This is a genomic window from Arthrobacter sp. SAFR-044, assembly GCF_051965175.1.
In the GTDB taxonomy this organism is placed as follows: domain Bacteria; phylum Actinomycetota; class Actinomycetes; order Actinomycetales; family Micrococcaceae; genus Arthrobacter.
Genome location: NZ_JBQCMK010000004.1, coordinates 243,092 through 300,762 on the forward strand (window position 1 = coordinate 243,092; position 57,671 = coordinate 300,762).

General features: G+C 65.8%; 49 protein-coding genes (1 of these 49 cut by a window edge). 31 read left to right on the top strand and 18 right to left on the bottom strand.

Translation table 11 applies throughout. From position 1 onward, the window contains the following. Positions 1-2,010: the 3' portion of a primosomal protein N' gene (locus ACTHQS_RS08485; RefSeq protein ID WP_440167770.1), read on the top strand. 75 nt of this gene lie to the left of the window's left edge; the window shows 2,010 of its 2,085 coding nt (coding positions 76-2,085); the start codon falls outside the window, past its left edge; the stop codon is at positions 2,008-2,010. Positions 2,011-2,039: 29 nt separating this feature from the next. Here ACTHQS_RS08485 and ACTHQS_RS08490 read toward each other — a convergent pair whose 3' ends face one another. The 4 genes from ACTHQS_RS08490 to ACTHQS_RS08505 are packed head-to-tail and all read right to left on the bottom strand — an operon-like array spanning position 2,040 to position 5,908. Beyond that, a complete protein-coding gene (locus tag ACTHQS_RS08490; protein ID WP_440167772.1) occupies positions 2,040-3,119 on the bottom strand; it encodes a glycosyltransferase family 4 protein in 1,080 nt (359 codons plus the stop codon). Next, positions 3,116-4,045 (bottom strand): alpha/beta fold hydrolase, encoded by a 930-nt coding sequence (locus ACTHQS_RS08495; RefSeq protein WP_440167774.1) that lies wholly within the window; start codon positions 4,043-4,045, stop codon positions 3,116-3,118. Before ACTHQS_RS08495 ends, ACTHQS_RS08490 begins: the two co-directional genes overlap by 4 nt. An 8-nt stretch (positions 4,046-4,053) precedes the next feature. Beyond that, the gene (locus ACTHQS_RS08500; RefSeq protein WP_440167776.1) at positions 4,054-4,923 is read right to left on the bottom strand and encodes an aldo/keto reductase; all 870 of its coding nucleotides are present in this window, start codon (positions 4,921-4,923) and stop codon (positions 4,054-4,056) included. Between the two features lie 19 nt (positions 4,924-4,942). Next, the gene (locus ACTHQS_RS08505) at positions 4,943-5,908 is read right to left on the bottom strand and encodes a sugar-binding transcriptional regulator (RefSeq protein ID WP_440167778.1); all 966 of its coding nucleotides are present in this window, start codon (positions 5,906-5,908) and stop codon (positions 4,943-4,945) included. A gap of 126 nt (positions 5,909-6,034) precedes the next feature. Between ACTHQS_RS08505 and ACTHQS_RS08510 the strand changes: the two genes are divergently transcribed. From ACTHQS_RS08510 to glpK, 3 genes are all read left to right on the top strand, one after another. Next, positions 6,035-7,861 (top strand): glycerol-3-phosphate dehydrogenase/oxidase, encoded by a 1,827-nt coding sequence (locus ACTHQS_RS08510; RefSeq protein WP_440167780.1) that lies wholly within the window; start codon positions 6,035-6,037, stop codon positions 7,859-7,861. Between the two features lie 91 nt (positions 7,862-7,952). Beyond that, entirely contained in the window at positions 7,953-8,702 is a 750-nt protein-coding gene (locus ACTHQS_RS08515; RefSeq protein ID WP_440167782.1) for an MIP/aquaporin family protein, read from the top strand. Between the two features lie 42 nt (positions 8,703-8,744). After that, on the top strand, positions 8,745-10,259 hold the full coding sequence (gene glpK, locus ACTHQS_RS08520) for a glycerol kinase GlpK (protein ID WP_440167783.1): 1,515 nt from the start codon (positions 8,745-8,747) through the stop codon (positions 10,257-10,259). 95 nt (positions 10,260-10,354) lie between these two features. Here the strand turns inward: glpK and ACTHQS_RS08525 are convergent, their stop codons facing one another. Then, a complete protein-coding gene (locus ACTHQS_RS08525) occupies positions 10,355-11,887 on the bottom strand; it encodes an FAD-dependent oxidoreductase (RefSeq protein ID WP_440167784.1) in 1,533 nt (510 codons plus the stop codon). 288 nt (positions 11,888-12,175) lie between these two features. On the opposite strand from ACTHQS_RS08525, the gene leuS reads away from it, so the two are divergent. The 7 genes from leuS to holA all read left to right on the top strand — a co-directional run bounded on the left by leuS (position 12,176) and on the right by holA (position 21,965). After that, positions 12,176-14,701, top strand: a complete 2,526-nt coding sequence (gene leuS / locus ACTHQS_RS08530; RefSeq protein WP_440167786.1) for a leucine--tRNA ligase — start codon at positions 12,176-12,178, stop codon at positions 14,699-14,701. An 87-nt stretch (positions 14,702-14,788) separates the two neighbouring features. After that, on the top strand, positions 14,789-15,787 hold the full coding sequence (locus tag ACTHQS_RS08535) for a DegV family protein (protein WP_440167788.1): 999 nt from the start codon (positions 14,789-14,791) through the stop codon (positions 15,785-15,787). Between the two features lie 411 nt (positions 15,788-16,198). Beyond that, positions 16,199-17,020, top strand: coding sequence for a hypothetical protein (locus tag ACTHQS_RS08540; RefSeq protein WP_440167790.1), 822 nt, complete (start codon positions 16,199-16,201; stop codon positions 17,018-17,020). 240 nt (positions 17,021-17,260) lie between these two features. Next, complete coding sequence (locus ACTHQS_RS08545) at positions 17,261-17,908, top strand: hypothetical protein (protein ID WP_440167792.1); 648 nt, start codon at positions 17,261-17,263, stop codon at positions 17,906-17,908. Positions 17,909-18,000: 92 nt separating this feature from the next. Continuing rightward, on the top strand, positions 18,001-18,981 hold the full coding sequence (locus ACTHQS_RS08550; protein ID WP_440167794.1) for a helix-hairpin-helix domain-containing protein: 981 nt from the start codon (positions 18,001-18,003) through the stop codon (positions 18,979-18,981). Positions 18,982-19,179: 198 nt separating this feature from the next. Then, positions 19,180-21,123, top strand: coding sequence for a ComEC/Rec2 family competence protein (locus ACTHQS_RS08555; RefSeq protein WP_440167796.1), 1,944 nt, complete (start codon positions 19,180-19,182; stop codon positions 21,121-21,123). Next, positions 21,072-21,965: a DNA polymerase III subunit delta gene (gene holA / locus ACTHQS_RS08560; protein WP_440167798.1), complete on the top strand. Its 894-nt coding sequence runs from the start codon at positions 21,072-21,074 to the stop codon at positions 21,963-21,965. The genes ACTHQS_RS08555 and holA overlap by 52 nt, the downstream gene beginning before the upstream one ends. Positions 21,966-22,163: 198 nt before the next feature. On the opposite strand, the gene rpsT is transcribed toward holA, so the two are convergent. Further along, positions 22,164-22,424, bottom strand: coding sequence for a 30S ribosomal protein S20 (gene rpsT, locus ACTHQS_RS08565; RefSeq protein WP_018761400.1), 261 nt, complete (start codon positions 22,422-22,424; stop codon positions 22,164-22,166). 169 nt (positions 22,425-22,593) lie between these two features. Further along, on the bottom strand, positions 22,594-23,142 hold the full coding sequence (locus ACTHQS_RS08570; RefSeq protein WP_440167800.1) for a type II toxin-antitoxin system PemK/MazF family toxin: 549 nt from the start codon (positions 23,140-23,142) through the stop codon (positions 22,594-22,596). Positions 23,143-23,317: 175 nt separating this feature from the next. Here ACTHQS_RS08570 and lepA point away from each other — a divergent pair, with 175 nt between their 5' ends. Further along, positions 23,318-25,174, top strand: a complete 1,857-nt coding sequence (gene lepA / locus ACTHQS_RS08575) for a translation elongation factor 4 (protein ID WP_440167802.1) — start codon at positions 23,318-23,320, stop codon at positions 25,172-25,174. Positions 25,175-25,199: 25 nt separating this feature from the next. After that, a complete protein-coding gene (hemW, locus tag ACTHQS_RS08580; protein WP_440167804.1) occupies positions 25,200-26,429 on the top strand; it encodes a radical SAM family heme chaperone HemW in 1,230 nt (409 codons plus the stop codon). 117 nt (positions 26,430-26,546) lie between these two features. Here hemW and ACTHQS_RS08585 read toward each other — a convergent pair whose 3' ends face one another. Together ACTHQS_RS08585 and ACTHQS_RS08590 are read right to left on the bottom strand one after the other, a co-directional pair. Next, on the bottom strand, positions 26,547-26,957 hold the full coding sequence (locus ACTHQS_RS08585; RefSeq protein ID WP_141941485.1) for a DUF4870 domain-containing protein: 411 nt from the start codon (positions 26,955-26,957) through the stop codon (positions 26,547-26,549). 119 nt (positions 26,958-27,076) lie between these two features. Next, positions 27,077-27,928: a DUF3097 domain-containing protein gene (locus ACTHQS_RS08590; RefSeq protein WP_440167806.1), complete on the bottom strand. Its 852-nt coding sequence runs from the start codon at positions 27,926-27,928 to the stop codon at positions 27,077-27,079. A 171-nt stretch (positions 27,929-28,099) separates the two neighbouring features. Between ACTHQS_RS08590 and hrcA the strand changes: the two genes are divergently transcribed. From hrcA to ACTHQS_RS08605, 3 genes are all read left to right on the top strand, one after another. Beyond that, positions 28,100-29,113 carry a heat-inducible transcriptional repressor HrcA gene (gene hrcA / locus ACTHQS_RS08595; RefSeq protein WP_440167808.1) on the top strand — a complete coding sequence of 338 codons (1,014 nt, stop codon included), beginning with the start codon at positions 28,100-28,102 and terminating at the stop codon, positions 29,111-29,113. Positions 29,114-29,200: 87 nt separating this feature from the next. Beyond that, positions 29,201-30,328: a molecular chaperone DnaJ gene (gene dnaJ, locus ACTHQS_RS08600; protein ID WP_440167809.1), complete on the top strand. Its 1,128-nt coding sequence runs from the start codon at positions 29,201-29,203 to the stop codon at positions 30,326-30,328. 2 nt (positions 30,329-30,330) lie between these two features. Then, positions 30,331-31,104, top strand: a complete 774-nt coding sequence (locus ACTHQS_RS08605) for a 16S rRNA (uracil(1498)-N(3))-methyltransferase (protein WP_440167811.1) — start codon at positions 30,331-30,333, stop codon at positions 31,102-31,104. On the opposite strand, the gene ACTHQS_RS08610 is transcribed toward ACTHQS_RS08605, so the two are convergent. Then, the gene (locus ACTHQS_RS08610; RefSeq protein WP_440167813.1) at positions 31,097-32,014 is read right to left on the bottom strand and encodes a GerMN domain-containing protein; all 918 of its coding nucleotides are present in this window, start codon (positions 32,012-32,014) and stop codon (positions 31,097-31,099) included. The two genes, ACTHQS_RS08605 and ACTHQS_RS08610, sit on opposite strands and share 8 nt — an antisense overlap. Positions 32,015-32,445: 431 nt before the next feature. Between ACTHQS_RS08610 and ACTHQS_RS08615 the strand changes: the two genes are divergently transcribed. From ACTHQS_RS08615 to ACTHQS_RS08635, 5 genes are all read left to right on the top strand, one after another. Continuing rightward, positions 32,446-33,534 (top strand): PhoH family protein, encoded by a 1,089-nt coding sequence (locus tag ACTHQS_RS08615; RefSeq protein WP_440168015.1) that lies wholly within the window; start codon positions 32,446-32,448, stop codon positions 33,532-33,534. Then, a complete protein-coding gene (gene ybeY / locus ACTHQS_RS08620; protein WP_440167815.1) occupies positions 33,531-34,004 on the top strand; it encodes an rRNA maturation RNase YbeY in 474 nt (157 codons plus the stop codon). Before ACTHQS_RS08615 ends, ybeY begins: the two co-directional genes overlap by 4 nt. Beyond that, the gene (locus tag ACTHQS_RS08625; RefSeq protein ID WP_440167817.1) at positions 34,001-35,332 is read left to right on the top strand and encodes a hemolysin family protein; all 1,332 of its coding nucleotides are present in this window, start codon (positions 34,001-34,003) and stop codon (positions 35,330-35,332) included. The genes ybeY and ACTHQS_RS08625 overlap by 4 nt, the downstream gene beginning before the upstream one ends. After that, positions 35,316-36,275 (top strand): GTPase Era, encoded by a 960-nt coding sequence (gene era / locus ACTHQS_RS08630; protein ID WP_159631946.1) that lies wholly within the window; start codon positions 35,316-35,318, stop codon positions 36,273-36,275. The genes ACTHQS_RS08625 and era overlap by 17 nt, the downstream gene beginning before the upstream one ends. A 96-nt stretch (positions 36,276-36,371) precedes the next feature. Next, a complete protein-coding gene (locus ACTHQS_RS08635; RefSeq protein WP_440167819.1) occupies positions 36,372-37,961 on the top strand; it encodes an LCP family protein in 1,590 nt (529 codons plus the stop codon). A gap of 94 nt (positions 37,962-38,055) precedes the next feature. Here the strand turns inward: ACTHQS_RS08635 and ACTHQS_RS08640 are convergent, their stop codons facing one another. After that, positions 38,056-40,008: a M13 family metallopeptidase gene (locus ACTHQS_RS08640; RefSeq protein WP_440167821.1), complete on the bottom strand. Its 1,953-nt coding sequence runs from the start codon at positions 40,006-40,008 to the stop codon at positions 38,056-38,058. Positions 40,009-40,261: 253 nt separating this feature from the next. On the opposite strand from ACTHQS_RS08640, the gene leuA reads away from it, so the two are divergent. The 3 genes from leuA to ACTHQS_RS08655 all read left to right on the top strand — a co-directional run bounded on the left by leuA (position 40,262) and on the right by ACTHQS_RS08655 (position 43,680). Beyond that, a complete protein-coding gene (leuA, locus tag ACTHQS_RS08645) occupies positions 40,262-42,001 on the top strand; it encodes a 2-isopropylmalate synthase (RefSeq protein WP_440167823.1) in 1,740 nt (579 codons plus the stop codon). Positions 42,002-42,085: 84 nt separating this feature from the next. Continuing rightward, positions 42,086-42,838, top strand: a complete 753-nt coding sequence (gene recO / locus ACTHQS_RS08650) for a DNA repair protein RecO (RefSeq protein ID WP_440167825.1) — start codon at positions 42,086-42,088, stop codon at positions 42,836-42,838. Between the two features lie 2 nt (positions 42,839-42,840). Further along, entirely contained in the window at positions 42,841-43,680 is an 840-nt protein-coding gene (locus tag ACTHQS_RS08655) for an isoprenyl transferase (RefSeq protein ID WP_440167827.1), read from the top strand. A 2-nt stretch (positions 43,681-43,682) separates the two neighbouring features. On the opposite strand, the gene ACTHQS_RS08660 is transcribed toward ACTHQS_RS08655, so the two are convergent. Next, on the bottom strand, positions 43,683-44,642 hold the full coding sequence (locus ACTHQS_RS08660) for an alpha/beta hydrolase (protein WP_440167828.1): 960 nt from the start codon (positions 44,640-44,642) through the stop codon (positions 43,683-43,685). Between the two features lie 94 nt (positions 44,643-44,736). On the opposite strand from ACTHQS_RS08660, the gene ACTHQS_RS08665 reads away from it, so the two are divergent. Continuing rightward, positions 44,737-45,807 (top strand): quinone-dependent dihydroorotate dehydrogenase, encoded by a 1,071-nt coding sequence (locus tag ACTHQS_RS08665; RefSeq protein ID WP_440167829.1) that lies wholly within the window; start codon positions 44,737-44,739, stop codon positions 45,805-45,807. A 99-nt stretch (positions 45,808-45,906) separates the two neighbouring features. Here the strand turns inward: ACTHQS_RS08665 and ACTHQS_RS08670 are convergent, their stop codons facing one another. Further along, positions 45,907-46,509 (bottom strand): DUF3043 domain-containing protein, encoded by a 603-nt coding sequence (locus tag ACTHQS_RS08670; RefSeq protein WP_440167831.1) that lies wholly within the window; start codon positions 46,507-46,509, stop codon positions 45,907-45,909. Positions 46,510-46,600: 91 nt separating this feature from the next. Here ACTHQS_RS08670 and ACTHQS_RS08675 point away from each other — a divergent pair, with 91 nt between their 5' ends. The 5 genes from ACTHQS_RS08675 to ACTHQS_RS08695 all read left to right on the top strand — a co-directional run bounded on the left by ACTHQS_RS08675 (position 46,601) and on the right by ACTHQS_RS08695 (position 51,816). Further along, positions 46,601-48,052, top strand: a complete 1,452-nt coding sequence (locus ACTHQS_RS08675) for a dipeptidase (protein ID WP_440167833.1) — start codon at positions 46,601-46,603, stop codon at positions 48,050-48,052. Between the two features lie 183 nt (positions 48,053-48,235). After that, on the top strand, positions 48,236-48,622 hold the full coding sequence (locus ACTHQS_RS08680) for a HesB/IscA family protein (RefSeq protein ID WP_440167834.1): 387 nt from the start codon (positions 48,236-48,238) through the stop codon (positions 48,620-48,622). A gap of 185 nt (positions 48,623-48,807) precedes the next feature. After that, complete coding sequence (gene ctaC / locus ACTHQS_RS08685; protein ID WP_440167836.1) at positions 48,808-49,680, top strand: aa3-type cytochrome oxidase subunit II; 873 nt, start codon at positions 48,808-48,810, stop codon at positions 49,678-49,680. A 10-nt stretch (positions 49,681-49,690) separates the two neighbouring features. Then, complete coding sequence (gene ctaD, locus ACTHQS_RS08690; RefSeq protein WP_440167838.1) at positions 49,691-51,418, top strand: aa3-type cytochrome oxidase subunit I; 1,728 nt, start codon at positions 49,691-49,693, stop codon at positions 51,416-51,418. Then, positions 51,415-51,816 (top strand): cytochrome c oxidase subunit 4, encoded by a 402-nt coding sequence (locus ACTHQS_RS08695; protein ID WP_142031296.1) that lies wholly within the window; start codon positions 51,415-51,417, stop codon positions 51,814-51,816. The genes ctaD and ACTHQS_RS08695 overlap by 4 nt, the downstream gene beginning before the upstream one ends. Before the next feature lie 75 nt (positions 51,817-51,891). Here ACTHQS_RS08695 and ACTHQS_RS08700 read toward each other — a convergent pair whose 3' ends face one another. After that, complete coding sequence (locus ACTHQS_RS08700) at positions 51,892-52,185, bottom strand: HPr family phosphocarrier protein (RefSeq protein ID WP_440167839.1); 294 nt, start codon at positions 52,183-52,185, stop codon at positions 51,892-51,894. A gap of 161 nt (positions 52,186-52,346) precedes the next feature. Between ACTHQS_RS08700 and ACTHQS_RS08705 the strand changes: the two genes are divergently transcribed. Continuing rightward, a complete protein-coding gene (locus ACTHQS_RS08705; protein ID WP_440167840.1) occupies positions 52,347-53,117 on the top strand; it encodes a GntR family transcriptional regulator in 771 nt (256 codons plus the stop codon). Between the two features lie 152 nt (positions 53,118-53,269). On the opposite strand, the gene qcrB is transcribed toward ACTHQS_RS08705, so the two are convergent. From qcrB to ctaE, 4 genes are all read right to left on the bottom strand, one after another. After that, positions 53,270-54,940: a cytochrome bc1 complex cytochrome b subunit gene (qcrB, locus tag ACTHQS_RS08710; protein ID WP_440167842.1), complete on the bottom strand. Its 1,671-nt coding sequence runs from the start codon at positions 54,938-54,940 to the stop codon at positions 53,270-53,272. Next, on the bottom strand, positions 54,918-55,988 hold the full coding sequence (gene qcrA / locus ACTHQS_RS08715; RefSeq protein WP_440167844.1) for a cytochrome bc1 complex Rieske iron-sulfur subunit: 1,071 nt from the start codon (positions 55,986-55,988) through the stop codon (positions 54,918-54,920). Before qcrA ends, qcrB begins: the two co-directional genes overlap by 23 nt. A gap of 98 nt (positions 55,989-56,086) precedes the next feature. Further along, the gene (gene qcrC, locus ACTHQS_RS08720; protein ID WP_440167845.1) at positions 56,087-56,875 is read right to left on the bottom strand and encodes a cytochrome bc1 complex diheme cytochrome c subunit; all 789 of its coding nucleotides are present in this window, start codon (positions 56,873-56,875) and stop codon (positions 56,087-56,089) included. An 86-nt stretch (positions 56,876-56,961) separates the two neighbouring features. Then, positions 56,962-57,600, bottom strand: a complete 639-nt coding sequence (ctaE, locus tag ACTHQS_RS08725) for an aa3-type cytochrome oxidase subunit III (RefSeq protein ID WP_196803315.1) — start codon at positions 57,598-57,600, stop codon at positions 56,962-56,964. Positions 57,601-57,671: the final 71 nt, after the last annotated feature.

Here is a 57,671-nt window from a genome sequence, read left to right on the forward strand (position 1 = left end):
CTGGCCGCGCTGCTTCCTGTGGCCAGGGTCCTCGTTGAGTCCTCCCTGCCACACCTGGACCGCCCTTTCGACTATGCCGTTCCGGACGCTCTGGACCAGGCCGCCCAGCCTGGCGTCAGGGTGAAGGTCAAGTTCAATGGCCAGGACCTCAGCGGATTCCTCCTTGAGCGGGTGGCGGAATCCGACGCCGGCCACACCCTGGTGCCCCTGGCAAAGGTGGTGTCCCCGGTCCCGGTCCTCACACCCGCCGTGAGGGACCTTGCCGTGTCCGTCGCCGCACGGTACGCCGGAACCGTCAGCGACGTCCTCCGCCTTGCCGTGCCGCCCCGGGTGGCCCGGCTGGAGAAGGAATATCCTGCGTCACTGGACGCCGTGGAAACGGAAGGCGTCCCCGGCCTTCGCGCTGCCCCCGACCTTTCAGCGTGGGCCGCCTACCGCACCGGTGCTGCGTTCCTGCGGCACCTTGCCGCTGGGGGGTCGCCCCGCGCCGTCGTCAATCCGCTGCAGGGATACGGACCTGCGGGCTGGCCGGACCTGCTTGCCCAGGCCGCTGCCGCCGCTTATGCCTCAGGCAGGGGCGCGCTGCTGGTGGTACCCGACTACCGGGACCTGGACCGGCTGGAGGAAGCGCTCGAACGCCTGGTCCCGGGGGATGTGGTGGCCCGGCTCACAGCCGACGACGGCCCTACGCCGCGGTACCGGAACTTCCTCCGACTGCTGGCCGGCCAGGCCAGGATTGCCATCGGAACGCGGTCGGCAGCCTTCGCCCCGGTGCAGGACCTGGGCCTGGTTGCCTGCTGGGACGACGGCGACGACCTGCACATTGAGCAGCGCGCACCGTACGCCCACACCCGGGAAGTCCTGCTCCTGCGCGCCGAACAGGAGGGTACGTCCTGCCTCCTGGCCGGGCACGCCCGCAGCACCGAAGTCCAGCGGCTGGTGGAGGCCGGCTGGGCCGTCCCCATAGAAGCCGAACGCGCCACCGTCCGCAGGACCGTTCCCCGCGTGGTCAGCACTGCCGACAGCTTCGAGCAGGGGCGGGACCCGCTGGCCACCATCGCCCGCCTGCCGCATGCCGCGTGGCAGGCGGCCAAGGAGGGGCTGGAGCGTGGCCCCGTCCTGGTCCAGGTGGCCAGGGCAGGCTATGCGCCCTCCCTCGTGTGTGAAACGTGCCGTGAACCCGCCCGGTGCGCACACTGCCAGGGGCCCCTCGCGCTGGCCGGCACGTCCGCTATGCCCCAGTGCCGCTGGTGTTCCACCCCCGCCCCTGACTGGAAGTGCTCCCACTGCGGCGGCCGGCGGCTTCGAAAAGGGGCCACCGGAGTCCTGCGCACCGCGGAAGAGCTTGGCCGTGCCTTTCCCGGTACGACCGTCATCACGTCCTCAGGGGACCAGGTGAAAGCCACAGTGGGCGCCGCTAAAGCCCTGGTGGTGGCAACGGTGGGGGCCGAACCTGTCGCAGACGGCGGGTACGCGGCCGCACTCCTGCTGGACGGCGATTCCCTGCTGCGCCGGGAAACCCTCCGCGCGGGCGAAGACACGGTGCGCCGCTGGTTCAACGCAGCCGCCCTGGTCCGCCCCGCCCCGGACAAGGGCCTGGTGGTGGTCACAGCCACGGACGCCGCCGCTACCGGGGCGCTGCTGCGGTGGGATCCGGCCGGCTATGCCCACCGTGAACTGTCCCTGCGCATGGAACTCCAGCTTCCCCCGGCGGTACGCATCGCATCGGTAACAGGGCCGCGGGCCGCCGTCGAACACTATGCGGGTGCTGTGGAAGCGGACCTGGCGGGCGCGGGCATCACGGTTCGGACGGCAGGCCCCTCGCCGCTGCTGCTCACCGCACCGCCCTCCGGCAGGCGCTCAGCCGAGGACGTGCGGACCCTGATGTTCTTCCCATACGGCCATGCTGCCGCCGTCGTCCGCGTCCTGCGGGTCACCCGCGCCGCCGTGGCAGCCAAGCGGGTGACGGACCCGGTGCAGCTGCGGCTGGACGGCGTCGACGTGCTCTAGGTTTGTCGTGCCGTTGGGGGTGGTGTGCTTTAGGCCCGGCGCCTTTTCGCCACCACCTCATGCGCAGCGTCAACCAGTTGGCGCGCCGACTCATCCCAACTGAACTCCGCCGCCCGCGCAATGGAACGGCGGGACATGTCCTGCCAGTGCACGTCGTCCTGCAGTTGGCCCACAGCGTCCGCGAACTGCCCGGGGGACTCCGGATCCACGTAGAGTGCGGCGTCCGCGCCGACTTCCCGGAAGATGGGAATGTCGCTGGCGATCACCGGGGTACCTACCGCCATGGCCTCCACCAGCGGAAGGCCGTAGCCTTCGGCACGGGACAGGCTCACCAGTGCCGTGGCCCGGCGCAGGAGCCTGTCGTACTCTGCATCCGTCACGCCGTTATGGAACACCACGGCGGCACCCGCAGGGACGATGGCTTCCAGTTCCGCCTGCCGTTGGGGCGTGATGCGGCTGAGCAGGTGCAGGGTGTAGCCGGGCAGCCCGGACATGCCGGCCACCATGGTTTCCACGTTCTTGTATGGCATGAACGAGCCCATGTAGATGATCGTTTTATCCGCGCCGGCGGCCGGGACCCGGGGTTCCTGCGCCGGCTGCGGGGCGTTGGCGATAATGCGCACGGGCCGGCGCGTCAGCCGGTACTTGGCCATCAGCGCTTCCGTGGTCCGGCTGATCGTTGCCACCACGTCGGCGCGGTTGAGGAGCAGCCGCTGCGGCCAGAACGCTTTGTGGTAGAGGCGCCACAGCAGCCGGACCGGGGCCGGCAGGAATCCCGGGGGAGTGGGGTGTTCGTAGTAGATGAGGTCGTGGAGCGTCAGGATCAGCCCGTACTTCCGGCCCCACGTGCCCATGGTCTGCATGGGGCAGACCACCACGTCGGCCCCGATGGCGTTGACCTTCCGGGCAACGAACAGCTCTAGCGGCGAGAGCGGGCTGCTGATGAGGGTGTAGGGAACGTCCGGCAGGAGGGTGAGCTGCCGAATGTCGGAAACCAGCATGGAGACGTCCGCGATCTTTGCCGTGGCTGCGATCAGGCTGGCGCCGTAGCGGCTGATGCCGTCGTGGTGGTCGGTACGGGTAAACCGTGCATCGATGATGATCTTCACGCGGGATGGTCCTTCAGGAAGCTGCGGATGTAGCGGGCGGCCGGCTCAGGCGTTTCGTAGTGGATCAGGTGCCCGACGGCGGGAATCACCTTCAGCTCTCCGTCCGGGAGCAGGTCCAGGAGGCTGTGCTGGCTGGGGAGCGTGGCGATTTCATCCTTTTCGCCGGCGATCAGCAGTACGGGCAGTTCCAGTCGTCCGGCCACCTCGGCCACGTGGTGGCTGACGGAGGCAGTGAAGGACTCCAGGAGGCTGTCCCGGTCGGCGAAGGAACTGAAGTAGGCATGGTGCTGGCCGTGGATGTAGGCCCTCAGCCCGGGGTCGCGGGTTTTGGCCATGGTCTCGCTCATAACCCGCACAATCAGTGGATTGCGCAGCAGGGCCAGTCCCGGCCCGCTGGGAAGCCGCGCCGCAAGCTTGTAGTACAGCACCGCCAGCCGGGTCATCACGCCCTTGGGCCCTTCCAAGGCTGGAGCGGCGATGGGGTTGATGAGGATCAGGGGACGCACGGCCTGCGGGTTGTTGGCCACGAAGTGCGATGCCACGATGGAACCAAAGGAGTGGCCCAGCAGTACGGTGTCCGGGCCCAGGCCCAGGGCAGCCATGAAGGCAGTGATGAACTGCCCGTACCGCTCCACCGAGTGCGGGCCGTGGGTAAACGCGTCGGAGCTGCCGAAGCCGGGCAGGTCCGGCATGATGATGCGCATGTCCGGGAGCTGGTCCGCGACGCGCAGTAGTCCATGGTGGTCGCCGCGGAATCCATGGACCACCAGGATGGTGCGGGCATCCGGGTTCTCCTGCACGGGCTCATAGGTCCAGAAGGCCACCGTGCCGCCGTCGAGGGTGACGGTGGAGGTTAAGGTGCGTCCGGAAAGCCCGGCGCTGACGTATGCGGGCGCAGGGGAGGTCCCGGGGTTTACGGTATCCATGGCCGGGCCTAGTTGACGTTGTCCGGGTGGGACCCGGTCCGCTGCCCGCGGTCCAGCGCGGTGATTGCCACCATGTCCCGCTCGGAGAGCTCGAAACCGAAGACGTCCAGGTTCTCCCGGATCCGTGCTTCGGAGCTGGCTTTGGGGATGGCGATATGTCCCAGCTGCATGTGCCAGCGGAGGATCACCTGCGCGGGAGTCCTGCGGTGCTCTGCGGCGCACGCCTGGATGACGGGGTCGGCAAGCACCTGGCCGCGGCCCAGCGGGCTCCACGCTTCGGTGCGGATTCCCAGTTCCGCATGCTTGCTGCGCAGTTCCTCCTGCTGCAGCCACGGGTGCAGTTCGATCTGGTTGACGGCAGGGACCACCTCGGCGCTTTGCATCAGCCGGTCAAGGTGGGCCGGCTGGAAGTTGCTGACCCCAATAGCGCGCACCCGGCCCTCGCGGTAGAGCGTCTCCAGGGCGCGATAAGTCTCGGGGAACAGGCCCCGGCGCGGGCACGGCCAGTGGATGAGGTACATGTCCACATAGTCCAGTCCCAGGTTGACCATGGAATCGTCAAAGGCACGCAGTGTGGCGTCATAGCCATGGTGGTCATTCCACACCTTTGTAGTGACGAACACGTCTTCACGGGTCAGGGCCGGGAACAGTTCGCCGGAGCCGCCGCTGCCGGTCCCTGCGTCCAACTGGGAACTGATGCCGCGTGCCACTCCGGTTTCGTTTCCGTACATGGCGGCGGTGTCGAAGTGCCGGTAACCGGCGGCGAGCGCCGTCGCCACGAGCCCTTCCGCGTCAGCTGCAGGCACCTTGTACAGCCCAAAGCCGAGCTGGTCGATCAGCACGCCGTTGTTCAGGCTGAGCCGGGGTGAGGTTCTCATGGCAACGACTCTACCCACTTCAGCTGGTCAGGCCCTCGTAATCGACCAGCCGGCGTGCGGTGGCTTCATCGAGGATCAGGTCGGTGGCGAGCCTTGCTGCCAGTGCCCCGCGCAGGCCGTTGATCTTCGAGACGCCCGACACCACGCAGATCCTGCGGCGGACCTGCCGGAGCTGGGCGAGCGCGGGACCGGTGGACCGTTCGTTCAGGACGATCCCGTCCGAGGACCCGTCAGCCCGGAAGAATACCGTCGCGACGTCGCCCACCACGTCGGAGTTGGCGAGCGCATTGAGATCCTCTTCGTCGAGGTACCCGCCGGCATAGACATGGCTGGGATAGTCGGCATGAACAGAACCGACGCCGAAGATGGCAATGCTCATCTTGGCCTGCAGCTCCAGGACCCGCTGCACGCTGCGCTCGTTCCACATGGCCGTCTTGGTGGCGGCGTGGTCGAAGAAGGCGGGGACGGGGAACTGCTCCACCCGTGCCCCGTAGGCGCTGCCGAACCTGCGCATGATGTCGCTTGCGTAGGTGATACCGGTGGTGTGCATGTTCCCGGCTCCATTGAGCTGCACGATCACGCTGTCGTGAGTGATCTTCCGGGTGAGGTGCCTGCTCACCGCGCTGAGGGTTGATCCCCAGGCAACACCGATGATCGCATTGGAGTCCACCAGGGGCCCGATGGTGCGGGCTGCCTGCATGGCAACCCGGTCCAGGGTCTCGGCTTCATTGAGCGTTCCCAGGATGGGGACCACGTGGACGTCCAGGTTGTACCGCCGCCGGATCATGCCCTCAAGTTCGGGCCCGGTGTCCAGGGGGTTGCGGATCTGGATCTGTACCAGGCCGGACTCCCGCGCCGAGGACAAAAGGCGGGAAACGGTGGACCGGGACGTGCGCAGTTCGCGTGCTATCGCGTCCATCGTGAGGTCCTGCAGGTAATACATTTGTGCAGCTCGGAGGGCATCTTGGTCCCGCGAAAGTGCCATCTCAGTTCCCTTCTGCACGTTTGTGCATAGTCCTTGACTCCATTTTCCATTTCTCCAAACAATAGAGCAGAACGGCGGGCGCTACCCAGCGGTGTCCGCATCACACAAAGCCCCAAGGGAGTCGTTTTGGGACCCAAGGATCCAACTGTCCAACCTTCTGTAACTGCAGCCCGGCCGCGGGCCGAGCGCCCGTCGGTCCACAGCCTGCGGCGCCGTCCGCACGCAAAGGTGCTGGTGGTGGGCGGCGGCATCAACGGAGTGGGAACGTTCCGCGATCTGGCACTGCAGGGCGTCGACGTCGCGCTGGTGGAGCGCGGCGATTACTGCCAGGGCGCAAGCGGCGCATCATCGCACATGATCCACGGCGGTATCCGCTACCTCGAAAACGGCGAGTTCCGCCTGGTCCGGGAATCCGTGGTGGAACGCAACCGCCTGCTGAAGATCGCCCCCCACTACGTCAAGCCGCTGCAGACAACCATCCCCATCTTCAGCACTTTCTCCGGCATCCTGTCCGCCCCGCTGCGCTTCCTCACCCACAAACAGCAGGGCAAGCCCAAGGAGCGCGGTGCGTTCCTCATCAAGGCAGGCCTCAGCCTTTACGATTCGTTTTCCCGGGACGGCGGCACCGTGCCGCGGCATCAGTTCCGCAGCCACAAGGCGGCCCTCCAGGAACTGCCCGCCCTCCGGCCGGACGTCAAATACACTGCCACCTACTTCGACGCCTCCGTGCACAACCCTGAACGGCTGACCCTCGACGTCCTGCAGGACGGCGAAAAAGCAGGCAGGGCAGCGAACGCCCAGGCCACCACCAGCACGCAGGGCGATACAGCCCGTGCCAGCAACTACCTCTCCCTGCAGTCGATGTCTCCCGCCCCCAACCCGGGGACCGGCCGGGGGAGCACCGTGCGGCTCCGCGATGAACTCACGGGGGAAGAGTTCGATTTCACCGCGGACATCATCGTGAACACCACCGGGGCGTGGGTGGACCTGACCAATGAGGCCATGGGCGCCGCTTCTGCCTTCATGGGCGGCACCAAGGGTTCCCATATCGTCCTGGACCACCCGGGGCTCCTCGAGGCCTGCCGTGGCCGGGAAATCTTCTTTGAGCACACCGATGGCCGGATTGTCCTCATCTACCCCATGGGTGACCGCGTGCTGGTGGGCACCACGGACGTCGACGCAGACATGTCGGAAGACGCCGTCTGCACCGACGAGGAAATCCAGTACTTCTTCGACCTCATCGGCCACGTCTTCCCGTCCATTGACGTCACGCCTGACGACATCGTGTACACGTTCTCCGGTGTGCGCCCCCTGCCGAGCCACGATGCCACCCAGCCGGGCTTCGTGTCCCGCGACTACCGCATTGAACGGCGCACCTCGGGAACAAACGGAACGGGCGCCGTCGTGCTGAGCCTGGTGGGAGGCAAGTGGACCACGTTCCGGGCCCTCGCCGAACACCTGACCAACGACGTCCTCAGCGAGCTCGGCGTGCAGCGCAGGCTTTCGACGGCGCAGCTCCCCATCGGCGGCGGCGCCGGGTTCCCGGCCGACGAGGCGGGCGTCCAGAAGTGGATCAAGGCGCACATGGCCGCCGGCCGCGACGCTGACCGCACCGCCGGGCTGCTGACCCGGTACGGGACCCGGGCTGAGGCCGTGATCGAATACCTCGACGCCGAACCGGACCAGGCACTGCGGTCCACCCGCGAGCTCAGCGTCCGGGAGCTGGAATTCATGGCGGCGAACGAGCAGGTGGGGCACCTGGTGGATGTCCTCATCCGCCGTACCTCACTGGCCTTCCGCGGGCTGGTCACCGGAGAACTCCTCAACGAAGTGGCGGAGGTGCTGTCTGTACCGCTCAAGTGGGACGCCGCAGCCCGCGCCGCTGAGATCAAGCACGCACAGGACGTGCTGCAGCGTTTCCACCGGGTGGAAACGCACAGCCTGGTCTCCTGAGGCCGGGCAGCCGGCCGGGGTGCACCAGCGCCCCGGCCCAACGGTCCTTCACCCGCGGAGGACCGACAACTAAACAAAGAAGGAGTCAAAGATGTCTCTAGGAATAGTCTTCCTCTCCGAAGTCTTTGGCACGGGCATGCTGACCCTGTTGGGTTGCGGCGTCGTTGCCAACGTGGCTTTGCGGGGGACCAAAGGCAACAACGGCGGGTTCCTGATGGTCACATGGGGGTGGGGAATCGCTGTCTTCTGTGGCGTCTTCGTCGCGGCCAAGTCCGGTGCCCACCTGAATCCCGCCGTAACGCTGGGCCTGCTGCTCAACGGCAAGCCCGAATTCGCCCCGGGGGTCGCCGTCGACGTCGCCTCCACCTTGACCTACTTCGGTGGCGAGATGCTGGGCGCGTTCCTCGGCGCGGTGGTCTGCTGGCTTGCCTACAAGCAGCATTTTGATGACGAGCCCGAGCCTGCAGGCAAGCTGGGTACCTTTTCCACCGGCCCTGCCATCCGTTCCACGCCCTGGAACCTGATCACCGAGATCATCGGTACTTTCGTCCTGGTCTTCGTGATCCTGACCCTCGGTGGCACCCCCTCGGGACTTGGTCCGCTCGCCGTGGCGCTGCTCGTGGTGGGCATCGGTGTTTCCCTGGGCGGCCCCACCGGCTACGCCATCAACCCGGCCCGTGACCTGGGACCCCGCATTGCCCACGCAGTCCTTCCCATCAAGGGCAAGGGCTCCAGTGACTGGAGCTATTCCTGGATCCCGGTGGTTGGCCCGCTCGTCGGCGGCGCCCTGGCCGGGATTGTTGCAAGGATCGTTCCGATCATCATCACCGCTGCCGCCTAAGCCTCCACCAACCAGTTTGAACAACAAGACAAGGACGTCATTATGAACCAGTACGTAATCGCCATCGACCAGGGCACCACCAGCACCCGCGCCATCATCTTCGACCACAGCGGGGCCATTGTGTCCTCCGGCCAGATGGAACACGAGCAGATCTTCCCGCAGGCCGGGTGGGTGGAGCACGACGCCTCGGAGATCTGGAACAACACCCGCGAGGTCATCGCTTCAGCACTCTCAAAGGCGAACCTGACGCGGCACGATATCGCCGCCGTCGGCATTACCAACCAGCGCGAAACCGCCGTGGTGTGGGACAAGACCACCGGCAAGCCCGTGTACAACGCCATCATGTGGCAGGACACCCGCACCCAGGACATCGTGGACCAGCTGGCCAAGGACGGCGGAGCGGAGCGCTTCAAACAGAAGGTTGGCCTGCCGCTGGCCACCTATTTCTCCGGCACCAAGATCAAGTGGATCCTGGACAACGTGGACGGTGCCAAGGAAAAGGCAGAGGCCGGGGACCTGGTCTTTGGTAACACCGACGCCTGGGTGCTCTGGAACCTGACCGGCGGCGTCGACGGCGGTGTCCACGTCACCGACGTCACCAACGCCTCCCGCACCCTGTTCATGGACCTTGAGACGCTGCAGTGGGACGACGAGATCCTGGGTATCTTTGGCGTTCCGCGCAGCATGATGCCGGAGATCAAGTCCTCCTCGGAGGTGTACGGCACGGTCCACAGTTCCCAGCTGCTCCGCGAGACACCGGTGGCGGGCATCCTGGGCGACCAGCAGGCCGCAACCTTCGGCCAGGCCGCCTTCGACGCCGGCGAAGCGAAAAACACCTACGGCACGGGCTGCTTCCTGATCTTCAACACGGGCGAGGAAATCGTCCACTCGAAGAACGGGCTCCTGACCACCGTGGGCTACAAACTGGGCGACGCCAAACCGCATTACGCCCTGGAAGGATCCATCGCGGTTACAGGCTCCCTGGTGCAGTGGCTGCGGGACAACCTGGGCATGATCAGCAGCGCTCCGGAAGTGGAAACCCTTGCCGCCTCGGTGAAGGACAACGGCGGCGTGTACATCGTCCCGGCGTTCTCCGGTCTGTTCGCCCCGTACTGGCGCTCGGATGCCCGTGGTGCGATCGTGGGCCTGACACGGTTCGTCAACAAGAACCACATCGCCCGCGCCGCGCTGGAAGCCACCGCGTTCCAGACCCGCGAGGTGCTGGACGCGGTCAACGCGGACTCCGGCGTGCCGTTGAGCGAGTTGAAGGTCGACGGCGGCATGGTCGCCAACGACGCGCTCATGCAGTTCCAGGCGGACATCCTGGGCGTCCCGGTGATCCGTCCCAAGGTCATCGAGACCACGGCGCTCGGTGCTGCCTACGCAGCAGGCCTGGCCGTTGGGTTCTGGAAGGACCTGGGCGAGTGCTCGGCCAACTGGTCTGAAGACAAGCGCTGGGAACCGCAGATGGAGAAGGCGGAGCAGGAACGCCAGATGCGGCTTTGGAAGAAGGCGGTCACCAAGTCCATGGAATGGGTGGACGAGGACGTCAGGTAACGTTCGTCAAACCTTTCGGGGCCGCCCTGCCTTTTCCAGGCAGGGCGGCCCCTGCCATGTGCGGCGGATCTTCCAGGGCGGCAGTGCGCGGGACGTCATGGCACAGGGCGCGGGGGCAAATCCTCGATGGCCGGCCCCTGGACGACTTTGCCGTACACGTCGAACCGGGAACCGTGGCAGGGGCAGTCCCATGTGCGGTCTCCCCGGTTGAAACCGACAGTGCAGCCGAGATGGGTGCAGATCGCGGACACTGCGTGGATCTGTCCCGCTGTATCCCGGTAGCACGCCGTGCTGGTCCCGTCCGTTTCAACCACCGTGCCGTCATCCAGGCCCAGGTCCGGTGTGCCCCGTGCGGTACCTTCCCGGGAAACGGTGTCCCCGGTCGCCGGTGCTCCTGCCGCTTCCGGCACCGCTGCCGGCATTGTGGCCGGCGACGACGCGCGGTTGCTGTCAAACAGTGCCGCCCACTCATTGGGCGTGCCGTTGAGGAGGTCCACCAGCATCAGGGCTGCGGCCGTACCGTTTGTCAGGCCCCACTTGCGCAGGCCGGTGATGACGAAGGCGTGCCGGCTGTCCGGGTTCAGCGGCCCGGCGTAGGGCAGTCCGTCGCGCGGCAAGCCGTCCTGGGTGGACCAGCGGTAGGCCACGCTGCCGGCCCCGAACTGGCCGCGGGCATAACGCGCCAGGCCCGCATAGCGCAGTGCCGGATCCACCTGCTCGGCGGCGGGGTGGCCCTGGCCGCCCACCAGCAGGAACGTCACCCCGTTCAGCCGAACCGTCAGCAGCGAATGCATCGGCTCATCGGCGCTGATGAAGGTCGCGTCCAGGGGAGGGGCATCAACCGGCGCGGCGACAATATACGAGCGGTGCGGCAGGCACAGTGCTTGAAACCGTCCGTGGTCGCCGAAGGGAATGTTCGTGGCCACGATCGCGTCCCCGGCCAGCACTGTCCCGTTGGCGGCGACCACGGTGACGGGGGTGCCCTCGCGCAACTCCAGGGCGCGCGTCCGCTCGAAGACGAAGCTGCCGCCTCCGTCCACTTTCCCAGCTACGCCCTGGAGGTACTGGACGGCATGAATCTGCGCCTGGCCGTCAAACCGGACGGCGCCGGCCACGGGAAAGGGCAGCGGTACATCCGCCGTGAAGGTCGAGGGCAGGCCGAGGCCGGCCGCGAGCGCGGCTTCTGCCCGCACCTGCGGCAGCATGTCAGGCCCTGCGGTAAACGTGTAATTGGCAACCCGGCGGAAACCACAGGAGATGCCCTCCGCCGCCACCACGCCGCCGATGTATTCCAGGGCGGCCTGGTTCGCCAGCCCATAGGTTCGGGCGGCGGACGCGCCGTGATTGCGTTGGAGCTCCGTGTACGCGAGGCGATGCAGGGAAGTTACCTTGCCCGTGGTGTGCCCGGTGACGCCGGTGCCGATCCGGCCGGCTTCAAGGACCGCCACCGAGCGGCCCGAACGCTTCAGGGCCAGCGCTGCCGTCAACCCGGCCACGCCCCCGCCGATGATTGCCACGTCCACTTCCACGGTGCCGTGCAATTCCGGGAAGTCGGTGGTGCCGGCGGTGGCCAGCCACAGGGAGAGGGGCTGCCCTTCAGGAGGGCCGGCGGTGGTTGCCTCTGACATCGTGTGCCGCCTCCCAACGTTGTGGGATGATCATGCGCGCTTGCCCCGGGCAATGCAACGGGCCGTAAGGCCCGGCTGAGGCAGGCAACGTGCCGGTGCGCTAAAGTAGATCCATGCGTGCGATCCTTCTGCTTAGTTAGCCGCCGGCTCCGATTATCGGACAGCTGAGCGGCAGCCCCTCCATGGAGAGGGGCTTTTGTGTGTCCGGGGCATGGCGCCGGGCCGGCAGCAGGAGGATCAGGCCGTTATGGCAGCACAGATGCCGTAACAGAACAGAAGAGGGCAGCAGTGGGCGTTCAGCCGGAGACAGAGACCGGAACAGCAACAACAGTATCGGCGGAGCCTGAAGAGGGCACCTACAGTTTCACCGCCATGGAGGCCAAATGGCCCCAGGTGTGGGAAGACCTCAAGGTTTTCACCCCGGTGGACGACGGGTCGCGGGAGCGCCGCTACGTGCTTGACATGTTCCCGTACCCGTCCGGCGACCTGCACATGGGCCACGCCGAGGCGTTCGCCATGGGCGACGTGGTGGCGCGCTACCTGCGGCAAAAGGGCTACGACGTCCTGCACCCCATCGGGTGGGACTCCTTCGGCCTGCCCGCGGAGAACGCCGCCATCAAGCGCAACGCCCACCCCAGCGAGTGGACGTACGCCAACATCGACACCCAGGCAGCCTCCTTCAAGAGGTACGCCATCTCCGCCGACTGGTCGCGCCGGCTGCACACCTCCGATCCCGGGTACTACCGCTGGACGCAGTGGCTGTTCAAGCGCTTCTACGAGCGCGGCCTTGCCTACCGCAAGAATTCCCCGGTCAACTGGTGCCCCAAGGACCAGACCGTCCTGGCCAACGAGCAGGTTGTCAACGGCGCCTGCGAGCGCTGCGGCACCACCGTGACCAAGAAGTCCCTGAACCAGTGGTACTTCAAGATCACCGACTACGCGGACCGCCTGCTGGATGACATGGACGAGCTCCGCGGCCACTGGCCCGAACGCGTCCTGGCCATGCAGAAGAACTGGATCGGCCGGTCCGAGGGTGCGCACGTGAACTTCGTGATCGAAGCCGACGGCGGCAGGCCCGCCAAGGACGTCACGGTCTTTACCACCCGCCCGGACACCCTGTACGGGGCAACCTTCTTCGTGGTGGCCGCCGACGCGCCGCTCGCCGTCGAACTTGTCACGGACGAGCACGCTGCTGCCCTGGACGACTACCGCGAACGGGTCAAGGTGCTCTCCGAGATCGAACGCCAGTCCACAGAGCGCGAGAAGACCGGCGTCTTCACCGGCCGCTACGCCATCAACCCGCTGAACGGGGAGAAGCTGCCCGTATGGGCCGCCGACTACGTCCTGGCGGATTACGGCACGGGCGCCATCATGGCCGTCCCTGCCCACGACCAGCGCGACCTCGACTTCGCCAAGACCTTCGACCTGCCGGTCCGCGCGGTCCTGGACACCGGCGAGGAGGACCCCGCCGTGTCCGGCACCGCAACGGCGGGGGAAGGCACCCTGATCAACTCGGGCGAGCTGGACGGCCTGCCCAAGGCTGACGCCATCCCGGCCGCCATTGCCATGCTGGAACGGCAGGGTACTGGCGAGAAGTTCGTGAACTTCCGGCTCCGCGACTGGCTGCTGAGCCGCCAGCGCTTCTGGGGTACGCCCATCCCCATCATCCACTGCCCGTCCTGCGGTGAAGTCCCCGTACCGGATGAACAGCTGCCGGTAACCCTGCCCTCGGACCTCCGCGGTGAGGACCTGGCACCCAAGGGCACCTCGCCGCTCGCCGCGGCGGAGGAATGGGTCAACGTGGAATGCCCCACCTGCCACGGCCCCGCCAAGCGGGATACGGACACCATGGACACGTTCGTGGACTCGTCCTGGTACTTCCTGCGTTTCGTCTCGCCGCACTACACCGAAGGCCCCTTCGATCCGCAGAAGATCAATGACTGGATGCCCGTGGGCCAGTATGTGGGCGGCGTGGAGCACGCCATCCTCCACCTGCTGTACGCCCGCTTCTTCACCAAGGTCATCCACGACCTCGGCATGATCGATGCCGACGAACCCTTCAGTGCCCTCCTCAACCAAGGCCAGGTGCTCAACGGCGGAAAGGCAATGAGCAAGTCGCTGGGCAACGGCGTGGACCTCGGCGAACAGCTCGACAAGTACGGCGTGGACGCTGTCCGGCTCACCATGGTGTTCGCCTCCCCGCCCGAGGACGACGTCGACTGGGCGGACGTGTCGCCGTCCGGTTCGGCCAAGTTCCTGGCCCGCGCGTGGCGCCTCGCCCAGGACGTCACCAGCGAACCCGGTGTGGACGCCGCAACCGGAGACCGCGGGCTGCGTTCGGTAACGCACCGCACCATCGCCGACGCCGCCGAACTGCTGGATGCCAACAAGTTCAACGTGGTGGTGGCCAAGCTCATGGAGCTGGTCAACGCCACGCGCAAGGTCATCGACGCGGGTGCGGGCGCAGCCGATCCTGCCGTCCGCGAAGCCGCCGAAGCGGTTGCCGTGATCCTCAGCCTGTTCGCGCCGTACACCGCAGAGGACATGTGGAACCTGCTGGGGCACCCTGCATCGGTGGCCAACGCAGGCTGGCCGGCCCACGACCCCGCCCTCCTGGTCCAGGACACGGTCACCGCCGTCGTCCAGGTGCAGGGCAAGGTCCGCGACCGGCTGGAGGTGTCCCCGGACGTCTCCGAGGGCCAGCTGCGCGAGCTGGCCCTCGCATCGGAGAACGTCCAGCGTGCCATGGACGGCCGGGGCATCCGCACAGTGATCGTCCGTGCGCCTAAGCTGGTCAACATCGTTCCGGCATAGTTGCTGCACCCGCAGTGATGCACCGGCCGCCGGAGACTTTCCGGCGGCCGGTGCTGTTCGAGCCGGACACCGTCGCCAGGAGGCACCTTGCCCGACAGTAACGCCGCAGCCTGGCCGTGGGTCCGTGCACGGCTGTCGGGCCTCCGTCCTGCTGCCCGGCCCGGGACCAGGCGCCCGGGCGGGAGCGCCGTGGTGCGCACCGCCGTCGTCACGGACTCAGCGGCCGCCCTGCCGGCGGATTATGTCAGCGCACTGCCGCGGGACGGCATCCTTACAGTGACTCCGATGCCGGTCATGGTCGGCGCGGAAATCTACGGCGAGGGCGAAGACGACATTCTGGAAACCATTGCCGTGGCCCTGGCCGCCGGGTCACCGGTGAAAACGTCCAGGCCGTCCCCCGGGCAGTTCGAGCAGGCCTTCCGTGCCGCGGAACTGCGGGGGTTTGAGGGAATTGTTTCGGTGCACATCTCAGGCGAACTCTCGGGCACGGCGGACGCTGCACGGCTGGCTGCAGCCAAGGTGGGGATTCCGGTGGACGTGGTTGACACCGGGACCGTCGGCATGGCGCAGGGCATGGCAGTGCAGGCGGCGGTGGCGGTGGCGGCGGTCGGCGGTGACCGGACTGAAGTGGCCGCTGCGGCAGCGGCCCAGGCTGGACGTACCAAGGTCTTTTTCTATGTGCCCAGCCTGGAGCAGCTGCGCCGCGGCGGACGGATCGGGGCTGCGGCGTCGCTCCTGGGGACCATGCTCGCCATCAAGCCAATCCTGGCGGTCGACGGCGGCAGGATAGTCCCGCTGGAAAAGGTGCGTTCGGCGGCGCGGGCGGTGGCGCGGCTTGAGGAAATCGTTGTGGCCGCGGCTGCGCCGCATCCAGGGGACTCCGTGGTCCTGGCCGTCCACCACTTCGGCAATCCTGAGGAAGCGGAGAGCCTGGCGGTGCGGCTGGAGGCGGCCCTTCCAGAGTGCCCTCCAGCCCAGATCAGTTCGCTTCCTGCCGTCCTGGCAGCCCATGCGGGGCTCGGCGTGCTGGCCGTCATTGTTGGCAGGACCGCCGCCGCGCCGGAAAGTTCCCACCTGCCAGGGTAGGGCGCATGTCCGTGGGCGCTCCGCTCAAGCCCTCAAGCCAGGCTTTGGAAACCCCACCTCGTCCGCAAGGTCCTTGGCCTCTGGTGGGAATCTACGGGAATCCGTAGTGTCTTCGCGTCAGTCCCGTTCCGCTTCGGGACAGCAGCCAGGGGACCGGAGGAAAACATGCGTGCTCCCGAAATTCGCGCTTTTTGGACAGTCCTCGCCCTCCCGGCCGTACTGGCTTTCGTCCTGGCTGGATGCTCACAGGGAGGCGGCCCCTCATCGCCAACCCAGCCCCAGGCAACCGGATCCGGGAGCCCTGCCTGTGACCTGATTACGCCCACGATCGCCGCCAAGGTGGACCCCGGGCTGGTCCAAATGGGGCAAAGTGGCAAACCTGCGGGCAGTCCGGCCTATCTGTGCAGCTACATGAGCAAGTACGACAAGGTACTTGCGCTGTCGGTATCGCTGACGTCGCCCGCATCGGCCGCCCAAATCGCCGAAACGAAAAAGGCCGCCGACTGCTCAGCGGTGGATGGCATCGGGGACTTCGCCTGCATGCAGTGGACGGGGTGGTTCCGCGGCGAGCCCGGTGGGGCGTCGGCAAATACGGTGCTCAAGGCCGTCAGGGGCAACGAGTCCCTCGACCTGCGCATCGTGGCCATGCCGCCTCTCGCAGCAGGAACTCCGGTACCGGACGGCAACGCTTCCGCGCACGCACTGGCCCAGGCAGCCGTCGACGGCGGGTGGGGCAACGGCAGTGAACTTCGTGTTCCGCATGCGCCGCCTGTGGGACCGCAGGCTTCCACGAACAGCCCCGTATGCGCCCTGGTCAGCACCGACGCTCTCAAGCAGGCCTTCGGTGCCACCACCCAGGCGCAGGTTCTCCCGGGTGAGGGCAGCTGCCGGTACCGCTTTGGCGCCTTGGGCACACCGGGTCCGGACTCGCTCGTGTTCGCCATCGAACTGCACCAGGGAGGTGCGGCCGCGCTCTCGGGACCGTTGCCGCCGGATGGCCAAAACATCCAGGGCGTTGGCGACAAAGCGATTCTCGTTACCCGTTCGGAACCGGGCGGACCGAAGTCGCTCAGGCCGGAGAGCGATGTTCCGGTCACGATCATGTCCCTCATGGTCGCCCGCGGGCAGAACATGGCAATCTTCACCGCGCAGATCCTGATTTCACCGGACGGGCCCACTGATGAGCAGACCAGGGACCAGCTGATTACCCTCGTCAAGGGGATCGACTTCTGAGCCAGCCCGTGCCCGCCGCGCCGATATACGGCAGGTGATAACAGACAGGAGGAAATCCGGATGCATCGGCAGACCAGGAGTTCTGTGCAAAACCCCACGTGCGCCGGTCAGTTCGGAAAAACCGTCATGCTGGGCGCAGGACTGCTGATCCTCACCGCATGCGGGTCCGGGCAACCAGCTGACACGGCTTCGCCGACCGGCAGCAGTACTAACCCGACAGACTCATCCAGCACGACCCCCTTGGCAGAGCCCACCACGGCGTCGCCCAAGGTCTTCACGGACCAGGAACTCATGGCCATCAGCAGCAAAGTCCTGGAGCCACACGGCGGAAGAGCCGAGGACACGGCCATGGCACGCAAGTCGTACGCGTTGATGACCCAGCCGCCAGTCCCTCCGGGATCATCCATCCTCGGTCCCACCGAGCCGGCTGAATGCAACGTTTTCCACAGATCGTGGCAGCACGAGGCGCAGCTGGACTTCACCATGGGCTTTGCCCTGGGGGAGGTATTCAACCTTGGCGGGCAGGGAGCCGGCATGATTCTCTTCGATGTGCGAAGCGCTCCCCGGGAAACCCTCGCCAAAGCCGACTTTGACTACAGCCAGCAGCTGATGGAGCACTGCGCCACGTTCGACCAAACGGTGTCCGGAGCCACGGGCCCCCAGAAGTTCACCGTTCAACTTCTTCCGGGTCCGGACGTCGGGGAGAAGGCCTACGTGACGAAGCAATCCATCAACGGGAACATCACTGGCGTCGGGCTCCGCGTCCTTGCCGGAACGGTGTCACTCGACATGGGATCCAATACCAGGATGGCGGTAAGCGAGGAAGAGGCTCTTGGGGTGATGTCGCAGATCGCGCAGGAGTTTATCGAAGAGACGGGGAAGCAGTAGCCGCCGCTGCGGGTCCCATCCAGTGCGCCCAACTTTCCACATAGCCCCCTTGGCCTGTGCCGTCGACTGGCTGCGGTTCCTAGGGTGGAGCTATGTCACGCCGGGATGCTGGAGCAGCACGTCAGCAGGCCCGTCATGCGAGGGACCGGCTGCAGGCGACGCTGGGGGAGGCGCCCCCCGGGCTCCTGGGGGACGGACCCGGTGGCGGTTTTGAGTACCGCGGCCCCGGCGAAACAGGTGGGACCAAAACAGGCGGGTCGGAAACCGGCAGCCCGGGGAGCGGGTCCGGCGGTGTGCCGTCGCTCCGGTGGCGGGTGGGACTGCGGGTTGCCCTGCTGCTGGGTGCCCTGGCAGTGGCTGCGGGAGCCTGCTTCTGGTGGCAGGCAGGGGCGGGATCCCCGGAGGTCCTGCCCCTAAGCGGTGCCAGTGCCGGCGGGAAGACTGCGGGAGCCCGCGGAACCGCTGCTGACAGCACTCCGCCCGCGGATACGGAATCCGGCGACGTAGATGGCGGAGAAACAGGCGGCGGGGATCCGGGCAGCGGCCCGGGACAGCCAACTCCCGGCGGGCTTGTGGTGGTGCACGTCGCAGGAGCCGTAGCCACGCCCGGTGTCATCAGGCTCCAACAAGGCAGCCGCGTGGATGACGCCATTGCTGCCGCTGGCGGTCCGGTCCCGGACGCTGACGTGAACCGGCTCAACCTGGCCCTGGTGGTGGAGGACGGGCAGAAGATCTATGTTCCGCAGCGCGGGGAGCCGGTGCCTTCCGCAGCCGATTCCTTCGAGTCCGGTGGAACCGACCCGGGCGGCACAGGAGCCGTAGATGCCGGGTCGAGTGGCAGTGGGTCCAACCGCACGGGCCAGCCAGGAGCGGCAGCCGGCAAGAAGATTAATCTCAATACCGCTGATGCTGCCGAGCTGGACATGCTGCCGAAGGTCGGGCCGGTGCTCGCGCAGCGGATTGTTGACTGGCGCAAGGACCATGGTCCTTTCACGAGCGTTGAAGAACTGGACGCGGTGGATGGCGTCGGGCCGAAGATGCTTGAAGCCCTGCTGCCGTTGGTGACGGTCTAAGGCGTCCCGGTGGCAGCAAAGAAGGGCAGGACAGGCAGGGCTACAGACCAGCGAAGGCAGGGGGACGCCAGCAGGCCGGAGGGAGCCAGGAGTCCCTGGAGCCGGTTCGTCGAATCCGCAGTTCAGGGCACCTACCCAGGCAGGGCGGCCACGGCTTCCCCAGGGACAGAGCATCCTTCGACAGCGCTGGTCCAGGGCGTGGAACACGTTCGCAAGCGGATGGCCGATAGCGGCAAGGGCCAGGAGGCAAGTGACGCCCGCTCTGCAGGATCCCGGCGCCGCACCGACCTCCGGCTTGCCCTGCCCGCGGCACTGGTGTGGGCCGCCTCAGTGGCCGGACTCTGGCTCCCGCCCACGGAACTGGCCGCCCTGTGCTGTGCGCTGGCGGCACTCGGCGCCTTTTCCCTCGCCCGCGCTGCGAAGGCCGGACGGGCAGGAAAGGTTGGTGCCGCCGTCGGCCGCGCATCGGGGCCGGGGAGCCGCAGCGCCCGGGGCCGAAGCTTCCGGGCAGCATTGGGCGTCTCCCTGATGCTGGCCGCCGCGGCGGCGGCCCACTCCGCGGCAGCGTCAAGCCAACGGTTCGACGGGCCCCTGGCCGAGGCCATTGCGGCTGGCAAGTCAGCCGTCGCCGTCGTTGAGGTAGCCGCAAACCCGCGCGTACTGGGAGGCCCTGGAGGGGCGGCGGAACGCTGGTCGGTGCCGGTGTGGACGAGGGAGGTGACCACGGGCGGCGTCCTGGTGCGCACCCGCGCACGGCTCGTCGTGATGGGCGGGCAGGGGTGGGGCGCCGTGGTGCCAGGGCAAACGTTGCGCGCCGCGGGGAAGCTGCGGCCGGCAGACCTTGGCGGGCAGGAGGCGGGATACCTGGCTGCTTCCACGGCTCCCGGCAAGGCGGCGGACGGCTCACTGCTGGAGGGGCCGGCCAAGGATCTTCGGGGCCGTTTCGTTTCCGCCTCGGCTTTCCTGGCGCCCGATGCCCGCGGGCTTCTGCCAGGGATGGTCACCGGTGACACCAGTGCCCTGGACGAGGGACTGAACAACGCGATGAAGGCCGTTGGTATGACGCACCTTACGGCGGTCAGCGGGGCAAACTGCAGCCTGGTACTGGGAGCGCTGTTGCTGCTGTCCCGGCGGTTCCGGCTGCCGCGCGCCCCCGCCGCAGCCGCGGCCCTCGGCGGCCTGGCGCTGTTCGTGGTCCTGGTGGGACCTGATGCCAGCGTCCTGCGGGCGGCGCTGATGGGAGCAATCGGGGTCGCCGCCCTGGCCGGTGGACGCCCTGGCCGTGGGCTGAGCTTCCTGTGCCTGGCCGTCCTGGGGCTGCTGCTGGTGGATCCGGCCCTGGGTACGAGCTTCGGCTTCCTGCTTTCCGTCCTGGCCACACTGGGGATCATCCTCCTGGGACGGAGAATCGTCGGTTGGATACCTGTGGCAGTCCCGCGATGGCTGGCTGCCGCGATAGCGGTTCCGTTGTCCGCCCAGCTGCTGTGCGGGCCGGTCATCGTGCTCCTGCAGCCCCAGTTTGCGACCTATTCGCTGGTGGCTAACGTCGTCGCTTCGCCTTTGGTGGCTCCCGTGACCCTGTTGGGAACAGCAGCCGTGCCCCTGGTGGTGGTGCTGCCGTGGGCTGCCACGGCGTTGATAGCCGTTGCGGGAACCTTCAGCACCGGCGTCGCCGCCACGGCCAGGATCGCAGCCCAGCTGCCGGGCTCGTCGCTTCCCTGGCCGGAAGGGGCGCCCGGGATGCTGTCGATGGTGCTGCTGTCGGTCCTGTCGCTTAGCGTTGTTTGGGCAGCGGCAAGGCCCGTCCGGCTCCTTCACCATGTCCGGAAATCGCACACCCGAACCGTGGCGGCCCTGGAGCTGCTGGAGCTCCGGCTGCAACGCTTGGGCGGCATCCGCAGCTTGGACCGCGGGCGCAGACGTGGCAGGCTGGGATACTGCAAGAAAACCTCCGGAAGGAACTGTCGATGGCCGCTGCGCAAAAGCGAGCACCCCGCTCCCCGGCGTCCAACACAGCCTCCTGGCGGGACGTCACCCCGGCCCGGATCGTCCTGGTGGGCGGTCCGGAAGAATACCTGGGCATCAGGGCAATGGACAGAATCCGGTCCCAGGTCAGGGCGGCCGCGCCGGACGTGGAAGTGAGCCGCATCAACGCGGCCGCCTATGAGGCAGGCACCCTGACCATGCAGGTGAGCCCGTCACTGTTCGGCGAAAGCAAGCTCATCGAGGTCGAAGCCGTCGAAGGCATGAATGACGCCTTCCTTGCCGATGCCCTCGGTTACCTGCAGCACCCGGAGGAGGACGCCGTCGTCGTGCTTCGCCACGCAGGCGGAGCCCGCGGCAAAAAGCTGCTCGATGCCATCAGGAAAGATGGCTGGCCCGTCGTCGAGTGCCAGCCCTTGAAGAAGGATGCGGACAAGGTCCAATTCGTTTCCGCGGAGTTCAAGGCAGCCGGACGACGCATCAACCAGGACGCCGTGCAGGCCCTGGTGAACGCCGTGGGAGCGGATCTGTCAGAACTTGCTGCCGCCTGCGCCCAGTTGATCGCCGATGCGGGAAGCACCGTCACCACTGACACCGTGGACAAGTATTACGGCGGCCGGGTCGAAGCGACCGCCTTCAAGGTGGCCGACGCTGCCATGGCTGGAAACGCACCCGTTGCCCTGTCGACGCTGCGCCACGCCCTTGCCACCGGCGCTGACCCCGTACCGCTGGTCGCTGCACTCGCATCCAAGCTGCGGACGGTGGCACGGGTGGCAGGTGCCTCCGGATCGTCCGCGCAGATCGCGGCGGAATTGGGCATGCAGCCCTGGCTGGTGGAACAGGCGCAGCGCGACGTCCGGCGCTGGACCCCGGAAGGCCTGGTGCGGTCCATCCAAGCCACGGCAGAAGCTGACGCGCAGGTCAAGGGCTTGTCCCGGGACCCCGTCTACGCGGTGGAGCATGCCGTCACCGTGATTGCCATGTCCGTCCAGGGCAGGTAGCCCACAGCGCGTCCACGGGACCTGTAAGCTCCCCGCACTCCATTCCGGCATGTGCCGGGGATGTTCGACGGCGTGCTGCCGCGGCTCCTGGAGCGGCGGTCCTAAAGGCGCCCGGACCTGAAGGCGCCCCGGCCTAAAAGCGTGTGGCCGGCACCCGAGGGTACCGGCCACACCATCAGTTCGTGGGAACTGGAAACCTTAGAGTGCGTTGACCTTCTTGGAGATCGCCGACTTACGGTTCGCTGCGTTGTTCTTGTGCAGAACACCCTTGCTGACAGCCTTGTCCAGCTTACGGCTGGCAGAAACGAGCGCAGTAGTAGCAGCTTCCTTGTCAGCGGACTCAACAGCGGTGTTGACGGCGCGGATGGCCGTCTTCAGCTCGGACTTGACTGCGTTGTTGCGCAGGCGGGCCTTCTCGTTGGTCAGGATGCGCTTCTTCTGGGACTTGATATTCGCCACGTGTGAACTCTCTTTGTAATGCGGAAATGGTCTAGAGGGCTTTCAGGCTGGCCTTGACTGAGCGGCGTGGGGATACCTATGGCGGCCAGCCATCAGTGACCGTCGACCTGCACGGACACACAGCAATAAAGATTAGCAGGTCAGCGGCCGCCCTGGCCATTTCAGGTGGTCAGGTCCAGCCGTGTCGCCGCCGCAGTCCGGCTGCCACCTTTTCAAACCGCACCCTGTCCAGGACCGCGCCTTCGCGCCGGATCGCGTCCGGGCGGATCTGGAGGATACGGTCCAGCCGCACCTCACTGTCCCTGCCCTGTTTGTCCCACCCCCCGGAGCCAGGGTCCACGTAGTCCGGGGACGACGTCCCGGCAGGAACCCGGTCCCTGCTCGTCAGCATCAGTCCCAGGAGGAACGGGCCGTTATGCCCCACCAACAGCACCGGGCGGTCTTTTCCCTTGCCGTGATCCTCCTCATAGGGCACCCAGGCCCACACCACTTCGCCCGGATCCGGGTCGCCATCGGGCTGAGGGGCGTAGCGGACAGAGCCGCGGCCGCGGTAATCCCCGGGATAGGCGGCGGATTCGGCGGGAGTACCTTCGCCGGGGGCGGGCCGCTTTCCGCCGCGGTGCTGGCCGGGGACCGGCTGTTGGGCCTTGGGCTGTGTCTGCAGCATGCGCAGGCCACGGCGGACAGCGTTTGCCAGGGAGCGGAGATCAATGGCCATCCCGACAGCTTATCGGCGGGGCTGCGCCGTTGAAACAGCGCGCAGAAGCCGGTCGGGATGCGGTGGCGGGGTCGCGGACGTGGGACACTGGACGTTAAAGACGTGCGGCTGGACCGCAGGCGCCCTTCGCGTGCCTGGCGGATGGCTGCAGAAAAGCCAACAGTAAGGACCCTGCGTGTCTCCCATGGCCCGCACCGCACCGGTGCCCGCCGCGACAGATCCGGCAATTATTCGGAACTTTTGCATCATCGCGCACATTGACCACGGCAAGTCCACCCTGGCTGACCGGATGCTGCAGTCCACCGGCGTGGTCCAGGCGCGCGACATGAAGGCCCAGTACCTGGACCGGATGGACATTGAGCGCGAACGCGGCATCACCATCAAGTCGCAGGCGGTCCGCATGCCGTGGGAGGTGGACGGTGTCAGTTACGCGCTGAACATGATCGACACCCCGGGCCACGTGGACTTCACCTATGAGGTGTCCAGGTCGCTGGCTGCCTGCGAGGGCGCAATCCTGCTGGTGGACGCAGCCCAGGGCATCGAGGCCCAAACGCTTGCCAACCTCTACCTGGCGATGGAAAACAACCTCACGATCATTCCGGTCCTGAACAAGATCGACCTGCCGGCGGCCCAGCCCGAGAAATATGCCGCCGAGCTGGCCAACCTGATCGGCGGCGATCCTGAGGATGTCCTGCGAGTGTCCGGCAAGACCGGCGTCGGCGTGGAAGCCCTCCTGGACAAGATCGTCCGCGACCTGCCTGCGCCGAAGGGCGACCCGGATGCGCCGGCCCGCGCCATGATCTTCGACTCGGTTTACGACACCTACCGCGGCGTGGTGACTTACGTCCGCGTGATGGACGGGATGCTGCACCCGCGTGAACGCATCCAGATGATGTCCACCAGGGCCTCCCACGAGCTCCTGGAAATCGGGGTCAGCTCCCCGGAGCCCACGCCCTCCAAGGGCCTGGGCGTCGGCGAAGTGGGCTACCTGATCACCGGCGTGAAGGATGTCCGGCAGTCCAAGGTGGGCGACACTGTCACCAACCTTGCCAAACCGGCCGCCCAGTCGCTCCCCGGCTACGCCGACGCCAAGCCCATGGTGTTCTCCGGCCTTTACCCGCTGGACGGCGCCGACTACCCTGTACTCCGGGACGCCCTCGAGAAGCTCATGCTCAATGACGCCGCGCTGGTGTACGAACCGGAGACCTCGGCTGCGCTGGGCTTCGGGTTCCGGGTGGGCTTCCTGGGTCTCCTGCACCTTGAGATCACCCGCGAACGCCTGGAGCGCGAATACAACCTGGACCTCATCTCCACCGCACCCAACGTGGAATACGAGGTGACCCTGGAGGACAAGAGGGTGGTCCGCGTGACCAACCCCAGCGAGTACCCCACCGGCAAAATCGCCGAGGTGCGCGAACCCATGGTCTCCGCCACCATCCTGGCCCCCAACGAGTTCGTGGGCGCCATCATGGAACTGTGCCAGTCACGCCGCGGCGTTATGAACGGGATGGACTACCTTTCCGAGGACCGGGTGGAAATCCGCTACCGCCTGCCGCTCGCGGAAATCGTCTTCGACTTCTTCGACATCCTGAAGTCAAAAACGCGCGGCTACGGCTCTCTTGACTGGAAAGCCGACGGCGAGCAGGTTGCCGACCTTGTGAAGGTCGACATCATGCTCCAGGGCGAACAGGTGGACGCCTTCAGCGCCATCACGCACCGGGACAAGGCGTACGCCTACGGTGTGATGATGACCGGCAAGCTCCGCGAACTCATCCCGCGGCAGCAGTTCGAGGTGCCCATCCAGGCGGCCATCGGTTCCAGGATCATCGCCCGCGAAAGCATCCGGGCCATCCGCAAGGACGTGCTGGCCAAGTGCTACGGCGGTGATATCTCGCGTAAGCGCAAGCTGCTGGAGAAGCAAAAAGAAGGCAAGAAGCGCATGAAGATGGTGGGAACCGTGGAGGTTCCGCAGGAGGCGTTCATCGCTGCCCTCACCACCGACGAATCAAAGGACAAGGCCAAGAAGAAGTGACCACCGCGCAGCAGGGGACCCGCTGATGCCCAGCGTCCTTCCCCTCGGCGACCCGGCGCCGTCGGACGGTCTGCTGCCTGCACAGGCGGCGGACGGTGCGGCGGCGCGGGCCTTTGGCCTGTACGTCCACATCCCGTTCTGCGCCGTCCGCTGCGGGTACTGCGACTTCAACACCTACACCGCCACGGAACTGGGCGGCGGCGCGTCACAGGATGCCTACGCCCAAACCGCGGTGTCGGAAGTGTCCTTGGCCGCCACCGCGATGACGCGCTCCGGGCTGCCGGAGCGGAAGCTCGGCACGGTCTTTTTCGGCGGCGGCACACCCACCCTGCTGCCGGCTGATGCCCTCGCCTTGATCCTTCGCGCTGCCATCGACCAGTGGGGCATCGAGGACGGCGCCGAGGTCACCACCGAAGCCAACCCTGATTCGGTCACACCTGAATCCCTCGCCGTCCTCAAGGAGGCGGGCTTCACCAGGGTCTCCTTCGGCATGCAGTCCGCCGTTCCGCACGTGCTCAAGGTCCTGGACCGCACCCACACACCCAGCAGGGTTCCGCAGGTGGTGCAGTGGGCGCGGGAGGCAGGACTGGATGTCAGCCTGGATCTGATTTACGGCACGCCGGGGGAGTCGCTGGCCGACTGGCGCCACTCCCTGGAGACTGCCCTCTCCTACCAGCCGGACCACATCAGCGCCTACGCCCTGATTGTCGAGGACGGCACCAAGCTGGCCGCGCAGATGCGCCGCGGCGAGGTTCCGGGAATCGACGACGACGACCACGCCGACAAGTACGAACTCGCCGACCAGCTGATCACCCAAGCCGGACTCGGCTGGTACGAGGTCAGCAACTGGGCGCGAAACCCGGAACACGCGTGCCGCCACAACCTGGCGTACTGGCGCGGCGACGACTGGTGGGGCATCGGCCCCGGCGCGCATTCGCACGTGGGCGGGGTGCGCTGGTGGAACGTGAAGCACCCGTCCGCGTATGCAAACCGCCTGTCCCAGGGACTGTCGCCTGCGGCGGGCAGGGAGACCCTGGATGCCGAAACCAGGAACCTGGAGCGGGTGATGCTGGAGGCGCGTCTTCGGTCAGGGCTTGATGTCGCCACACTCAGCCCTGGGGGCCGGCACCAGATCGCCGGCTTGATCGCGGACGGCCTGGTGGATCCTGCCGCTGCGTTCCGGGGGCGCCTGGTCCTGACGCTCAAGGGCAGGCTCCTGGCGGACGCAGTAGTCCGCCGCATCCTGCCCGACTGACTGGGTCCACGCCCGCAGGGTTCCCTGGCCGGGCTCGCGGGTCTAGGGCGCTGGTGGGTGGGCCCACGGCGGCGGGGGCCCCTGCCCGAGCTTGCGAGGGCTGGGAGCCGGCGGGGCCTACTTGATCCAGCGAAGGTTGTACTGGTAGCGGTGCGGCTGGCCCTTGTTGACATGGATCCCTGCCGCCACGGAGAAGCAGGTAAGCGCCACCCAGATCAACGTGGCGATCACCGCGAAGATGTTCCCCACGTAGGGGATGAACACCAGGATGTTGGCCAGCACGGCGGCGATGGTGGGCGGCAGGCTGAAGTTCAGTGCTTCTTTGGACTCCTGCGCGGTGAACGGGCCGCGGTCACGGAAGATCAGGTAGATCAGCAGCGAGGGGACGCAACCCAGGATCCCGCCGAAATGCGCGAGCGTGGCCCACTGGCGGTCCTCGCTGGCCGTGAGCGGCAGGGCATTGGCGGGGACGCCATGGTACTCGGAGCGGCCCTGGCCATCCCTGTGATCACGTGCGTTTTCTGCCACAGTCTGTTCCTTCGGAGGTGCAAGTGGTGCTGACATCATGTACGGGCGCGGTGCTCAGCGCCTTTGGGAAAAGGCGCTGCACTACCAAGAATACTGGCTTTCGGAGCGGTGCCGGGCCTTCAGGGCACGGTGAGGAAATCGATCACTTCCTCAACCCGCCCCAGCAGCGACGCTTCCAGGTCCGCGTACGTGCGCACGGCACCCAGCAGTTTTTGCCATCCCAGGCCGATGTCCTCCTTGGTGGCGTGGGGCCAGCCGAAGGCTTTCAGGATTCCGGTCTTCCAGTCCTGTCCGCGGGGCACGGCGTGCCACGCCTCGATGCCCAGGACAGTGGGCCGGATGGCCTGCCAGACGTCCACGTAGGGGTGTCCCACGATCAGGACGTTGCCGGCCGCGCCGGGGGAGGCCATGACGGCGGCGGCAATACGCGATTCCTTGGAGTCGGGAACGAGGTGGTCAACGAGGACACCAAGGCGCCGGCCCGGACCGGGTTTGAAGTCCGCAACTGCTGCGGCGAGGTCGTCAATGCCGTGCAGGGGTTCGACGACGATGCCTTCCACCCGCAGGTCGTCTCCCCAGACCTTTTCCACCAGTTCGGCGTCGTGCTTGCCTTCCACCCAGATGCGGCTTGCTTTCGCGACCTGGGCACGCTGGCCGGCGACCCGGACGGAGCCGGAGGCCGTCCTGCCGGCGGAAGGACCTGCAGCTGCCGGACGGGGCACCGGGGGCATCAGCCGGATGGGCCGCCCCTCGAGGAGGAAACCGAAGCCGAGCTTGAAGGATCGGGATTTCCCGCGGCGGTCCTCCAGCGCCACAACATGCATGCCGCCGGACTTCTCCACCCGCGTGACGGCGCCAACCCAGCCTGATTGGACATCCTCGAGCACCATGCCCCGTTCCACCGGCACCTCGGGCAACTCCGCCTTGGCCGGGGCGGATATCCCGCGGGGCCCCCAGTTTTGGTAATCCATGGATTCAATCCGCCTAGCGCTAGGTCCTGCGCACCGGAATTCCGCCCGGAGCGGTACCAATGCTAACAACGGGCCGAGGCATAATAGACTGTTAGCACTTAGGCATGTCGAGTGCTAACGCTGGTGACACGTGGCGGGGCATGCGCCCCGGAGCTTGGATGGAGGTGGAGAGTGACCGAGCCACGCAAACTGGAAGTGCTGCGGGCCATCGTGGAGGACTACGTCCACTCCCGCGAACCTGTCGGCTCGAAGGCGCTGGTCGAGCGGCACCATCTTGGCGTTTCCAGCGCAACCATCCGGAACGACATGGCGGCCCTGGAGGACGAGGGGCTGATCACGGCCCCGCACACCAGCGCAGGTCGAATTCCCACGGACAAGGGCTACCGTCTGTTTGTTGACCAGATCTCGGCGGTGAAGCCCCTGTCCGCGGCAGAACGCCGGGCCATCCAGACCCTGCTGGAAGGCGCAGACGACCTTGATGACGTCCTGGAACGCACCGTCCGGCTGCTGTCGCAGCTGACCAACCAGGTGGCCGTGGTCCAGTACCCGCACCTCAGCAAGGCGCTGGTGCGCCATATCGAGTTCGTGCTGCTGGCCCCCCGCAAGGTGCTCGTGGTGCTGATTGCCAACAGCGGCACGGTGGAGCAACGGGTCATCGACGTCGGGCAGGACCTGGGCGACGACGCGCTGGCTTCGCTCCGTACGCGTTTCCTTGCCGCGCTGGCCGGAACACCGCTGAGCCAGCTGGCCAAGGTGCTTCCCGCCGTCGTAGCCGGAACCGCACACGGCCAACGCCAGGCCGCGCACGCGCTGGCGTTGGGCCTGGAGGGCTTGGCACAAAATACCCGGGAGGACCGGATGGTCATGGCCGGAACGGCCAACCTGGCCAGGTCCAACGTGGACTTCCCCCTCAGCATCGGTCCCGTGCTGGAGGCGCTCGAGGAGCAGGTGGTGATGCTGCGGCTGCTGAGCGAAATGGCCCAGGACCACCGGGGAGTGGCTGTCAGTATCGGAAGGGAGAACCCTTATGACGGCCTTGCCGAAGCTTCCGTGGTGGCCACCGGCTACGGCCCGGACAGCGTCGCGAAGGTAGGGATCCTCGGCCCAACCAGGATGGACTACCCCACCACCATGGCCGCCGTCAGGGCTGTGGCCCGCTACCTTTCCAGGATCTTGGGGCCTTGACTCTTCGCCGCCGGAGCCTGTTCCGGCCCGGAGTACAGAGCGGGGCCGCCCAACTGAACGCAGTACAACAAGGAAGAGATACGAACTTTGAGCAGCCACTATGACGTCCTTGGAGTCTCACCCGAAGCTACGGGTGAAGAGATCAAAAAGGCCTACCGCAAACTGGCCCGAACCCTTCACCCGGACGTAAACCCCGGTGCGGACGCTTCAGAACGCTTCAAGGCAGTAACTCACGCCTACGAGGTCCTTTCCGACCCCCAAAAGCGGAGGATCTACGACACCACGGGCAACGAGAACGGCACGGACAACGGCTTCGGCGGTGCCGGTTACGCAGGCCAGGGCTTCGCGTTCCAGGACATTTTCGACACCTTCTTCGGCGCCGGCGGCACGTCCGGCCCGGCGTCCCGCGTCCGCCGCGGCCAGGACGCCCTGATCAGCGTCCGGATCGACCTTCGGGACGCGGTGTTCGGCGTGAACAAGAAGCTCGAAGTGGACACCGCCGTGGTTTGCCCCACCTGTGACGGATCCTGCTGCCGGCCCGGCACCCACCCTGAGCGCTGCGATATCTGCGGCGGCAGCGGGCAGGTCCAGCGGGCCGTGCGCTCCATCCTGGGCCAGGTCATGACGGCCGCTCCCTGCGGCACCTGCGAAGGCTTCGGCACGGTCATCAAGGACCCCTGCAACGAATGCAGCGGCCAGGGCCGGATCCGCAGCCGCCGGTCGCTGACCATCAAGGTTCCCGCTGGCGTGGCCACCGGTACCCGGATCCAGCTCTCCGGGCAGGGCGAAGCCGGACCCGCAGGCGGCCCGGCCGGCGACCTGTATGTGGAAATCCGTGTCAACAATGACGCCACCTACGTGCGGGAAGGCGACGACCTGCATGCCACCCTGCACATTCCCATGACCGCGGCTGCGCTGGGTACGGACGTCAGCCTGGAAACCTTCGACGGTACCCAGGACATCGACGTCAAGCCCGGAACCCAGTCCGGCGAGATCATCACGCTGCGAGGCCTGGGTGTCACGCACCTGAGGGGATACGGCCGCGGGGACCTGAAGGTCCACCTCCAGGTCGACACTCCCGCCAAGCTCGACCCCGCGCAGGAGGACCTCCTCCGGCAGCTCGCCAAACTCCGTAGCGAACAGATCACCGAAGGCAAGCTCGCGGCCAGCGGCGGCATGTTCGCCAAGCTCCGGGACCGGCTCGGTAACCTGTAGCGGTGAGCAACCCCGTCTTCTTCACCTCCGCCGGTTCCCTGGCGGGCATGGCCCCCGGCCGGACCTTTATCCTCGAAGGGGCGGAGGCGCGGCACGCCGTGACCGTCAAACGCCTGTCTCCGGGCGAGGCGGTGGACATCGTCGACGGCGCCGGCACCCGCATGACCGGAAAGGTGGTCTCCGCAGCTCCCTCCGGGCTCGAGGTGGAGTGCGGCTCCGTCGCGGTGGAAGAAAGGCCCGGCATCCGGTTGGTGCTGGTGCAGGCCCTGGCGAAGGGCGACCGCGATGAACTGGCGATCGAGACGGCCACCGAACTGGGGATCGACGCCGTCATACCCTGGCAGTCCGAACGGTCCATCGTCCGCTGGAAAGGCGACAGGGCCGCCCGCGCCCATGCCAAGTGGGAGTCTTCCGTCGCCGCGGCCGCCAAGCAGGCACGGCGGGCCTGGATTCCCGAGGTCCGGGCCGCCGTCGAAACGGCCGGGCTCTCCGCTGCCGTGGAGGCCGCGGACCTGGCGGTCATCCTGCACGAAGACGCTGTGCGTCCATTGCGCGCCGTCCTTGAGGGGTGGCAGGGGAGTGCACGGGACGGGATCCGGGAAGTCCTGCTGATCGTCGGCCCGGAAGGCGGGATCAGTCCCCGGGAAGTCACCAAACTCTGCGATAAAGGCGCCGTGACCGCCCTCTTGGGGCACCACGTCCTCCGGTCCTCCACCGCCGGCCCGGCCGCCGTCGTGCTGGCAAGCGACATCCTCGGCCGTTGGGCTGCTACCTGACCTTGAAGGAGCGCGTGTCCTCATTGCGGTCCGGCTCCCCGCCGGACCCTGCCTGGGCCACCCGGAGCTCATAGTCGCCCGGCGGCAAATTGAGTGCCAGCGCGAAGACGCCTGCCTGCCCCTGCCCGGCCCCGGCCGTGGTCTCACCGGCCAGGAAGGGCGCTTTGCTGCCGCCGTCCCCGGACTGCAGGATCTGCCAGCGGAGCTTTGCCCCCGGGGACGTGCTGCGTCCGGTGATCTTTACGCTGCCGGCGGGCACCTCGGTGTTCTCCTGGGGATCAATGATCCAGACCGGCGCCACCAGGCCGGCGGCACGGGTCATCAGTGCGCCCAGCTGGACTTTTCCGAACGCCACGTAGTCTGTGTGGCCGTCCACGAGGATCCGCACCCGGACCTGCTGTCCTGTGTCGATCAGCCCCGAGCTCGCGGCAGCAGCAGTGGCCGTGTAGATCAGCTGTTGGACGGCGCGGGCCGCCATGTCGGCGTCGAGATTGCTGTTGAAGGCGTCTGCGGAGACGTCAACGGTGATGATGTCCTTGCCCGAAATGGAGGTGGCGAGTTTGTCCGGGTTCTGCCAGGGCGTAAAGAAGTCGGGGTCCAGCGGCTTCTCCGACATCATGGCGCGCAGTGCCCGGGTCACCGGGTTCTCCTGTTCCGGGACGTCCCGGAACTCACGGTAGAGGAAGATATTCCCGCCGCTGCGGCCGATCCAGTACACGGGGGCCTTGTTGGAGGACTGGGTGGTTTCCAGCGGGGCGCTGGTGGCGGGCGTGTCCGGCATGGTGCCGCCGGTGGCGGGCACTGACGCGGTTGTGCCGGCGGGCGATGGTCCGGTCTCGGCGGTGCAGGCTGCAAGGGCCGGAACGAGCACCAGGATTCCTGCGAGGACGGCCGGGCGCAGGCGGCCCATCGGTCGTCCTGCCCTTTCGGGCACAGAGGTTTCCGGCACTGTCCTGCCCTTGTCCTTTCCTGGCGTGGCGGGCCGATCCCCCTGGCGGCCTGGCGTTCCAGCAGACGCTGGATTTCCAGCATTGCACAGGGGGAGGTCCTCCCAGCCGCACTTTGGCCTCCCGGGCCGCAACTGCAACGGGAACGATATGAGGCCGATATGAAGTTGATACCTAACGCCGCATTTTGCAGCCGGCACGGGGTGCTGTCCCTGTCGTGGCGTCTGTACCGCACACGGCCCGTGAACCGGCCGATGTATCCGGTCAGGGCGGCTGCTGGCGTAAGATAAAGGGATCGCTGGGCAAGGAGCACCGTGCAACGGGCGCCGGCATCAGCCAAAGCAAACAAGTGATGTCGATCTTCGAGGGGACCACGGGCCTGCGGGCCAACACCATGACTGAATCAGCAAATGGTAAGCGCCGGCTCAACACGGGCGACGGCAGTCCGGGGGAATTCCCGCACTCCCTTCCCGGGATCCGGACCGAAGTAGTCCTCTTTGAGAACTCCGACCAGATGGTTCAGTCACTCGGCAGCCATGATGAGGCGCTCCGGTTCATCGAAGAGCAGTTCCCGGACGTCAACTTCCATGCCCGCGGCAACGAACTGTCCATCAGCGGCCCCGTCAGTGACGTTCCCCGCATCATGCGGCTCCTGCAGGAGGTCCGTGGCCTGGTGGCCCGCGGCACGGTCATCACGCCCGCCGTGCTGCAGCAGCTGGTGGCACTCCTGCGCACCCAGTCGCTCCAAAATCCCGTGGATGTGCTGACCCACGACATCCTCTCCAGCCGCGGCAGGACCATCCGGCCCAAAACGCTGAACCAGAAGAACTACGTTGACGCCATTGATGCCAACACGGTGATCTTCGGCATCGGTCCGGCCGGTACCGGCAAGACCTACCTGGCCATGGCGAAAGCCGTGCAGGCACTGCAGCAGAAAGAGGTCAGCCGGATCATCCTGACGCGCCCCGCGGTGGAGGCGGGAGAGCGGCTGGGGTTCCTGCCCGGCACGCTCAGCGACAAGATCGACCCCTACCTGCGGCCGCTCTACGATGCCCTGCACGACATGATCGACCCCGAATCCATCCCGCGGCTCATGGCTGCCGGCACCATCGAAGTAGCGCCGCTGGCGTACATGCGCGGCCGCACCCTCAACGACGCCTTCATCATCCTCGACGAAGCCCAGAACACCACACCGGAACAGATGAAGATGTTCCTCACCCGGCTCGGTTTTGGCTCCAAGATGGTGGTCACCGGAGACGTCACCCAGGTGGACCTGCCCTTCGGGACGCGTTCCGGGCTCCGGATCGTCGAGGATATCCTGCAGGGCATCGAGGGAGTCAGCTTCTCTGTCCTGGACGCCGCCGACGTGGTGCGGCACCGGCTTGTCGGCGACATCGTCAACGCCTACAGCATCTGGGATGAAACCCAGCGGAACCGGGTCAAGCATTCAGCAAGCCGCGAAAAACGGGGGGAACACGCGTGAGCATCGAGGTGAACAACGAGTCCGGCGTCCAGGTGGATGAGTCCGGGCTCGTGGCCCTGGCGCGGTACATCTTTGAGCAGCTCTACATCCATCCGCAGGCCGAACTTTCCATCCTCCTGGTGGATGAACCGGCCATGGAGAAGCTGCACATCGAACTGATGGACGAGCCGGGCGCCACGGACGTGCTCTCGGTTCCCATGGACGAGTTGACCCCCGGAACCCCTGACCGGCCCACACCGCAGGGCATGCTGGGCGACATCGCCATCTGCCCGCAGGTTGCCAAGGTCCAGGCCAAAAACGCCGGCCACTCGCTCCAGGACGAGATGCTGCTGCTCACAACGCACGGCATCCTCCACCTGCTGGGCTACGACCATGCCGAGCCGGAGGAGAAAGCAGAGATGTTCGGGCTCCAGCGGGAACTCCTGTCCGGCTTCACAGGCAAAGAAGCACCTGCCGAGACAACCCAGTGACGCAACTGCTCCTGGTCGCGGTGGCACTGGTCTTCCTTGCCGTCGCGGCCCTGCTGACTGCGGCCGAGGCCGCCTTCAGTTTCCTTCCCCGGCACGACGCCGAAGAGGCACTACACAGTAGCCGCGGCACCGCCATGCGCCGCATCCTTGCCGACCCCGTGTCCCACACCCGCGCGCTCCGCTTTTGGCGCGTCTGGTTTGAAATGGCCTCGGCGGTGGCTGTCGCCGTCCTGATCGCGAGCCTGCTGGACAACGTTTGGCTCGCCGGCCTGGTGGCCACCGGCATCATGGCCCTGCTGGGGTTTGTGATTGTGGGTGTGTCACCCCGACAGCTCGGCAGGCTGCACTCCACCGCGGTGGTCCGCTTCACCGCACCGATGGTCCGCTTCCTCACCAGCTTGCTGGGGCCCATTCCCGGTTGGCTGGTGGCGGTGGGAAGCTCTGCCGCCCCCGGTGCGCCTGGTGGTGACGACGCCTTCTTCAGTGAACAGGAGTTCCGGGAACTCCTGGACCGGGCCAGCGAGTCCGACATGATCGAGGACACCGAAGCCGAGATGATCCAATCGGTCTTCGACTTTGGCGACACCCTGGTGCGGGCCGTCATGGTCCCCAGGACGGACATCGTCAGCATCGACGCAGGCTCAAGCCTTCACCAGGCAATGTCCCTGTTCCTGCGCTCCGGCTACTCGCGGATCCCGGTCATCAACGAGAACACCGACCATATCCTTGGCATCGTCTACCTCAAGGACGTGGCAGCGGTCATCCACCAGCTGGCGGCGGACCAGCAGCCGCCATTGGTGGAGTCGCTGGCCCGCGAGGTGCGGTACGTGCCGGAGTCGAAACCGGTCAGCGACCTCCTGCGGGAGCTGCAGAAAGAGTCAACGCACGTTGCCATCGTGATCGACGAGTACGGCGGCACCGCCGGACTGGTGACCCTCGAGGACCTGATCGAGGAGATCGTGGGCGAGATCGTGGACGAATACGATACCGAAAGCGCGGAAGCCGTGGCCCTGGGAGACGGCTCCTACCGGGTGAGCGCCCGGATGGGCATCGACGACCTGGGCGAGCTGTTCGACCTGGAGATCGACGACGACGAAGTGGACACCGTGGGCGGCCTCCTTGCCAAGGCGCTCGGCCGAGTTCCCATCGTGGGCAGCAGCGTGGATGTGCAGGGCGTATCGCTGCGGGCGGACCGGCTGGAAGGCCGGCGGAACAGGGTCAGCCACATCATTGCGGCGCCCGTACCAAGAGTAGAGACTGACCTTGAAGGCCTCCTGGAAGAGGCCGAAGCAACCCAGCAGGGAGTTCCACGTGAGCAAGAAAAATAAGGCCGCCGAACCGGACGACTTTGGCGGTTTCCGCGCCGGGTTCTCCGTCCTGGTCGGCAGGCCCAACGCGGGCAAGTCCACCCTGACCAACGCGTTGGTGGGCAAGAAGGTGGCCATCACTTCCGCCAAGCCGCAGACCACGCGGCACACCATCCGCGGCATCGTGCACCGCGACGACGCCCAGCTGATCCTGGTTGATACGCCGGGCCTGCACCGTCCCCGCACCCTGCTCGGCAAGCGCCTCAATGACCTCGTGGCGGACACCCTCGCCGAGGTGGACGCCATCGGATTCTGCCTGCCTGCCAACGAGAAGATCGGACCCGGCGACAAGTTCATCGCAGCCCAGTTGGCCGCCGTGGGCCGCAAGCCCGTGATTGCCATCGTCACCAAGGCAGACCTCGTGGACAAACAGGCACTCACCGAACAGCTCCTCGCCGTGGCGGCCCTTGGCCGTGAGGTGATGGGGGAGGACGGCTGGAAGGACATCGTTCCCGTGTCCGCCGCCGACGGTTTCCAGGTGGAAACGGTCGCCGACGTGCTGATCAGCCACATGCCGCCGTCGCCTCCGCTGTACCCGGACGGGGAACTGACCGACGAACCCGAGGCCGTCATGGTGGCCGAACTCATCCGCGAAGCAGCCCTGGAAGGGGTCCGGGACGAGCTTCCGCACTCGCTCGCCGTCGTGGTGGAGGAAATTGTTCCCCGTGAGGACCGGCCGGACGACAACCCGCTCCTGGACGTGCGCGTCAACCTCTACGTGGAACGCCCCTCCCAGAAGGCCATCATCATTGGCAAGGGCGGGGCCCGCCTCCGTGAAGTCGGCACCAACGCCCGCAAAGGCATCGAAGCCCTCCTTGGCACCCGCATCTATTTGGACCTCCACGTGAAGGTGGCCAAAGACTGGCAGCGCGACCCGAAACAGCTGGTCAAACTCGGTTTCTGACCCGCATAACCCCGTTCGCAGGGGCGCGCCGGGCAAGTTCTCCAGACTGGACCACTAAAATGGACCGGATTTCGTTTTTAGAGGAAGGTTCACCACGTGGGTCGAGGCCGCGACAATCGCGACAACGAGGCTGGCCTGCCAGCCGGACCGGGACCGGTATCCCGTCACGCGGACAGCCATGACGTGGGTGCCGCGCGGCATCTTGGCCCCCTGCGCGGCATGCCCCTGTGGCTGAAGGCCGTCACCGGGGTGGTGGCACTGGTCCTCGTGGCAGCTGCCGCGTTCGCCGGGTTCTGGTTCTTCCGGCTCCAGAACAACATCTCGAAGGCGCCCCTGAATGCCGGTGGGGAAAGCACCGAGTCGGCGGGAAACGATGCCACAGGACGGCTCCAGATCCTGATCCTCGGCTCGGACACCCGCGACGGCAAAAACTCCACGTATGGAACCGCCGACGATTCCACCGGCTACGGCAAGTCAGACGTCATGATGCTGATGGACATTTCCGAGGACAACAAGCGGGTCAATGTGATCAGCTTTCCCCGGGACCTGCTGGTGGACATTCCGGACTGCAGGGACCGGAAGACGAACAAGGACTACCCGGCACGCACCGGCGTCATGATCAATGAGGCCATGAGCGAGGCCGGCATCGGCTGCGCCGTGGACACTGTCAACAAGCTCACGGGCATGCAGGTGGACCACTTCATGATGGCCGACTTCAATGCCGTGAAGGAACTGTCCAACGCCGTGGGCGGGGTGGAAGTGTGCATCAGCGATGCCGTGTACGACCCCGACTCCCGGCTGCGGCTCCCCGCCGGAACGTCGTCCGTGCAGGGCGAAATGGCACTTGCGTTCCTCCGCACCCGTCACGCCTTTGCCGACGGCGGCGACCTGGGCCGCATCAAGGCGCAGCAGGGCTTCCTCTCCTCGCTGACGCGCAAGATCAAGGACGACGGAACACTGTCCGACCCCGCGAAGATGCTGAAGATCGCCGACGTCGTAACCCAGAACCTCACGGTGGATGACGGGCTCGCGTCCGTTCCCACATTGCTGACCATTGGCAACAGGCTCAAGGACATCGACATCAGCAAGGTGGCGTTCGTGGCGGTCCCCACGACGCCTGCGCCCGTCGACCCCAACAGGTTGGTCATCGCAGAACCCGCGGGTGCGCAGCTCTTTTCGGCAATGCGGAAGAACGTCGACCTGACGGATCCCACCGCACCCACCACGCCGTCGCCCAGCGAAACGGCAACGCCGTCGGCCGCTCCGACTGAGACGGCGCCGTCGGTGCCGCCCTACAACAAAGCCATCCAGCCCGTAACTGTCGCCAACGGAAGTGGCGTCACCGGCCGTGCCCAGGAGCTCGTCCAGGCGTTGGTTGCAGGTGGCTTCACCCAGACCGGCCAGTTCCTCGCCCAGCCGGTGGCCAAGTCGGCGGTGTACTACGGCAATGGTTTTGCTGATGTTGCGGCGGATGTGGCCGCGCTGCTGGGGATTCCGGCCACCCTCATGATTCCCGCTCCGGGTGTGGCAGGCGTGCAGGTGTATGTCGGCAGCGACTTCACCGCCGGCACCGCCTATGGCGCAGGTGGCGAAGCTGCCGCTGCACTGCCCCAGGACATTGTGAACCAGACGGCAGGGGACAAGGTGTGCCAGCAGGCAAATCCTGAGCTGATCGTCCGGCAGTAAACCGTTGCGTTCCCGGACCAACGCGCCCGGCAGCAAAATGGGCCCCGCCAATGGCGGGGCCCATTTTAGTGTTCAGGTTCCAGGCGCGTTCCGGCTACCAGATGCTGACCCGCTCAGCGGCCGGCATCCACATTCCGTCCTCCGCGGTGACATCGAATGCCTCGTGGAAGGAGTCAAGGTTTTTGGCGATGGCGTTGGTCCGGAACTCGTTGGGGGAGTGGGGATCGGTGGCAAGCCGGCGGATGGCCTCTTCCTGCCGGATGACTTGGCGCCAGCCCGCGGCCCAGGAAGCGAAGAAGCGTTGCTGCCCGGTCAGGCCGTCAAGGACCTCCGGCTCCTCGCCGTCCAGGCTGATCTGGTAGGCCTTGTGGGCGATGGTGAGCCCCGCCAGGTCGCCGATGTTCTCACCGAGAGTGAGCCGGCCGTTGACGTGGTGCCCCGGAGCGGCGGTGGGGGAAAGCGCTTCGAACTGCGCCACGAGGCGGGCGGTCAGCGCTTCGAAGGCCTGCCGGTCCTGGTCCGTCCACCAGTTGCGAAGGGCCCCGCCGCCGTCGAACTGGGATCCCTGGTCATCGAAGCCGTGGCCAATCTCGTGGCCGATCACTGCCCCAATCCCGCCGTAGTTGACGGCATCGTCGGCGTCGGCGGTGAAGAACGGCGGCTGCAGGATGGCCGCGGGGAACACAATTTCGTTCATCATGGGGTGGTAGTAGGCGTTGACCGTCTGCGGCGTCATCAGCCACTTGTTCCGGTCCACCGGCTTGCCTACCTCGTCAAGGTGCCTGTCGACGTCGGCATTGTGTGCGCGTTCCACGTTGCCCAGCAGATCGTCGGGGTCGATCTCCACGGCGGAGTAGTCGATCCATTCGTCCGGGTAGCCAATTTTCGCCCGGAACGCCTCCAGTTTGCGGAGGGCCTCGGCTTTGGTGTCCTGGCCCATCCAGCTGACGTCATTGATGCTGCGGCGGTACGCCTCGATGAGGTTCGCCACCAAAGTCTGCATCCGCGCCTTGTGGGATTCGGGGAAGTGGCGTGCCACGTAGATCTGGCCGACGGCCTCACCGAGGCCGGCCTCTACGACGGCAACGCCGCGCTTCCACCGGTCCTTATTTCGGGGAGTGCCGCTGATGGTGGTGCCATAGAACGCGAAGTTGGCATCCACGAACGCGGAGGACAGGTAGGGCGCAGCCGCGCTGACGACGCGCATGGCCAGCCACTCCTGCCAGGTGGCGACCGGGACCTCATCCAGGAGCCCGGCAGCACCCGCAAAAAAGTCAGGAGTGCTGACAACGATTTCGGCCCGCTTTTCGGGGTCGATTCCCGCAGCCTCGAACCAGGTGGCAAAGAGCGGGAAGAGTGCGGCCGCTTCATCCGCCGTCTTCAGGTTGTAGGTCTTTTGCGGGTCGCGGAGGGTGACGTTGTCCCAGTGGTGGGACGCGAGCTTTGTCTCCAGCCCCACCACGCGGGCAGCGGCGCCCTTCGGATCCGCCAACCCCGCCAGTTCGAACATCTTCTCCACGTGCGCCGTGTAGGCGGAAACTATCGGGGCGAACTTCTCTTCCCGGTAGTAGGACTCATCGGGGAGGCCCAGGCCGCCCTGCCCGGTGTACAGCAGGACCCGGTCCGGGTTGCCCGCATCAGGGGCGGGATAGATGTAGAACAACCCGCCGACGTCCGCCCGGAACAACCGGCCCGCCAGGGCAATGAGCTCCGGGACCGAGGACGTCGCGAGGACCTCCGCGAGCCGCCCGCGGATGGGCTCCATGCCCTTGCCCTCCACGGTGGCTTCGTCCATGAAGCTGTTGTACAGCCCGCCGATCTTCCGCTCGATCCCGGTGGCGTCATCGCCTTTGGCTGCCGCTTCCTCGATGATGTCCCGGACGGCGATCTCCGACCCGTCACGCAGGGCGGTGAAGGTGCCCTCCAGGGGCCGGTCGTCCGGAATCTCGGTGGCTTTCAGCCACGCGCCGTTGACGTGCTGGTAGAGGTCATCCTGCGGCCGGACTGTGTGATCAATGGTGGAAGGATCGATCCCCGAAATGGGCACTGCAACTCCTTTGCTGGGACGCCGCTGCCGGGCGTAACACCGGAAGGCGTCTGCATGCTGGACTTTACGGACGGTAGTGCCCTTTCATCTTACGCACCCGTGTTACCCTCAAAGTGTGCGTGCAGAGCTCCTTCTCCTTAGCTGCCGCGGCGAGGCCACAGACGCTATCTAGCGCACGGCCCACCCTCGCTGCGGAGTTTGTGTTGCCCGGCCACCCTTTCACTGAAGATCGATAGAAAAGGCCACGAACATCATGCGAAACGCACAGAAGCCCTCCGGAATGCCCGCCCACCGGTACACGCCCTTCCAGGACCAGATCAAGGTTGAGCTGCCTGACCGCACGTGGCCGGACAAGGTGATCACCAAGGCCCCCCGCTGGTGCGCGGTTGACCTGCGCGACGGCAACCAGGCGCTCATCGACCCCATGAGCCCGGCCCGCAAGATGAAGATGTTCGACCTGCTGGTCCGCATGGGCTACAAGGAGATTGAGGTCGGTTTCCCGTCAGCCTCGCAGACGGACTTCGACTTTGTCCGCCAGCTCATTGAGGGCAACCACATCCCGGATGACGTCACCATCCAGGTTCTGACGCAGGCCCGGGAACACCTGATCGAACGGACCTATGAGTCCCTGGTGGGCGCCAAGCAGGCCATCGTCCACCTTTACAACTCCACGTCCGTCCTCCAGCGCCGCGTGGTCTTCAACCAGGACGAAGACGGCATCCTGGACATTGCCCTGCAGGGCGCGCGCCTGTGCAGGAAGTACGAGGAAACCCTCGCGGACACGCACGTGACCTATGAATACTCGCCGGAATCCTTCACCGGTACCGAACTCGAGTACGCCGCACGGGTCTGCAACGCCGTCGCCGACGTATTCGAAGCGTCCGCCGACCGCCAGGTGATCATCAACCTCCCCGCCACGGTGGAAATGGCCACCCCCAACGTCTACGCGGATTCCATCGAGTGGATGAGCCGGCACCTGCACCCGCGCGAAGGAATCATCCTCTCCCTGCACCCGCACAACGACCGCGGAACCGGGGTTGCTGCCGCCGAACTGGGCTACATGGCCGGCGCCGACCGCATCGAAGGCTGCCTGTTCGGCAACGGTGAACGGACCGGCAACGTTGACCTGGTCACTTTGGGCCTGAACCTGTTCGTCCAGGGCATCGACCCCATGATCGACTTCTCCGACATCGACGACGTCCGCCGGACGGTTGAGTACTGCAACCAGCTGCCGGTTCCGGAGCGTTCGCCGTACGGTGGCGACCTGGTGTTCACCGCTTTCTCGGGTTCCCACCAGGACGCCATCAAGAAGGGCTTTGAAGCACTGGAGCGCGACGCCGCCGCGGCAGGCAAGGCCGTGGACGACTTCACCTGGCAGGTGCCCTACCTGCCGGTTGACCCCAAGGACCTGGGCCGCAGCTACGAGGCCGTCATCCGCGTGAACTCCCAGTCCGGCAAGGGCGGCGTGGCCTACCTGCTGAAGAGCGAGCACAGCCTGGACCTGCCGCGCCGCGCGCAGATCGAGTTCTCCGGCGTCATCCAGCGCCGCACCGACACCGTGGGCGGTGAAGTCAGCGGAGCACAGCTGTGGCAGATCTTCCAGGACGAGTACTTGCCGTCCGGCCAGTCCGAGGGGAAGTGGGGACGCTACTCCCTGGGCGGGGTCAAGACAGAAACCGACGCCGACGGCGGCATGACGCTTCACGCCTCGCTCACCATCGATGGTGCCCAGGTCAGCCGGACGGGCACGGGCAACGGCCCCATCGCCGCCCTGCTGAATATCCTCCACGAGGACGGCGTGGACGTCCGGGTGCTGGACTACAGCGAGCACGCCCTGTCCGAAGGCGGCAACGCCGCGGCGGCTGCCTATGTTGAATGCGCCGTGGGGGAGCGGGTCCTGTGGGGTGTCGGCATCGACGCGAACACCAGCATGTCGTCCCTCAAAGCCGTCATCTCGGCGGTCAACCGCGCCATCCGGGACGCCCGGGCCTGATACCTGCAGGTGGTGCCCGCGGTTCCAACCGCCGGCACCACCGTGCCTGGCAGCGTGCCGCCGGGCAGGATGGGAAGATAGAACGTGGTCCAACAGTCATTTGCTTCCCGGGCGTACCGGGACGATGCCGTGGTGCTGCGTACCCACAAACTGGGCGAGGCGGACAGGATCATCACCCTCCTGACCAAGCACCATGGGCAGGTCCGCGCCGTCGCCAAGGGCGTACGCCGCACCAGCAGCCGTTTCGGAGCCCGGCTTGAACCCTTCATGGTGGCGGACCTGCAACTGGTGTCCGGCCGAACGCTGGACATCGTCACGCAGGCCGTCGCGAAAGGTGCGTACGGCGGAAGCATCGCGGCGGATTACGGCAGGTACACGGTTGCCGCCGCCATGACGGAGACCGCAGAGAAGTTGACGGACGTGGACGGCGAAGCCGGTACCGCGCAGTACAACCTGCTGGTGGGAGCCCTCGCTGCGCTCAGCCGTGACGAACATGCCGCAGGCCTCATCCTGGACTCCTACCTGCTGCGTGCCCTTGCAACCGGTGGCTGGGCTCCCAGCTTCACCGACTGCTCCCGCTGCGGCAGGCCGGGCCCGCACACGGCGTTCTCCGCGCCCCTTGGCGGCATGGTCTGTGCGCAGTGCAGGCCGCCCGGCTCACCTGCCCCCGCAGCCGAAACCGTTGTCCTGCTGGCGGCCTTGCTGACCGGGGACTGGGCAACTGCCGATGCGTCCTTGCCGCAGCACCGCAAGGAGGCCGCCGGCCTGGTGGCCGCATACCTGCAATGGCATCTTGAACGAGTATTGAAATCCCTCAAACATGTGGAGCGCAGCTGACAGTGGCCTTGGGAAAAAAGAACAACGCACCCCGGAAGCGCACCCACCCCGTGGTGGCCCCCTACCCGCATCCGTCCGGTGCGGTGGCGCCTTCCATCCCGGCGGAATTCATTCCCCGGCACGTGGCCATCGTCATGGATGGCAACGGCCGCTGGGCCAACCAGCGGGGCCTGCCACGGATCGAAGGCCACAAGGCGGGCGAGCCCGCTCTGCTCGATGTCATGGCAGGCGCCATTGAGCTGGGCATTGAGTACGTCAGCGTGTACGCGTTTTCCACCGAGAACTGGCGGCGCTCACCGGAGGAAGTCCGCTTCCTCATGGGATTTAACAAGGACGTGCTGCGAAGGCAGCGAAACCAGCTCGACGACTGGGGTGTCCGGGTGCGCTGGGCAGGACGCCGGCCCCGCCTGTGGGGTTCTGTGATCCGGGAGCTGGAGGAGGCCGAGGAGTTCACCGCGGCCAACACCACCTGTCATTTGACCATGTGTGTTAATTACGGCGGCCGGGCTGAGATCACCGACGCCGTGTCCGCTATTGCCGCAGAGGTTGCGGCAGGCAGGCTCAAGCCAGGCGCCATCACCGAGCGGACCATCCAGAAGTACCTGGATGAGCCCGACCTTCCCGACGTGGACCTTTTCCTCCGGAGCTCGGGGGAGCAGAGGCTCTCCAACTTCCTGCTCTGGCAGTCCGCATACGCGGAGTTCGTCTTCATGGACACGCTGTGGCCCGATGTGGACAGGCGGACCCTCTGGGCCGCCGTCGAAGAATATGCCCGGCGGGACCGCAGGTACGGTGGCGCCGTCGACGCAGCCGCTGCACCCGCGGATCCCCAGGCGGGCTAGCCTTACCCGTACGCCCGCAGCCACCGGGCCAGCCGCGAGTAGGCATCGGTCCGGATTGGCTCCGGCGAGAGGAACACGTCGTGCAGGGCGCCGTCAATCCGCTCCACAGTTACCGTACGGCCCAACGTGAGTGCGCGGGTGCTGATGATATTGACGTCCAGCACGGCATCGGTACGGCGCATTTCCTCCGACCAGAGCAGCCCATTCGCACTTCCCTTGGAAAGCAGGACCAGAATCGGAGCTTCGATTTCCAGGCCGCGGGCAACCCGGGCATGCCCGGCAAGCACAGCCCTCAGCCAGCCTGCGCGCACGGGGAACGCCATGCGGGGCCGGTAGCGCTCGTCAAGCGGCCACTCGCCGTCGGCCGCACTGCTGATGGTGCGCCAGTAGTGGCCACGCTCCGGGAGTCGCAGGACCGCCTGGGGGCGCAACCGGGCGACGGGACGCACCATGCTGGACGCTGCCCGCCGGACCAGCGAGCTTCCGTGCATCTCCAGCCACGGACTGTTCAGGATCAGCAGCGAAACGGCCTCCGGATGGCGGCTGGTCCACAGGGCCGCCACCAGGCCGCCGGTGGAATGGCCCATCAACGCCAAAGGTCCGGGAACGCCCTCCTGGCGGATCACCCGGGCTGCTTCTTCGATTTCGGCGTCGTAGGCGGCGAGGTCCGCCACATAACCACCCGGTGATTCGGGGCGCAGGCTCCGTCCGTGGTTGTGCATGTCCAAGGCGTAAAAGTCGTAGCCGGCCGACGCCCAGAACCGCGCCAGGTCCACGTTGAAGAAATAGTCGCTCCAGCCGTGCAGGAAGAGCACGGCCCGGCGGCGGCCGTCGGCAGCACCGGTGTCCGGATCCGGCCGGAGCCGGACGAGGGTTGCCGTCCGCGCCACGCCGTCAGGTCCGGCGGCCGCAAAGGTGTGGGACTCGAAATCCCCGCCCAGGATGTCCTGCTGCCACTGCATGACCTCATGCTAGACCGGCGCACCCGCGCACGCCCGCCCGTTCAGCAGCTTCTCCGTTTTGGTGTGGCGCCCCCGGAGACGGGAAACTGGAGGCATGCGCGTTTATCCCACTTTCTTCAGGCTGGCCTTTTCATGGATGGACGCCGAGCGCGCCCACAAGATCGGATTCAAGGGCATCCGGCTTGCGCATGCCTCGGGTGCAGGGAAGGTGCTGCAGAAGCTGTCCGCTCCGGCACACTCGCTGCAGACCACCGCATTCGGTGTCACTTTTCCATCCCCGTTCGGGCTGGCTGCCGGCTTTGACAAGGAAGGCCACGGCATCGAGGCCCTCACGGACCTTGGATTCGGGCACATTGAGGTGGGCACCATTACCGGGCAGGCGCAGCCGGGCAACGAAAAGCCGCGGCTGTTCCGCCTGGTCCAGGACCGGGCCGTCGTCAACCGGATGGGGTTCAATAACGACGGCGCCTCGGCCGTTGCGCCGAGGCTGAAGGCGGCGCGGGCCGCGCTTCAGCGCCGCTACCCGGCGGTGCGTCCGGTCATCGGCGTCAACATCGGCAAAACAAAGGTCGTGGAGCTGGCCGACGCCGTGGATGACTACCTGGTGAGCGCCCGCAGCCTGGCCCCTGCCGCCGACTACCTGGTGGTGAACGTCAGTTCCCCCAACACCCCCGGACTGCGGCTGCTCCAGGACGTGGAAACGCTCCGCCCGCTGCTGACCGCCGTGGGGCAGGAAGCTGACCGCGCCGCCGGACGGCACGTGCCCCTGCTGGTGAAGATCGCGCCGGACCTCAGCGACGACGACATCGACGACGTGGCGCGCCTTGCCCTGGACCTGAAGCTGGACGGCATCATTGCCACCAACACCACGGTGGCCCGTGCAGGACTGTCCTCGCCGGCCGGAGAAGTGGAGAAATGCGGTGCCGGCGGATTGTCCGGAGCTCCACTGAAGCAACGTTCCCTCGAGGTGCTGAAGCGGCTCAAGCACGCCACCGGGGACGCGCTGGCCCTGGTGTCAGTGGGCGGCGTGGAGTCGGCCCAGGATGTCCAGGAAAGGCTCGACGCCGGCGCCACCCTGGTGCAGGGCTACACTGCCTTCCTCTACGAAGGACCGTTCTGGGCGGCACGGATCAACAAAGAGCTGGCAAAAAAGCGCCGCTCCTGACGCTTCCGCCACAGGCCGCCTCGGCGGGCGAACCGTATTAACGGCAGACACCCCGGCGGTATCCCGCCGGGGTGTCTGCCGTTTGAGTTGAGGGTTGGGTCAGGCCGGGTACTGTCCGCGCTGTACCTGGGGCTTGGGCAGCCGCAGCTTCCGGAACTGCAGCGAGCGCATGGAGCCGTACCAGACGGTGCCACCCTCCACGGCGCCAAACTTTTCGGCCAGCCGCTTGCGGAGCTTGCGGGACAGGATGAAGACGTCCACGAAGACGGCAAGGAACATCACCCAGAAGGCGCCCAGGACGTAGATCATCATGTCGCTGGACGCCGGGACCACAAGGGACACCAGCACGAAGACCAGCGCACCAAACATCAAGTATTCACCGAGGTTGAACCGCGCGTCCACGAAGTCGCGGGCAAACCGTTTCTGGGGACCTTTGTCACGCAGCGGGAGGAACTTCTCGTCACCGGTATCCAGGGCCCGGCGCATCTTCAGGCGCTGGTCCTGCACTGCCTGGCGTTCGGCGGCCTTGGACGCCTTGCGGTCCTCGGGCACCAGCGGGCGCTTGCGGGCGGCTTCCTGGGCCTTCCGCGTGGGGGTAGGCGCGCCCTTGCCCGCCGCACTGTTCTGCCGCGCCGCTGCCTCCGCTGCCTGCTGGTCTATGGTTTCCTGCGCCGAGGGCGCTTCTTTTCTACGTCCGAACACTTGACCAGAATACCTTGCAGCAGCGGGGCCCTGCTTGCTTCGGTGCCTTCCCTGACCGGCAGCCGAATGTGACGGGGGTAATGTTTTGGCCATGACTCCATCACCCGCGGCAACCCCGCACAGCACCACTACGACAGGACCGGGCTCTGACCTTACCGGCAGGACGGAAGATCTTCGTTCAGCGGTAGACCGTTCCTTCCACCAGACCCTGGCCCGGCTCAAGGAGCTCGTTGCCATCCCCGGGATTGCGTGGCCCAGCTTTGACCGCACCCCGCTGGAGCGAAGCGCCGAGGCCGTCGCGGAACTCCTTCGGGGTGCCGGGATCGGTGAAGTGCAGGTGCTGTCCGTGGGCAAAGCCGACGGCACGCCCGGCGGCCCGGCCGTCGTCGCCCGCCGTCCAGCCGCTGAAGGTAAACCGACCGTCCTGCTGTACGCCCACCATGACGTCCAGCCGGTGGGCGACGAGTCCCTGTGGGAAACGGAACCCTTTACCGCCGTCGAGAAGGACGGGCGCCTTTACGGACGGGGCGCCGCTGACGACAAAGCAGGCATCATGGCGCACGTAGCCGCCTATGCGGCCGTCGCCGAGGTCCTTGGGGACACTTTGGGGCTGGGCGTGACCTTTTTCATCGAAGGCGAGGAAGAAGCAGGGTCGCCAACGTTCCGGACTTTCCTGGAGGCGAACCGTGAACTGCTGCGGGCCGACGTCATTGTGGTGGCCGACTCCAGCAACTGGAAAGTCGGCGTACCTGCCCTGACCACCAGCCTGCGCGGCCTGGTCGACGGCACCATCGAGGTGCAGGTACTTGGCCATGCGGTGCACTCCGGTATGTACGGGGGGCCGGTCCTGGACGCGCCCACCCTGCTGTCCCGCCTGATTGCCACGCTTCACGACGCCGACGGAAACGTTGCCATCGAAGGGCTGGTGGCCACCGATACGGCTTCCGTGGAGATGCCGGAGGCGGATTACCGCGCCGACGCATCAGTGCTCGACGGCGTCCGCCTGGCCGGGACCGGAAGCATCGCTTCCCGGCTGTGGACCAAGCCGGCACTGTCAATCATCGGCTTCGATGCCCCGGCCGTGGAGGTCGCCTCCAACACACTGCTCCCGCGTGCGCGGGCAAAATTCAGCCTGAGGCTCGCGCCGGGCCAGGTTCCCGCCGAGGCCATGGAAGCGGTGCGCCGGCACGTCGAAGCCAATGCGCCGTTCGGTGCCACGGTGGTCTTCACCCCGGGGGAGGCGGGCAACCCTTTCCAGACCGATACGTCGTCCGCCGCAGCAACCGTGGCCATGTGGGCGCTGGGGGAGGCCTGGGGAGTGCAAGCCGTGGAAACAGGCATCGGCGGGTCCATTCCCTTCATCGCCGACCTCACTGAGCTGTATCCCGACGCGCAGATTCTGGTAACAGGTGTGGAGGATCCGGATTCGCGGGCGCACAGCGCCAATGAGTCCCTCCACATCGGTGACTTCCGCAATGCCATTCTGGCGGAGGCGCTCATGCTCAGCCGGCTGAACAGTGAGGGCCTTAACGCCGGGGAGTGAGCCGCTTTCGGCATCTGGGCCGCCGCCCTGCTTCCAGGGAACAACCGGCGTGCTTTGACGGTTACGCCAGGAGTTAGAGCTACAGGACTGCCGCGCGTAGCATGTAGCTATAGCCCATACCGTATTTGTAGGGGCAGGCGCCGTTACGGCGACGCCGCCAGACCGTCCTAAGAAGGTAGGCCAATGAGCACCTCAACCAACGAAAACAGCACCGCCACCACCGTGGCCAGCGACGAACTGCCCGTTCACGAGGTCGACCTGACCGACGTCGCCGCCGGCAAGGTACGCAGCCTCCTCGAGCAGGAAGGCCGCACGGACCTGCGCCTGCGCGTGGCCGTGCAGCCCGGTGGATGCTCAGGGTTGATCTACCAGCTCTACTTCGACGAGCGGCTCCTTGATGGTGACGCCGTGCGCGACTTTGACGGAGTCGAGGTCGTCGTCGACAAAATGAGCGTGCCGTACCTGAGCGGCGCAAGCATCGACTTCGAGGACACCATCTCGAAGCAGGGCTTCACCATCGACAACCCGAACGCCGGCGGCTCGTGCGCCTGCGGCGATTCATTCCACTAAGCCGGTTATTTCGCCTGATGTCGGCGCCGGGCTTCCGGCCGTTTAAAACGGCACGGGGGCTCGGCGCCGACATGTGGGCGAAACGCCCGGCGGAGCGGTAAGCTCTACACCGAGTAGTAAAACTTTTTTGTGCCCGGAGCGCCGATGGCTGCCCGGACAACAGCAACAAGTAGGAAGGGCCGTCTGTGAGTTCGCAGAACCGAACCGGCAGCCGACGCAAAACGATCACCACGATCTCAAGCTTGGCTATAGCCGGCGCGTTGGTTTTGACCGGATGTTCGCCAGAGGTAGAAAAAGGCTGGATGCCCACTGAACGTGGCACCACCAGCAACACCGACCGCATCATGGACCTCTGGGTCAACTCATGGATTGCTGCGCTCGTGGTCGGCGCCATTACGTGGGGCCTGATCATCTGGTGTGTGGTCGCCTACCGGCGCCGCAAGGGAACCGTAGGCTTCCCGCGGCAGACCAGCTTCAACCTTCCGCTGGAGGTTTTCTACCTCACCATCCCGATCTTCATGGTCCTGGTGTTCTTCTACTTCACCGACCGTGACCAGCAGGCCATCGATGACCGATCGCAGCCGGCCGACGTCGTCGTGGACGTTCGCGGCAAGCAGTGGGCGTGGGACTTCAACTACAAGTCCGGCCAAGTCATCCAGGAAGACCTCCACGAGGCCGGCGTCCAGGCGCACCTCACCGGAAACACCATCGACAAGGAACAGCTCCCCACGCTGTACCTGCCCGTGAACAATTCCGTTGACCTCGAGCTCAACGCCCGCGATGTCATCCACTCCTTCTGGGTGCCCGCCTTCCTGCAGAAGCGCGACATGATCCCCGGCAAGACCAACTACATCCGGTTCACCCCCACTAAGGAAGGCACCTACGACGGTAAGTGTGCTGAACTTTGCGGCGAGTACCACTCCGAAATGCTGTTCCGCGTCAAGGTGGTGTCGGAATCTGAATTCCAGGCCCACATGGACCAGCTCAAGGCTGAAGGCAACACAGGCCTGCTCGGCGTGGAGTACGACCGCAACCCGAACCTGAACGAAACCAAGTAAGGGGAGCGACGTGGCTACGTACACCCAATCCGCACCCTCGGGAGTCCTGTCGGCTCCCGTGGTGCCCAAATCCAAGGGACGCATCGTCGTCAACTGGATCACCTCCACCGACCACAAGACCATCGGGTACATGTACCTGATCTCGTCCTTCGTGTTCTTCTGCCTGGGCGGCGTCATGGCGCTGCTGATCCGTGCCGAACTCTTCGAGCCCGGCATGCAGATCCTGCAGACCAAGGAGCAGTACAACCAGCTGTTCACCATGCACGGCACCGTCATGCTGTTGATGTTCGCCACCCCGCTGTTCGCCGGGTTCGCCAACGTGATCATGCCGCTGCAGATCGGCGCCCCCGACGTCGCGTTCCCGCGTTTGAATGCGCTGGCCTTCTGGTTCTTCCTGTTCGGCTCCACCATCGCCGTCTCAGGCTTCATCACCCCGCAGGGTGCTGCATCCTTCGGCTGGTTCGCCTACGCGCCGCTGTCCAACACCACGTTCACCCCGGGCATCGGCGGTGACCTGTGGGTCTTCGGCCTGGCATTGTCGGGCTTCGGTACCATCCTTGGTGCAGTCAACTTCATCACCACCATCATCTGCATGCGCGCCCCGGGCATGACCATGTGGCGGATGCCCATCTTCACCTGGAACACCCTGATCACCGCGATCCTGGTCCTGATGGCCTTCCCGCCGCTGGCCGCCGCCCTGTTCGCCCTCGGTGCCGACCGCAAGTTCGGTGCGCACATCTTCGACCCGGAGAACGGCGGCGCCGTCCTCTGGCAGCACCTGTTCTGGTTCTTCGGCCACCCCGAGGTGTACATCATCGCGCTGCCGTTCTTCGGCATCGTTTCGGAGATCTTCCCGGTCTTCAGCCGCAAGCCGATCTTCGGCTACAAGGGCCTGGTCTACGCCACCATCGCCATTGCAGCCCTTTCGGTAACGGTCTGGGCCCACCACATGTACGTGACCGGCGCCGTCCTGCTTCCGTTCTTCTCGTTCATGACCATGCTCATCGCGGTGCCAACCGGCGTGAAGTTCTTCAACTGGATCGGTACTTTGTGGCGCGGGTCGCTGACCTTCGAAACGCCGATGCTGTGGAGCCTCGGCTTCATGATCACCTTTCTCTTCGGTGGCCTCACCGGCATCATCCTGGCCTCACCGCCGCTTGACTTCCACGTTTCGGACTCCTACTTCGTGGTGGCGCACTTCCACTACGTGGTGTTCGGCACCGTGGTGTTCGCCATGTTCGCGGGCTTCTACTTCTGGTGGCCCAAGTGGACCGGCAAGATGCTCAACGAGCGCCTGGGCAAGATCCACTTCTGGCTTCTGTTCCTGGGCTTCCACGGCACCTTCCTGATCCAGCACTGGCTGGGCGTCGAGGGCATGCCGCGCCGGTACGCGGACTACCTTGTGGAGGACAACTTCACCTGGATGAACCAGTTCTCCACCGTGGCATCCTTCGTGCTGGGTGCGTCCCTCATCCCGTTCTTCTGGAACGTCTACATCACCTGGCGAAAGACCGAAAAGGTCCAGGTTGATGATCCGTGGGGCTTCGGCGCTTCACTGGAGTGGGCCACGTCCTGCCCGCCGCCGCGCCACAACTTCACCTCCCTGCCCCGGATCCGTTCGGAGCGTCCCGCCCTGGACCTGCACCACCCGGAACTTCGCCAGGTCCACACCGTTGAGTCGCCGGCTCCCGCAGCGTCGGTTCTCGGCAACGCCGACCAGAAGGACAACGCACAGTGAAAATCGAATCCTGGATCTTTGGCTCTGGAGTCTTCTTCTTCGTCCCGGTCGCTCTGGTTTACGGATTCCTGACCAACTGGGGTGAGTGGGTGGGCATCCTGGGCATCCTGCTCGTCGGCGGCCTCGCCGGCATGATCGGGGCCTACCTCGGTTTCACCGGCAAGCGCGTGGGCCTCCGTCCCGAGGACCGCAGTGACGCTGAAATCCACGAAGGCGCCGGCGAACAGGGGCACTTCAGCCCCTGGAGCTGGTGGCCGCTGGTCCTGGGCATCGCCTGCGCCACCGGCTTCCTGGGCCTGGCAGTAGGTGCCTGGATCATCTTCATCGCAGGCGGCCTCGCCCTCGTGGCCCTCGTGGGCTGGGTATACGAGTACAGCCGCGGCGACCACGCACACTAAGCAAGACAAAAGAATAACGACGTCGGGCCCCGCCATCTGGTGGGGCCCGACGTCGTTATGTGGTTTCCAAGGCCCTTAGCCGGCCCCCTGCGACTCCAGAAGCAATTGGAGCCCCCGGAGGGCAGCCTCAACTTTCCCGTGTCCCAGCGGGTCCTCCAGCCCGGCTTCGCTGACGGACAGCTCCACCTCACACCCCTGCCCAAAGTCGGCAGCCATCACCTGGAGGAGCGAGCGGGCGTCCACCTTTGCGGCGCCCGCTTTGCTGATGGTGATTGGAAGCCCGGTATCGTTGACGGCCCGGACAAATACCGCGGCAGAGCGTGCGTGCAGGCCTACCGGGGCCGCCACCACGGCCTTCTGTGTTGGCAAAAGGGACTCCTTTTATGAAAGACGGCCCCCTCCGTCTGCTGGCAAGATTTTCCACACCAATATAGCGGTAGCCATGCCCATCGCCCGAAACACTGCCGGCGTCCCGGGACTGGTCTAGACCGTCCTAAAATTGAGAGGAAACCAACGGCAGGAGAAAGATCATGGCAGCTGGCGCCACGGCCATCACGGGTGAAATAGACCGAACCAGCGGAACGGCCATCTATGTGCAGCTCCGCGAGATCCTTCGCACGTATATCGCCCAGTCTTGCCCGCCGGGTTCGGCGTTGCCGTCCGAACGTGATCTGGCCGAGCGGTTCGGGCTGGCAAGGATGACAGTCCGCCAGGCCATTGACGCCCTGGTGGGGGAGGAGGTCATCGAGCGTGTTGTGGGACTGGGGACGTTTGTCCGGCGCCCGAAACTCGACCTCCAGGTAAAGCTCACTTCCTACAGCGAAGAGATGCAGCGGCGCGGCATGGTTCCCGCAGCCAAGGTGTTGAGCTTCGAGCAGATCGGCGCCAGCGCCTTCCTTGCGCGCGAGCTGCAGTTGGACGAGGGCACTCCGCTGGTCCGGTTCCGCAGGCTTCTGCTGGCCGATGGGGAACCGATGAGCGTAGACGAGAATTTCATCCCGGCGCACCGGGTACCGGGCCTGCTTGACGGCGAACCGCCCACCTCGTTGTACAACGTCCTCAGTGAACAGTTTGGTTTGGTGATGGAGTGGGGCGAAGACATGATCGAGGCGACCGCGGCCTCGCCGTCCACGGCACGGCTGCTCAATGTCGAAGTGGGGGCACCGTTACTGAAGATTCAGCGGCATGCGTTCGTGGCGAGGGCGATGGTGGACTATTCGGTGTCTTACTACCGCGCGGACCGGTACAAGCTGTGGGTGCCCCTTCAGCGGCCAGGGGCCCGGAGAGCCCGCAACCACTGACGGCGCCGCGGTCACAGCGGTCGTCTCCTGCAAGCCCAGGCAGGAATGCCGGCTGAAGCCCTGCATGGGCCGGCAGCAGGAAGGCGGAGGAACGTTAATACCAGGAAAGGCCCGATCCGTATGGATCGGGCCTTTCCTGTGGAAACCTACGCCTAGTGTGTCAGGCTCTTGGATCCCTCTGCTGCTTCAACTGCCTCGTGGCCGTGGCCGTGGGACGCCTCAAGCTCTGCGGGTGTCGCCGGAGCAACACGGTCTTCGAAGAACCAGCGGGAGAGGAACGCGCGGCGCTTCTCCTTGCTGGTCACGACGCCGTGCTCGTTGGGCTGGGCCGGGATGACCTGGGGTGACTCGAAACCAACCAGCTTGTAACGCTTGTACTCATCCAGCGGGGCGTGCACCTCGATGAATTCGCCGTGCGGGAGCCTGACGATGCGGCCGGTCTCGCGGCCGTGCAGGGCGATTTCCCTGTCCTTGCGCTGCAGCGCAAGGGCAACACGCTTGGCAACGATGAAGCCGATAACCGGCCCGATGAAGAACAAGGCACGGAGCCAGTACGTGACGTCATTCAGGGACACGTGGAAGTGCGTGGCAATGAGGTCGGAACCTGCAGCTGCCCACATCACGCAGTACCAAACGAATCCGGCAACACCGATGCCCGTACGGGTCGGGGCGTTACGCGGGCGGTCCAGGACGTGGTGTTCGCGGTCATCCTTGGTCACCCAGCGCTCGATCCACGGGTAGGTGAACATCACGGTGAACAGGATTCCTGCCGGGACCAAGGCCGGGAGCAGCACGTTGAACGTGAACACGTGTCCGAAGAAGACCTGTTCCACGTGCCAGTTGCCCAGCGTGCCGGGCATAAGCCGAAGGGCACCGTCAACGAAACCGATGTACCAGTCAGGCTGGGTACCGGCTGACACGGGGGAGGGGTCGTACGGACCGTAGTTCCAGATCGGGTTGATGGTGAAGAATGCCGCCATCAGGGCGATCACACCGAAGACGATGAAGAAGAATCCACCGGCCTTCGCTGCGTAAACGGGACCCAGGGGGTAACCGACAACGTTGTTGTCGTTGCGGCCGGGGCCGGGGTACTGCGTGTGCTTGTGCACCACGACCATGAAGAGGTGCAGGACGATCATCAGCAGGATCAAAGCCGGAACCAACAGGATGTGCAGCATGTACAGGCGGCTGATGATGGCCGTGCCGGGGAACTCGCCGCCGAAGAGGAAGAACGAGATGTACGTTCCGATGACCGGGATGGACTTGATGACGCCGTCGATGATGCGCAGGCCGTTACCGGACAGGAGGTCATCGGGGAGCGAGTAGCCGGTGAAACCGGCAGCCATGGCCAGGATCAGCAGGACGCTGCCCACAACCCAGTTCATTTCACGCGGCCGGCGGAACGCGCCGGTGAAGAAGACCCTCAGCATGTGGACTGCGATTGATGCCACGAACAGCAGGGCAGCCCAGTGGTGCACCTGGCGCATGAACAGACCGCCGCGGATGTCGAACGAGATGTTCAGCGAGGAACTGTACGCCACCGACATCTCGACGCCCTTGAGGGGGATGTAGCCGCCGTCGTAGTGGGTTTCCGCCATGGACGGATCAAAGAAGAACGTCAGGAATGTTCCGGACAGCAGCAGGATGACGAAGGAGTACAGCGCCACTTCACCGAACATGAAAGACCAGTGGTCGGGGAAGACTTTGCGGCCGAACTCGCGGAGGATCCCGGAGCCGCCAACACGTGAGTCGACGAAGTCGGTGATCCGGCCTGTCTTGGTCTTGGCAACGAAAGCGGGTTCAGCTGTTGATGTTGCGCTCATGCTCATCACGCTCCCAGTAACTTGGTCCTACGGGTTCATGGAAGTCGCTGGTAGCGACCAGGTAGCCCTCGTCATCAACTGCGATGGGCAGCTGGGGGAGCGGCCGGCTGGCGGGGCCGAAGATCACCTTGCACTCTTGCGTGAGGTCGAAGGTGGACTGGTGGCACGGGCACAGCAGGTGGTGCGTCTGCTGCTCGTACAGAGCAACCGGGCAGCCAACGTGGGTGCAGATCTTCGAGTAGGCAACGATTCCGTTGTAACCCCAGTCTTCACGGCCCTTGGAGGGGTTCAGTGATGCCGGATCGAGGCGCATGAGGAGCACAACGGCCTTTGCCTTCTCGTTGAGCTTGCCCTCGTGCAGTTCGTTCAGGCCTTCGGGGATCACGTGGAAGGCGGAACCGATGGTGACGTCCGAGGCCTTGATCGGAGTTCCATCAGGGTCGCGGGTAAGGCGCTTGCGCTTTCCGTCCTGGGGAGCCCACATGGTGTGCGCGAGCTTGTCGTCAGGGCGGGGTCCGAGGTCAGCGAAGATGGCGACGGCGGGAAGCGGGGCGAGTGCGACCGCACCCAGGAGGGTGTTGCGGATCAGCGGGCGGCGCTTGATGCCGGTCTCTTCCACGATGTCGTCAACGATGCGGACCGCGGCCTGGCGGTCCTCTTCGTAACGGATGACGTGGCGTTCTTCGGAGACTTCGTGGTCGGGCATCAGGGCCTTGGCCCAGTGCACGATACCGGTGCCGATACCCAGCATGGCGAAGGCGGTGCCAATGCCGAGCAGGGCGTTCTGGAGCCGGATGGTGGCGATGCTGGAGTCATCACCCAGATCAATGGCGAAGTACGCCACCAGGAAGATCAGGGTTCCAACAACAGAAATGCCAAATAGTAAGGCGACCTGTCGTTCTGCCCGCTTTGCGGCCTTCGGGTCCGTGTCAGCCAGGCGCAAACGATGCGGGGGAATTCCAGGATCCTGGAACTTCTCCACCTCATTCTGACCAGCCGTAGCTACGGTGCCCGAGTGGTTCGGACTGCCGTCACTATGGTTGCCCATAATTCGCCTCATCCTTCTCTCGTCCCGGCAGTCGCCGGGTTAGTTTCTAATTTCAAGCTGCTGACTTGGCAGCAGAAGTTGTGTGTTCCTGCGGAAACTCAGGACGTCCTGGAAGTGAGCCAGATGGTGAAGGCAATGATGACGCCAAGACCGGCAACCCAAACGAACAGGCCTTCAGCAACCGGACCCAGCGAGCCCAGGTCGGCACCGCCGGGTGATCCGGTGGTCTCGATCTGCTTCAGGAAGGTGATGATGTCCTTCTTGCCTTCAGGAGTGATGTTGGCGTCATTGAAAACCGGCATGTTCTGCGGACCAGTGGCCATGGCCTCGTAGATGTGCTTGCCGGATACATCGGCCAGGGCAGGTGCGAACTTGCCGCGGGTCAGCGCGCCACCAGCAGCGGCGGCGTTGTGGCACATGGCGCAGTTGGTACGGAAGAGTTCACCACCGGCAGCTGCATCGCCGCCGCCGTTTGTCAGGTCTTCTGCAGGAATTGCCGGGCCGGCTCCCAGGGAGGCGACGTAGGCTGCAAGCTGGTGGGTCTGCTCGTCATTGAACTGGACGGGCTTCTTCATGGCCTGGGGGCCGTTCATCTGCATCGGCATGCGGCCGGTGCCCACCTGGAAATCAACAGCGGCTGCACCGACACCAACCAGCGAGGGACCATCCTTGGAACCACTGGCACCCATGCCGTGGCAGGTGGCGCAGTTGGCGGCGAAGAGCTTGCCGCCCTCCTCTGCGTCGCTTGCACTGAACGTGGTGGTGGAGGCCTTGGCCTGGTTGACGGTGGTTGCCACGGCGTACAGCCCACCCGTGATGAGGAGCCCCATCAGAAGCAGCGCTATTGCTGCAAGTGGGTGACGCCGCTTTTGTGAGAGTGCCTTCACGTGGTGGTTCCTTTATTCGATCCTGCGCCGGCTCCGGGAGCCGCTACCTGAAATTCTGCCTCTTGTAGAAAAAGAATCAAAGCTGGCTACTTGAGTACGTAGATGACCAGGAAGAGGCCGATCCACACGACGTCAACGAAGTGCCAGTAGTACGAAGTGACGATCGCGGACGTTGCTTCGAAATGCCCAAACTTCTTCGCGGCGAAGGACCGTCCCATGATGAGCAGGAAGGCGATGAGGCCGCCGATGACGTGGAGGCCGTGGAAGCCGGTGGTCATGTAGAAGGCCGAGCCGTAGGCGTTGGAGGAGAGCGAGACGTGCTCGGAAACCAGCATCGCGTATTCGGTGGTCTGGCCGGCGACGAAGAACGCGCCCATCAGGAACGTCAGGGTGAACCATTCGTTCATTCCCCAGCGGGCGAACTGCAGTGCACCTCCGGCGCGCCGTGGCTGCAGCCGCTCTGCGGCGAAGACGCCCATCTGGCAAGTGAAGGAACTGGCCACGAGGACGATCGTGTTTACGAGCGCAAAGGGGAAGTTGAGCTTGGCTGTCTCTTCCGCCCACATCTGCCCACTGGTGGAGCGCAGAGTGAAGTACATGGCGAAGAGACCGGCGAAGAACATCAACTCACTGGACAGCCACACAACGGTTCCGACAGAAACCATATTGGGGCGGTTCAGCGTGGGGTGCGCCGGGGTACTGGGGGCATGGGTCGCAGATGTCACATAGACATTATGTCTGTAAAAGTCCGTGCTGCCCAACGCAAACCGCCTTTTCGGAGGACTTTTTCTACAAA

Excerpts from the sequence above, each read along its gene's own strand:
- ACTHQS_RS08660 (WP_440167828.1), bottom strand. The coding sequence starts at position 44,642 with ATGCAGTGGCAGCAGGACATCCTGGGCGGGGATTTCGAGTCCCACACC.
- qcrB (WP_440167842.1), bottom strand. The coding sequence starts at position 54,940 with ATGAGCGCAACATCAACAGCTGAACCCGCTTTCGTTGCCAAGACCAAG.
- ACTHQS_RS08495 (WP_440167774.1), bottom strand. The coding sequence starts at position 4,045 with ATGGATACCGTAAACCCCGGGACCTCCCCTGCGCCCGCATACGTCAGC.
- ACTHQS_RS08615 (WP_440168015.1), top strand. The coding sequence starts at position 32,446 with ATGACTGAATCAGCAAATGGTAAGCGCCGGCTCAACACGGGCGACGGC.
- ACTHQS_RS08705 (WP_440167840.1), top strand. The coding sequence starts at position 52,347 with ATGGCAGCTGGCGCCACGGCCATCACGGGTGAAATAGACCGAACCAGC.
- ACTHQS_RS08570 (WP_440167800.1), bottom strand. The coding sequence starts at position 23,142 with ATGGCCATTGATCTCCGCTCCCTGGCAAACGCTGTCCGCCGTGGCCTG.
- ACTHQS_RS08680 (WP_440167834.1), top strand. The coding sequence starts at position 48,236 with ATGAGCACCTCAACCAACGAAAACAGCACCGCCACCACCGTGGCCAGC.
- ACTHQS_RS08665 (WP_440167829.1), top strand. The coding sequence starts at position 44,737 with ATGCGCGTTTATCCCACTTTCTTCAGGCTGGCCTTTTCATGGATGGAC.
- ACTHQS_RS08500 (WP_440167776.1), bottom strand. The coding sequence starts at position 4,923 with ATGAGAACCTCACCCCGGCTCAGCCTGAACAACGGCGTGCTGATCGAC.
- hemW (WP_440167804.1), top strand. The coding sequence starts at position 25,200 with ATGCCCAGCGTCCTTCCCCTCGGCGACCCGGCGCCGTCGGACGGTCTG.
- ACTHQS_RS08525 (WP_440167784.1), bottom strand. The coding sequence starts at position 11,887 with ATGTCAGAGGCAACCACCGCCGGCCCTCCTGAAGGGCAGCCCCTCTCC.
- ACTHQS_RS08505 (WP_440167778.1), bottom strand. The coding sequence starts at position 5,908 with ATGGCACTTTCGCGGGACCAAGATGCCCTCCGAGCTGCACAAATGTAT.
- ACTHQS_RS08590 (WP_440167806.1), bottom strand. The coding sequence starts at position 27,928 with ATGGATTACCAAAACTGGGGGCCCCGCGGGATATCCGCCCCGGCCAAG.
- ACTHQS_RS08550 (WP_440167794.1), top strand. The coding sequence starts at position 18,001 with ATGTCACGCCGGGATGCTGGAGCAGCACGTCAGCAGGCCCGTCATGCG.
- leuA (WP_440167823.1), top strand. The coding sequence starts at position 40,262 with ATGCGAAACGCACAGAAGCCCTCCGGAATGCCCGCCCACCGGTACACG.
- ACTHQS_RS08610 (WP_440167813.1), bottom strand. The coding sequence starts at position 32,014 with ATGGGCCGCCTGCGCCCGGCCGTCCTCGCAGGAATCCTGGTGCTCGTT.
- holA (WP_440167798.1), top strand. The coding sequence starts at position 21,072 with ATGGACAGAATCCGGTCCCAGGTCAGGGCGGCCGCGCCGGACGTGGAA.
- ACTHQS_RS08675 (WP_440167833.1), top strand. The coding sequence starts at position 46,601 with ATGACTCCATCACCCGCGGCAACCCCGCACAGCACCACTACGACAGGA.
- glpK (WP_440167783.1), top strand. The coding sequence starts at position 8,745 with ATGAACCAGTACGTAATCGCCATCGACCAGGGCACCACCAGCACCCGC.
- qcrA (WP_440167844.1), bottom strand. The coding sequence starts at position 55,988 with ATGGGCAACCATAGTGACGGCAGTCCGAACCACTCGGGCACCGTAGCT.
- ACTHQS_RS08515 (WP_440167782.1), top strand. The coding sequence starts at position 7,953 with ATGTCTCTAGGAATAGTCTTCCTCTCCGAAGTCTTTGGCACGGGCATG.
- ACTHQS_RS08540 (WP_440167790.1), top strand. The coding sequence starts at position 16,199 with ATGAGCAAGTACGACAAGGTACTTGCGCTGTCGGTATCGCTGACGTCG.